This is a genomic window from Desulfovirgula thermocuniculi DSM 16036, assembly GCF_000429345.1.
Lineage (GTDB): Bacteria > Bacillota > Desulfotomaculia > Desulfotomaculales > Desulfovirgulaceae > Desulfovirgula > Desulfovirgula thermocuniculi.
In genome coordinates this window covers 1-45,763 of sequence record NZ_AUBR01000025.1, presented here as the reverse complement: position 1 = coordinate 45,763, position 45,763 = coordinate 1, and the positions used below count along the sequence as shown (strand labels likewise).

Sequence of the window (45,763 nt, the reverse complement as noted above, 5' to 3'; positions counted from 1 at the left end):
CCCGCAGGCGTCCACCTCCACGTACCTCGCGACCACGGCGGCCATCTCCTCCTTGAGCCTCTCCAGCCCGGCCCTGTCCAGTCCCGCGCGGTCGCACACCACCATCACCGTGAGGCGCTCCCTGGCCCGGGCGGCGCTGCCGCGCCGCCGCGCTCCCCAGCCGGAACCGAAGAGCCGCGCCAGTGCCACCGCCAGGTTTGAGAGCGGGCCGCCCGGGAAGGCGCCCTTCCTGTAGAAGCGCAGGTCCCTCACCACTCAGGCGCCACCTCCCCCTTGAGGAACCCTGCGAGCCTGCCAAGCAACCCCCCGCCCTTCCTGTTGGGCGTGCGCGGCACAGCGCAGGGTTCGCCCGCCAGCCGCAGGGCGGCCGCCCTCAGCGCCCTCCCCGCGGCGGAAGCGGGGTCGAGCGTCACCGGCAGGCCGCGGTTGCCGCACACCACGGCCCTCTCGTCCTCCGGCAGGACGGCGAACGGCCGCAGGCGCAGCGCCTCGGCCACGTCCTCCGGGGACAGCGAGTCGCCCGTCCTCTCCAGGCGCGGCCGCGCGCGGTTGACCACCAGGAGCGGTGCCGCCAGTCCCACCTCGGCCAGCAGGCCCGCCACGCGGTCGGCGTCGCGCACCGCCGCGATGTCGGGCGTGGTCACCAAGAGCGCCGCTTCGGCGGCCCGCGCCGCCGTGCGGAAGCCGTGCTCTATCCCCGCCGGGGAGTCTACCAGCACGAAGTCGAAGGACTCCGCAAGGCGGGCGCAGATCTCCCTCATGTCCTCAGGGGAAACTGCCGTCTTGTCCTCCCGCTGCGCCGCGGGCAGGAAGTACAGCGTGCCGAGGCGCTTGTCGCGCACCAGGGCCTCCCGCAGGGAGCACCTGCCGCGCACCACGTCCACCGAGTCGTAGACCACCCTGTTCTCCAACCCCAGGGCGACGTCCAGCTTCCGCAGGCCCGTGTCCGCGTCCACGAGGGCCACCCTGTGGCCCAGGGACGCCAGGGCCGCCCCCAGCCCGGCGGCCACCAGCGTCTTGCCCACGCCGCCCTTGCCGGAGGTGACGACGAAGACCCTCTTGTCCGGTACGTTCAAACGGAACACCCCCCAAAAGAAAAAAGCCATCGGCTATTCCGCCTCTCCTGCGGTGCCGACTGATTCCACGTAGGGATACATCCCCGACGCGAACCACTGGCCCTCCGGGCTGCCCTGCCGCGGCGGCTCCCAGTCGGTGTACCACACGTCGTCCTCCGTGCCGAACTCGCCGTCCGGCCCGGCGGACTGGAAGGCGTACGAAAGCGGGTAGTACGGCACGGGGGCCAGCGGCGCCGTGAAGTACCTGTAGGGACTGCCCCAGGGGTCGCGGGCGCCGCCCGGCCCGCCCCACGCCACGCCCCTCTCCCGGAGGACCGAGGCCACCGAGTGCGGGTCGGAGAGGTCGTTCGAGCAGCGCGGGTAGCGTCCGTTGCCCGGCCCCGCGGCGAACACCTCCGCCACCAGCCTGAAGGAGGCCATCTCCTCGCAGGCCCGGCTGACGCGGGCGTCCTTCTGGTAGGCCAGCAGTTTCGGCACCAGCGCCGAGGTCATGGCCGCCAGGATGAGCAGCACCACGAGCGCCTCGATGAGGGAGAAGCCCGCCTCGCGCCGCCGCCCTACTTCTGCACGGTCTGATACATCGACAGGATGGGCAGGAATATGGACAGCAGGATGAACAGAACCAGGCCGCCCACGCACACCAGCATGCCCCCCTCCGCGAGCATCGGTAGCTTCTGCACCGCCGCGTCGACCTCCATCTCCGCCAGCTGGGCGGCGCGCTCCAGCATCTCCGGCAGCCTGCCGGACTGCTCCCCCACGGCGGCCATCTTGCCCACCTGCGGGGGCAGCCACCTGCTCTTTTTGAGCGTCCCGGAGAGTGAGCCGCCGCCGCGCACCACCGCCCGTGCCACGCGCACCTCGTCCCGTAAGGCGAGCAGCGGGCAGACCCTCTCCGCCACCTCCAGCGCCTGCACCGCGGGCACGCCCACCTCCAGCAGGAGGGCCAGCGTGCGGCAGAGCCGCGAGACCGCCGCGCCCCTGACCAGGGCGCCCACCAGCGGGATCCTCCCCAGCGCGGCCTCGGCGCGCCTCCTCAGCGGCCCGGCGCGCAGGGCGCCCCGCGCCAGGCGCCAGAGCAGGAGCAACCCGAGGAGCGCGCCGGGGATTGCCACCCTGGCGTGGGCCGAGAAGGCGAGCATCGCCTTGGTGACCGCCGGGAGGGGGATGTCGGCCTCGGCCAGCACCTTCGCGAACTTGGGCACGACGAAGGTGAACATCCCCAGCGCGACGAGCAGAGCGAAGGCCGCCACCACCAGCGGGTAGGCCATGGCCTGGCGTAGTTTTTCTTTGAAGCGTGCCTCGCGCTCGAAGTGCGCCGCCAGCGCGGCGAGCCCGTCCTCGAACGCCCCTGCCTCCTCTGCGGCGTCCATCACCTGGCAGAACACCTCCGGGAAGACGTCCGGCGAGCCCCGGAAGGCGTGCTTGAACGGCAGGCCTTCCCGGATGTTCGCCGCCGCCAGCTCCAGGGCCTTCTTCAGCCTTCCCTTCGTTGCCTGCGCCGCCGCCGTCTCCACCGCCTCCAGGGTCGTCACGCCCGCCTGGTGCATGACCAGCAGGCTGCGGCAGAGCATCTCGAGGTCCCGCGGGCCGACCCCGCCGAAGGGCAGCGGGAGCGCCGCCCCGCGCCTCCCGGCGCGGTGCACTCCCAGCACCACGCCGCGCTCCCCCAGGCGCGCTCTGACCTTAGCGGCGGCCTCGTCGGGGCCGGACGCCTCCACGGCCAGCTCGCGGCGCGCGCCCCCCACCAGTACTCTCACGGTGTAGACTGCAGTTTGCGCCAAGACACTGCACCTCCGCTTCTTTTTGCAAAAAAGTTCAACGATTCCACCAAAGCCGGACACCTTCCTTTCCGGTTTCCCAGTTAGGCGTGCCGCGAAAGCCGAAGGGGGCAGGGGAGGGGCGGAGCGCCCCTCTCCCTGCCCCCCTCGCTCTCCTCCCGCGACCCGGTTAGCTGGCCGAGTCCACCGTGGTGGTGGGCGTCACGTCCGGCGTGCCGCTCTGCACGGGTGCCGTGGAGCTGGAGGCCCACACGTCGTCGGCCGTGCCGAACTGCTTGTCGGGACCGGCGGACTGGATCAGGTACGCCTGGTTGGCCACGCCGTTCACGTCAGCGGTGCCGTACCTGTACGGCGTGCCCCACGGATCCTTCACGCCGTCCGCGCCGCCGGTCCACTTGATGCCCCTGGCCTGGAGCACCTGGCCCACGCCGCCGGCCGCGCTGTTGTCCGGCGCCGGGTAGTAGCCCGCGCCCTCGTTGGCCGCCCACGCCTCCACCACGCTGCGCATGGAGGCGATGTCGCCCATGGCGCGGCTCACGCGGGCCTGGTTGGTATAACCCAGGAGCCTGGGCAGCATGACGGCGGCCAGGATGCCGATGATGGCCACGACCACCAGGAGCTCGACCAGCGTGAAGCCCTTGTGGTTGCGGGAAACCCTGCGGATCCTCTCCGCGAGCTTGAACATAGAGCGGGACCACCTCTCCTTTCGCGGTTTTTTTTCCTGTGCCGCTCCCGGTCCGGATCTCAACCGAACCCGGTTACCATCCCCCCTTTCTCCCGGCGGATTCCGGGAAGCGGCTACCACAAAAAAAAGCCGGGCCGCAGACAAACTAGTGTCTGCGGCCCCAAAAGCCCCTTTCCCTAACTGTTGCGGCCATTGCCCGGCGGCACACCGACGACCGAGGCCAGCGCCTCCACCACAGCCCGGTCGTAGCCCCCGTCCCGGAGCAGGGCCTCCACGGCTTCCCGCGGGGGCAGGGCGGCCCTGTGTAGCCGCGGAGAGGTCATGGCGTCGTAGGCGTCCGCCACCGCCAGCACCCTCGACTCCTCCGGGACCTCCGAGCCCACCAGGCCGTCCGGGTAGCCCGTGCCGTCCAGCCGCTCGTGGTGGAGCCTCACCCAGCGGGCCACGTCCGCAAGGCCCGGGCACGCGGCCAGAAGCGAGGCGCCCCGCTCGGCGTGGGACCTGACCTCGCGTAGTTCCTCCTCCGTCAGTTCCTCGGTCTTGGAGAGCACCTCCGGCGCTACCAGGGCGCGGCCCACGTCGTGCAGGAGGCCGGCCAGCCTGAGGCGCGCCGCCCTCTCCTCGCCCCACCCCAGGGCGCGGGCCACCGCCTCGGCCAGCGAGGCCACCCGCTCGGAGTGGCCGAGAGTGTACCGGTCGTAGGCGTCCGCCGCCATAAGCAGCAGGCGCACGGAAGCGTAGGCGTCTCCGTAGGCGTCCGACCGCAGGCTCGCCAACGCCCTCCTCACCTGGCCCGCCGCGCCGCCGCCCTTGCGGGCGTTCACCTTTTCGTCGGCGGCCTCGAGCAGGGCCTCGGGCGTGCGCCCGTCTGCAGGTGCCGCGGCCACCGCCGCCTCAAACGCGGGCGCCTCGCCCAGCAACTCCTGGCCGGGCAGGGGCTTCGCCCGCGTCAGGCTGAGCACCGCGTCCACCAGCGCTTCCGCCTCGCGGGTGCCGCACCTCGCCAGCAGGGCGTACTCGTCGCCCCCGAGCCGCGCGGCGACGTCGCCGCGGGACCTGTCCGCCACGGAGGCCAGGATCTCCGCGAAGGCCACCAGCCTGGCGTCGCCCGCCGCGTGACCCAGGTTGTCGTTGACCACCTTGAGCCCGTTGAGGTCGAAGAGCACCAGGGTGGCGGGCCTGCCGCCAGACTCCACGTCGGCTATCGCCGCGCGCACCTCGGCCACGAACCTCCTGCGGTTCGCCAGGCCCGTCAGCGGGTCGGTATTGGCCAGCCTCTCCAGGGCTTCCCCTTCCCTCTTCCGGGCCTCCTCGGCGGCGGCCACCGCCCTGTCGAAGGCGCCCGCCAGGTCGGCCAGCTCGCTCGGGCCGCCGACCCGCCCTATCGGCTCCATCGCGCCCTTCTCCTCCATCTCCTTCAACTTCCTGCTCACGAGGCCGACCGGCCTGAGCACGACCCCGGTCAGCAGCAGGCTCGCCGCCAGGACCACCAGGCCCACGGCGCCCCCGGCGAAGACACCCGCCCTGAGCGTGCTTGCCGTGAGCAGCGGCAGGCTGGTGCGCTTCTCGACCACCAGCTGTTCGGAACCGCTACCGCGGGCATCGGACAACTCCTTCGACGCCAGCACCGCGCCCGACCGCGTCAGCGCCGCCCTGGCCCCGTTGAGTTGCTGCCACTCGACCCCCTGCGGCACCGCACCGAGTGATCCCATCCCGCAGAAGCTCAGCTTGCAGCCGAGGATGTTCTCCGCCTCGGCCACCATGCTCGGCTCCAGCACCTGGGCCAGCGCCAGGGCGCCCCTCGCCGGGCCGCCGCTGCCCGTCGTGTGCACGGGGTGTGCCGCCACGAGGTACACCTTGCCCGCGTGGAAGAGCAGGCCCTTCACGGGAGTATCGTTTTCAAAGGCCGCCTTCGCCTCCGCCGTCAGGTCGGGCCCCTTCGCCCCCGCCGCGTACATCATTTCCCCGGAGGCGCCGTAGAGCGCCAGCCGCGCGACGGGCCTGCCGTTCACGGCGACCTCCCTGACCATCCAGGCCACTTCCTCTTCCAGGAACCCCCCGTCGGGTTCCCCTTCAGAGCACATCTCGTATATGGGGTCCCACTCGCTGTAGTCCCGCGCCACGTCCAGGAGCGACCGCGGCAGCCCTTCGCCCAGGTACCGCGCCGCCGCCTCGGCCTTGTCCGCCGCAGCGCCAAGCTCCTGCAGGCGCAGGTTGTGCAGCGACAGGTTGGCGAACAGCACGCAGCCCACCGCGAAGGCCACCAGGCTCACGGCGGCGGCCACATAGGCCATTGTAGCCCTGAAGCTGAGCCGGGCGAAAGGCTTTTTCATAACCCCGGCGATTTCCCTCCACCACGGGCCGAACCTGAGCTGAAAACCCACCATAACTCTTCAGGACCTCCCCTCTCCTTTTGTGTCTCCAAACGCTACCGCGGGCATCTGAGTCCCTTCCCCCTTCAGGGCACGTCTAACTGCACCGGGCAACGAGAAAGCGCGGGTGAGCGCACCGCCGTCGAGGTACCTCAAACCCCGGGGCAGGCGGCCAGGCGGAGGAACGGCCTCCGCCCGCCCCCCGGTGCAGAGAAAGAAACCCCACAGATCTTCGAAAGACGGGATGTATTCGGCGTAAGGTACCACCCTGTCAAAAACGTCCCGGAGTACCCTGTAAAGAGACGCGAAAGCCGAACCCCTTGCGCCGGGCAGGGCGGAAGTGCCCTGCACGGCCACGGCATAGTCTTCCGAGAGGACGCGCTTGAGCGAGCGGTAGAACCTCTCGGTGTACACCGTCCACGCCGGGCCGCCGGGGTCGTCCGTCACGTCCACCACGGCCACGTCGAACGGCCCGCCCCTGTAGGACGCCACGAACTCGGCGGCGTCCGTAAAAACCAGCTCGCACCGCGGGTCGGACGCGCCGCCGCGGTCGAACCCCAGGTGGGCCAGGCACAGTTCCACCGCCTCCCTGTCTATGTCCACGGCGACGACCCTCTCCACGGGGGGATGTTTGAGGATCTCCCTCACTGTGGCGCACTCGCCCGCCCCGCAGACGAGGATCCTCCGCGGCGCCGGGTGCGCGGCCACCGCGGGGTGCACCAGTAGCTCGTGGTAGACGTGCTCGTCGGCCTCCGCCGACTGTAGCCTGCCGTCGAGGAAGAGGCAACGACCCAACCCGCAGACTTCGAGCACCTCCGCCTTCTGGTAGGGCGTCCTGCGGCAGGCGATTACCCTCCTCACGCGGTAGAACCTCATCCCATAATCTTCTTCCTCGCGCAACCACCTGACGGTCGCGGTTTCTGCCGCACTCCCGACTGCCACGCGCTCTACCTCCCTTGTACTTGCCGGAGTTGTGTCCACAAAAAACAGGGCGAACGGCGCCGTACCGTCCGCCGGAGCTCAACCGAGTAACCCCGCGGCCCTCGGGCACAGCGGGTCCGGGACCGAAAGGCTCCCAAAATCCAAGTAGGCCCTCGCGAAGCACCCGCCCCGGCACTCCCCCCAAGCGGGGCACTTCCGGCAGACTTCCGCTGGTCGGACAGGAAAGTGTGCCTCCGCGAACTCCGGCATCCCCGCTATTTCCTGGCACACTTCGCCGAAATTCCCCCCGCGCAGGTCCGCGAAGGCGAAGTCCAGCACGTCGCACAGGAGTAGCTTCCCGTCGGGCGAAATGTCTGCCACGGGCGCCCCCCTGCAGGGCCACCACCTCACCCCCGCGCCCAAATCTCCTAAAATGCCCGCGAAGGGCGCGCACCACAGGTGTAGTTCCACCCCCGCGGCCCCCGCTCCCTTAGCAGCCGAGCGCACCACCGCGGCGAACTCCCCGGCCCCCAGGACGAGCTCCCGCCCCATCGCACCCTGCGGCATGGCTGGGAGCAGGCAGACAACCTCGGCCCCGAACTCCCCGGCCGCGGCGGGAATCCTGCCCGCGTCCGCAACGTTCAGCCGGGAGAGTGCCGTCACGGTGCACACGCGCGCCCCGGCCCGCGCCAGGAGCCGGGCGGCCCGCCGAACCACTTCCCACGACCCGGGGCCGCGCACCCTCTCGTGGGTTTCGGGACCGACCCCGTCGACGCTGAGGTACGTAGTGGCCCCCAGGACGGCCAAACTCTCCGCGAGTTCCTCGGTAATCGGGAAACCGCTGGTCACCACGGAGACCTCCAGCCCGAGCCGGACGGCGGCCCCTGCCAGGGCAAGCGCGTCCGGTCTCGCCAAGAATTCGCCGCCCGTGAAGCACACGCTCCGCACCCCGGCGGCCGCCATTTCCTCCAGCAGTGCCAGGGCCTCTCCCGTACCCAGTTCGGGGCCGCCGAACCTGCCCCTGATGTAGCAGTGGCGGCAACCTGCACTGCAGGCCTTCGTCAGCAACCAGTTAACGTGTACGGGATGAAATTCCGGTTTCTCCGGATCTTCCTCTTCCACTCTATCCCCTCCGGACAAGATACTTTTTCTTCCTGCCCACATATTTCTTCTCTTTCAGCACCTCGGCTACCGCCAGCGGCCAGAGAAGCGACGCCAGCACCAGTACCCCCCTGTACCGGCCCGTGAGCCGCCAGGCGAGTGCCGCCACCGCAACGGCGGCCGCGTAGCCGAGTACCAGGTAGCACGCCACCTTGGCCAGGAACACCCGGAAGACCTCCCCTCTCTTGGTGGATTCCGGGATGTGACCGCTACAAAAAAAGCCGGGCTGTCGGTACCATTCTACCGACAGCCCGGTAGAGTGCCGCCCGTACCAGAACCTGGCCGGGCTTGGGCGGCAGGGGACCATAGCACCCAATCGTGTTGTGTCCCTTTCTTGCAAAGGCTCTACAAAAAAAAGCCGGGCACCCCTGGAAAAGGATGCCTGGCTATCCGGGCTTGATTAACGTTGGCTACCGCATCACGCTCACGGCTTGTGTCACCGGATCCCAACCCACCTTGTATCCAAGCGCCTCGGCTACATAGCGCGCGGGGAGGTAGGTGCGGCCCCTGCGGACCAGCGGGGCCACGTCCATCTCCCTGGGTTGCCCGTTGACGTAGATGATCTTGTCCCCCACCACGAGCTTCACCATCACGTTGCTCTTGGCCAGGGTCACCGTCTGGGTCGCCCCATCCCACCCGACCTCCGCGCCCAGGGACTCGCCCAGGTAGCGCACGGGCATGTAAGTGCGGCCGTTCTCGGTGAACGCCTCGGCGTCCATGTCCTTCTTCTGGTCGCCAACCCAAAAGGCCCTCTGCCCGATCACGAATTTCACGACGGCTGGTGGTGAAGTTTTCTCGGACATTTGTCCCTGATTCTGCCCTTCACTACCACCAGCCCCCTGCTCCAGCGCTCCGCCAACCTGAACTTGGTGCTTCTGGTACTCCATCCTCAGCAGGCCTGCCGGGGTGGCGGCCAGTACCACGACGGAGTCTCCCGAAGGAAAGCACGCCAGTTCGTGAACCTCTTCGGTGACTCCCTGCGTGACTGGTTTCCAGGTAACTCCGTAATCCTCCGAAACCAAGACACAGTCATCCGGCGTGCCCGCGAAGATCAGCCCGCCAGGAGCCGCGGCCACGCTGATCGCCCTGCTGGCCGTATGCTTCGGCCGCCACTCGAACTGGGCTTGCTCAACCTGCTTCCACGTCTTCCCGCCGTCGCGGGAAATGTACACGCCAGCTGGAGCGCCCGGGCTACAGGCTACAGCTGTCAATGAGCCGTCAGCTTCGAACACAGCGGCCACCTCTCCCCCGAGCATGTCCGGAGGCCAACCCGGCGCGTAACCCGGGCCGAGTGGATGGGGTACCGCCGAGAGTCTAACTCCGGTATCGCGCCAGGTCGTGCCGCCGTCAGCCGTCGCCCAGAGTGCATACGCGTCCGAAACGACAAAGCAAGCGCGCCCGTCAGGTGTCGTAAAAGCGCGTTCGTTTGCTTCCAACCCCACCTTTAAATCTACAGGCCAGGTCCTTCCGCGGTCGTCAGAAACTTTCAAGACGGTCATGGAACCAAACCGATACTTGAAGAGGCCGAAAACCCGGTCCCCCGCCGCCCAGGCGACCAGCGGGGATCCCTCTCCGGAAGCCTGGCTTTCCCACCTCGTGCCGCCGTCCCTGCTGTAGAGGAGGAACGGCTCGGAAGTTCTGGCCCACGAACCGGTCAAAACCAGCGTGCCGTCGGAAAGCGCCGCCATACTGCGGAGTTCACCTATCTCTTCGTCTCCGCGGTAGATGTTGTCCACCAGCCACTCGACTTTTTCCCAGGTCTTGCCGGAGTCCCTGCTCCGGTAAAGCAAACACGCCCCGGACTTTCCGTACGTCCCCTCTTCTTTTACAAAGGCAAAAGCGAGGGGACCGCCAGGCACGTCCGGAAAGGCGAATACCTTCGCCACGGTACCGCCCAGCACCCTTTCGAAACCGATATCGGCGCTGGCCAAGCCAGGTGTTGCAACTACAGCGATCAGTATTACTGCAAGGAAAAAGGAAACCCCTGCGGCGAGTACGCGGGAACGCAAGAACACCACCCCCGGAGGAAATATTTCCTGAGCGATTAATGATATTTCTTCTTTTCTTCCAGCAAGTCCTCTCTTTCTTCCTTTTTCGACAGATTTTTGCAAATTTCGCGGCAAAGAGAAAACTCGGGACTCTCTCCGGCACGGGGATTCCCGATCATCGAACGCCAAAACCGTGCTGAAAGCTGAAAAAGGAATCCGGGCCGGCGGAGCCAGCCGCCGCCGGCCCGGCAGAACGCCCCACGCGCCCCTCAGTCCTCCGGGTAGGGGGGCGGGTACACGACCCCCCCGCTGTGGAACCGCCACAGCCTTTGAGCAAGCGTGCTTCCACTATTGAATAGTATTTCCGTGCTTTTTCTGCGAAGTAGTTCGGCAAAGTACTCGTCGCCTGCCCTGACCACGAGGCCGTCCGTCGGCGACCAGGCGGAGATGTAGGAGCAGAGCGTCATGTTCGCCCCGGGGAAGCCTATCACGTCATCCTCGGGGTCGTCCCAGACGTACCAATCCCATTTACTGTCCCACACATAGCGGTAATGGATCAGGTACTTCTGGGCGCCGCCAATAACGCCGCCCCTGCCAGGCTCGAAGGTCGGCACGATCGCGAACCTGCCGCCCCCCTCAAACACGGCCTCTTCCTGGGAGGAAAACACCGGCTGGACTATGCCGCTGACGATCTCGGACAGGACGCGCGATTCGAAGGACTCGAAGGACTCTCCCCTCTGGCGCTCCCTCGCCAGCTCCAAGCCGGCCGTCTTTTCGCAGGAAGCAATCAACTTGTTCTGCTCGTTCGCCCCCAGGTAGGGGTTTCCGGACAGCGGGATCAGCGGGTCGACGCTGACGTTGTTCCCCTTCTCCCGCAGTGCCTGCGCCCCAGGCCAGTAGAGGGCGGGCGGCGAGTTGCCCCACTGGGCCCTCCAGAGCACCGGGAAGTTGTTCGGGTTATTCCCGGTCACCCTGTGTGCGTACCTGACGGTGACCTTCCAACGCGAATCCCGCTGGTCGCTGATCGGCGTGGCGCTCTCGTGGGACTGCCCCAGGAACTGCCACCCCGACTGCGGCGTCCAGCGCCAGTAGCGGTGGAACTGCGCGATGCCGCTCGACCTGCCGCTCGAAACGTGGGCCCAGCACCACCAGTCGACGCTGACCTCGATGGGTTGGGTCGCGACGCTCAGCACGGGTCTCGTCTCCGTATCGACCCAGAGCAGGTAGCCGGGAGCAATCTCCTTCGTCAGATAGCCGAAGTCCCCCTGGGTCGGGACGAATCTGTACCACTCCACGAACATCGGCTGGGCCCTGACCACGGGCAGGTACCTCATCCAGCCGTCGGGGTCGTAGTAGCGCAGGTCCGTCGTCCTCTCATATATGCCCGTTCCTTCCGGCACCACGAAGTTGCTTGTGTCCCCGTCCCTTTCCCTGCAGGTGTAGGTAGTGTAGTTGAACTCCTCGACGCCCCGCGAATAAGGATAGCTGAAAAGCACCGGCGCGGTCAGCTCGGAACCGTACGCGTAGGCGCCCCCCGTAGTGTAGAGCCACCCGCCCCACCTCGTGTTGCTCCACCAGTACTGGCTACCGGGCGGGGGCGGCGCGTTCCGCGGCGGGACGGGCTCCAGGTAGTAGAAGGTGATGCGGAACGACGGCTCGCGGCCGCCAGGCCAGTTACCGTAGGTAATGTACTCACCGGTCTCCCCGTTGACCCTGAGGTAGGGGTCGTCCCACCAAGCGCACCAGAAGGGGACTTTCGGGTACCACTTCTCGAAGAGCGGCTTCAGGGCGGAGATCGCCTTGTTCACCGCCGTGTTGTAAACCTTCTGCCACTCTGCATCGGACATCCACCACGGTTTTTTGAAGTAGTAAAACGAGACGCTGACGGTCCACTGGCCCGTCGCGGGGTCGTGCTCGGCGTGGCCCCAGCACTCGGGGAACTCGCGCCCTCGGTAATAGGAATACCAGTAGGAACCGTAATCGTCATCCGACCAGCAGTGGAAATCGAACGCCAGCCTCATGGGTATGAGCGGGTAGACGGTCGGGTCGGTGCCGTCCCACCGGACGTAGGGCACGAAAAAGCCGTACGCGTCGCCGGACTTCAGGATCTCGGGGTACTCGGGGTCGTCCACCCTCTTCACCTGGACATCGTAGTAGGCCTCGGAGTAGCCCGGCTGCGGCCACTTGTACCACAACCTGTCCGCCAGGAATTCCCTTTTCTGCCCGCGGTTTATGAGGACATACTTCGTCTCGTTGGGTCCGAGCGAAACCCCCTGCAGATCTTTTGAAATCGCACCGTCCCTATTCCACCTAGTATGCCAACCCCAAATGGATGCTTGCATGTTCACCCTCACCGGGTAGGGGTTGGGGTTCTGCAGTACGCCGAGGATGAGCCAGTAGTCCGGGTCGGAACCGGGGATCATCCGGGCGAACGACCAACTCATCGGCCAGGCGAACTGGTTGAACGCCCTCTCCACCAGTTGCCCCGTCCGCTCGTAGTAGTCCCAATCGTAATTGACGTCCGTGGGGATGTTCGGCGCGATCAGGGACAGGCGGACGGGGTTGACCTGCTTCGGGTGGTCCCAGTCCAGGTCCAGCTTCCGCTCGTACCTGACCAGCTTCTGCACCTGCCTGTCCCCCACCTTGGCCCCGGGCACGTAGGCCTCCCCCGTCTCCCTCCCGGTGGCGGGGTCGCAGACGACGAACACCCGGCCGAACCCCTCGATATCCGCGTAGTAGCCGTACACGCGGGTCGTGACGAGGTTCCCGTTTGCGTCCACGCCCGTCACCAGATCGGCCCACTGCAACTGGGGCCCGGCCAGCGCCGGGAGCGTCTGGAGGGCCAGGCAGAGCAGGAGCGACGCGACGAGTACCGTGCTCAATGCCTTCCGGCTCACCTTATTACTTAACCTCCTTTCGCTAAATTTCTTTTTTCACAAAAAAAAGGAGGATCCGGGCCGCCTACTCAACCAGGCGCACCCGGACCTTCCCCTCGGGTTGCTCCTTGGTGAAGGGGACCTTCTTCCACCCGTACACGGGTTCGGTAACGGTCTCGTAGACCGGGGTTTCCCTCCACGCCAGCGGCGGGTACCAGGCGGGTTGGCTCCACTCCCGCGGCTGCGGCATGTGCGGCGGCTGCTCCGTCCCCGTCAGGTCGGCCTCTTTCTTGTTGTTGTCGTACGTCTTCTCATCGTATTTTCCGTCAAACTTCTCGGGCCGCCACCCGGTGGAGGGATCGTTCCCGGTGTTATAGTAGCATATCGAGGCTATGAACTTGTACTGGCCCTCCCCGATCACAAGGCCGCTCCACTCTTTCGTGTAACTCCCGTGCGGTTCGAGGTAAATGTTCGTGCTCCCGACCTCGTCGAGCCGCTTGAATTCAACCTGGTACTTGTACAGCCTAATCTTGGCCCAACCGCCCACATTGAAGCCGGAAGCGAAAGTCGCCCTGACTTTCAGAGGTTGGTTTGCCCGCGGTGAAGAAACCGGCTGGCCGGTTTCCGCGTCCAGCACCTGGATGCTCGTCACGGCGAGGTCATCCGTCCCGGGTTGCTCCCCTCCGGGCGGGGGAAGGGTAACGCCCGACATACTCGTATTCGCCCAGTTGTCATCGTAAGGGTTCGATCCCCTGAAGAGGAGGCTCGGCGCCTTCTCCATCTTCTGCCCCGTGAGCGGGGGCACAAGGGCGCCAAACCTGCCGTAGGCGGCCACGGTGTTGAGAGGCTCGAACAGCGGCAGGCCGTTCTCCGAATACTGCATGTTTATGGTCACCCTCAGCTCGTACTGGCCCGAGGGGGGCGACACCTCGAACTCCCACTCCACGCTGTTGGGCGTGGCGCCCGGCTTTACCCCGGGGCCGTAGGACGGCGTGCCCGCCGGCCTCATCGTCCCGCCCCGCCCGTCGCCCACGGGTACCGGCCCGATCTGCGTCTTCGTGCTCGCGGCCAGCGTGTACTTCCCGTTCTGGACGATGTAGGCCCTCAGCGTGGCGTCCTTCACCAAGTAGGGCGTGGAGTTGAAGAAACCCGCCCTGAACCTGTCCTTGCCGTTGGGACCCTGCGCCAGGCCGATGCAGTCAACGTTCGTCGCCGCGACACCGTAGATGTAGGAGTACAGGATCTTCGCCCTGGTGGTGCTCGTCTGCCCGCCGCGGCTCAGGGCGTCCCTGCCCATGGAGGCCGCGTAGTCCTTCGTCAGGCCCACGGGCGAGTTGGCCTCTTTCGAGTACCAGTGCCAGCCGGCACCGCTGGCGTCGTAGCCGCCCGCCTCGAAGCCCTGCCCCGCCGGGCCGTTGCCGAAGCACTTGGGGTTGGAAAGGGTATCATAACCAGGAGTTAAACCACTCTCGTCCATCACGGCCCGCACGGGCACGTCCTTTAGGCAGTCGCTGTACCCGGCCCTGGGCAGCATGGGGTTCACCCCGCCAGGAACGGTACCCTGAGTGGACCAGAACGCCGGGCTGACGATGTAGTACCCCCCGTCCTGCGGCACGCCCAGGGCGGCCAGGTACTGGTCCGCCTGGGAGAAGGCGGGGTCGTTCTGACCAACCGCCGTCCACCCCTGGCTGGCCTCGAACGGCACCGTGTCGAACACCGAGCACCAGCCCTCGAACACCTTGAAGGGCGAGGTCACGGTGTCCCCCGTCTCGTTCACCCAGAACTCCGTGAAGTGCTGGCGGGTATAAGTCGCGTGCCCCTGCGCGGCGTAAAGGGGTGGAGCGGGGTGTGTAGTAGGGTCTTCCCACTTTAAAATGTCTGCCCACGCGGGAAAGGCAAAGCTAAGGGTAAACGCCAATAGTACCAGAATGCTTCCAATTCTTGTCCTTCTCCGGAGCAGATGCAAGGTAAGCACCTCCTCGTAGGGTTTTAAAAAGAAAAACGAAAGGGAGGACCGGAAATTAACCCGGCACCTCCCCGCTAAAAAAAGATTTTCAATTTTTCCGGCTTGCAGAAATAGCGCTCACTATGCTTTCATGTGAAGAAGTTCTTCGACGGCACGTTTTAAGAGCGGCAATCTGTCCCGTATCACACCCCAGAGAAATTCCGGGTTTAAATCGTAATACTCGCGAAGTAGATGGTCCTGAACTTCCACCAACTTTTCCCGCCCCACCTCCTTGTACTTCTCCCACAAGGACTCGGGAATTCGTCTGATTGCCTCCCCAATCATATACAGGTTTGCAGCCACGGCATCCTGGATCATGGTTTCCCGCGAGAAGGCTTCAAAAGAGAGTCCTGCCGTATACGATTGGATCTTGTTAATAGCTTCCAAAATGATTTCCAGATAGAAACCAACATCCCGAGACATGCTTCACCTCGCGGTTAAGAAATAAAGTTTTCCGAAAACTCGCGCACGGGAACATTTACGGTCCTCGAAACAGGAATCCCCGACGTTGCCAGCCTCTCCATAGCCTTTACTACTTCAGCCGTGTAATACCGCTCCCCACATTGGCGACATACCCCGGCAGGCACATTTTCGATGATTACCAACCCGGCTTTCGTACGGTAATCCACGGTCACAGGCTGTTCCTCAACGGAACCGCCGCAAAAAGAGCAATTTGCGTACTCGTGCCTCATTTCCTTCCCCCTCTCTTTCGCGTTTTCCAATCCGGCTCCCATTTCCTCGGCTCCGGAACATAAACGGTAACAATCCGTATCCACCCGTTGGGTAGAAAGCCAACTACCAGGTGGACAGGGCGATCATCAGATGCCCACCCAAGCACCAAGCAACTCGCTCCGCGCGGGTCATCGGGATAATCCTCAATGATTTCGCCCGTTTGGATGGCATTTTCGATATCTACAATGCTTAGGTCATCATTTAGCCGCTCCCTCTCCGCGTGCTGGGACACCTCGTACTTGTTAGAGACCACTGCCTGGCGAATGAAATCAATATTCATCGCGTTCCCCCGGTTTCCTCAACTCTGATCTTACCACAAAATAGCGAGACCAAAAAGGTTACTTGCTCATCAACTTAATTCCCGCCTCCGCCTTGCCTGTTTCGTAATCCCAGCCTCCATGATAAATATCGTCAACACCCTTCACCAGTCCTGGCTGGTAGCCAGCTCCCACGGCGAACAGCAGCTGGCTCACATCGCTCACGCTGTTGATGCCCACCATCGGCACCCCGTCCTTTACGAAGAGCGGGAAGTCCGACTTAGTGAGCATCACCTCGGGCTTGCCGCCGACCGCCTTGCCCACGCTGTCTCTAGTCCCTGCCTTCATCAGCCGGTAGTTCCTCACGTCCCCGTAGTACCCGAACAGCGCCAGGTGCTCCCCGTCCCACACGATGTTCTCCCTGGGCACGCCGAACGCCTCGGCCACCGGAATGATGGGGACGTAGAAGGCACCGTAATCAGCCCCCGGTACCGGGAAAGAGTTGGCCTCGTTGTAGAGTTGCGGGTACTTGTTGCGCAAGAACTCGGTGCCAGTGGGGTTGCCCGCTATGACGCACTCCGTCCCCAGGTCCACCGTGCCTTTGCTCCCGTCCGCCCAGGTCACGTCCGCGTACCTGCTACCCACCTTGAACTCCATCCGCAGGGCCCTGGGCGGGAAGCCCCACAGATCGGGCGCAGGCACGGCCCCCGGCGGCGGTTGCAATGTGCCCCTCACGGCGTCGTCCCAGGAGATCTTATAGGCGGTGGGCTGCTGCGGCTGTTGCGGCTGGGGCTGCGGTTGGGGCTGCGGCTGGGCCTGCTGGGACTCGGGCAGGTAGACGACCACGGCCATGGCTTCGTTGACCCACTTCACCTCGTACCCGAACGCCTCGGCCACGAACCTGGCGGGCAGGAACACGCGGCCGTCCCGCAGGAGCGGGGTCACGTCCATCTCCCTGGGTTGGCCGTTGACGTAGAGCGTCCTGCTGCCCACCTGCAGCCTGACCGTGGTGCCCTCCATGGCCAGGGTCACGGTCTGGGAGGCTTCGTCCCACCGCACGTCTTTCTCCGCCACGCCCAGGGCGTAGGCCAGATAGCGCACGGGCACGTAGGTGCGGCCGTTCTCGATGAAGGCTTCTACGTCCATCGGCCTGCTTTCGCGCATCCGCTGACCGTCTTTTATGTAGATGCAGTTGTAGGACTTGCGTCCGAGGTAAAATTCCGCGCCGAGGTTCTTCGCCTCCGCGGGCGCCGCCGCAACCAGGACGACCGCCGCCAGGAGCAGCGCGGTAATGGCGGTAAAGGCGCGCTTCGCCTTGCGCGGTAACAGGGTTTTGAGCATCGTTGACCACGCTCCTTTCGCTTGATTAGTTTTGCAGTAGAAACTCGAGTCCCAAAGTAGGCTACACTAGCGGGCGCAGGCCCGGTACGAAAGAGAAAAGCCTGACAAAAAGCCGAACGGTTAATTTTGCCACAATCTGGTTATTATAGTTTTGGCCCGTATTGTATAATAACGCGTGGAGTTATTCTACTTTCCTAGAATAAAAAGCGGGGGTATTAGACACCAATGTTACCGGAAGACTTCATTCAACCAAACGGCCGCCTGGTACGCATCGGTGAGGGAGAATGGGCTTTCATACCGGAATCCCTCCCGCCGCGAATAGAGTGGACTTCCCGGCTTGTCGCCGAGCTTTCCCTTGCCGACCGCGCCGTCGGGGAACTTGCGGGTCTGGGACGAATGCTTCCCAATCCCCACCTGCTGATCAGGCCGTTTCTCCGCCGCGAAGCCGTACTGTCCTCCCGCATAGAAGGCACGCGAGCATCTCTTTCAGATCTTTACTTGTATGAGGTAGCCGGCCAGCTCAGGCTCTGGAACGATGAGGCACTCAAGGAAGATGTGCGGGAAGTTTTTAACTACGTGCGTGCCCTGGAATACGGCCTGTCGAGGCTCAGAGAGTTGCCCATAAGCCTGAGGCTGATAAAGGAACTGCACTCTATACTGCTCGAGGGTGTAAGGGGAGCCGGACGCTCGCCGGGAGAACTCCGCAAGGTACAAAACTGGATAGGACCTCCAGGTTGTACCTTGAGAGAGGCCACCTTCGTCCCTCCCCCCGCTTCCGAAGTCCTCGATTTGATGGGTTCCCTCGAAAAGTTCATTCACCGGGAGGATGACCTCCCGCCCCTGGTAAAGCTGGCCATGATACACTACCAGTTCGAGGCTATCCACCCCTTTCTAGATGGCAACGGTCGTCTCGGTCGCATGCTCATCATCCTTCTCCTGTGTGCGTGGAACATCCTTCCCCAACCTTTGCTTTACCTAAGTCCCTACTTTGAATTCCGGAGGCAACAATACTATGACCTCCTGCAAGGGGTCAGCACAAGGAGCGCGTGGGAAGACTGGATTGTCTTCTTCCTTCGCGGAGTGCACCACCAGGCTACGGATGCCATCGGAAGGGCCAGCCGCCTCCAGGAACTCCAGGCGAACTACAGAGAACGCTTCCAAAGGGCGCGCGCCCCGAGTGCCCTGCTCAGCCTGTGTGATCACCTCTTTTCCCTGCCCATCATAAGCGTGCCGGAAGCGGCAAAACGCCTCAACGTCACTTACTCTTCCGCCCAGAAATACATCGAAGCGTTAGTACGAGAAGGGGTACTTCAGGAAATCACTGGCCGCAGTCGAAACAAGCTCTACATCGCCAAGGAAGTAATGGAAATCCTAGATTAGCAAGGGGGATCCGTTTCATCCCGGCTACCCGCTTTCTCTCCAAGCAACTTCCTCACCCCCTCCAGGGCCTCCCCGTCTACCTCTATGTTAGCGGGCACCAGCACCAGCGCCTTCCCGAATCGGTAGACCGCCAGGTGGGTGCGCCCGTCCTTTCCCAACACATCCCGTAGGTACGAGTACGGCAGGGCGAAGTGATGCTGCGTGACCTTTGCGATCTTGAGCAGTTCCAGTTTCGGCTTCTCCATCCCCGGCCACCGCCCTTCCCGCGGTTTTTTGACCAAGGCTGACTTTTTGACTTTGATGTTCTTTGACTTTACCCTACCACCAGGTACCAAAATTGGCAAGTGCCGTTCCGGGCCGGATTTGACCATTTTTGACCAAAGTGGGCGCTTGGGACGGGGGTTTCTGGAAATTGCGCGGGAACACTCGGAAAAGCGGGCGCTTCCTCACGCTCGCCGCCCCCGCGAATCCGTGCAAGCACACCGAAGTTCTTCCCACGCCCCCAAAAGTGTGGTAAGATTGCATTGCGAAAGGGGCGGAGCGGAAATGGGCCTGAGCGAGCTCGAAAGAGAAGTCTTAAACCAGTTCATAGCGCACCTGAACCGCATCTACCCGCGGGAAGTCCGTGCGGTGATCCTTTATGGTTCCAAGGCGCGGGGAGATGCCAAAAACGATTCGGATATAGACATCCTCTTGCTGGTCAACGACCGCGGCAGGATCAACCGCGATAGAATTTACGATTTTATCTTGGAAGCCGAACTCGAACACAACGTAGACATCTCCCTGAACATTTACGATGCCGAGCACTTCAAACAGCTGGTCGAAGCGCGGTCGCCCTTCGCCTCCAGCGTACTCCGGGAAGGGGAAGTCCTGTGGCAGATGTAGATGTCCGCGAACTCGCGAAATACCGCATGCAGTCGGCCCGCGAGCGGTTTGCCGCAGCACAGGTACTCCTGGAAAATGGACTTTTCCGCGATGCCATTTCCCGCGCCTACTATGCAGTTTTCCAAGCTGCACGGGCCGCCTTGGCCACAAAATCCCTGGATGCCCGCAAGCACTCAGGCGTGGTCAGCCTGTTCATCCAGCACTTTGTGAAGCCCGGCATACTTCCCAAGGAGTACGGCAAAATTCTTAAAAGTACCAAAGATTTGCGCCATGCAAGCGACTATGATGACTTCTACCTGGTTACCAAGGAAGAAGCCCGAGAAGCGGTAGAAAAAGCCGGGCGGTTTCTCGATGGTATTGCAGAATTCCTCGAAAAAGCAAACTGGGGCCAAGTTTCGGACAATTGAAACCTCATCCTGCCAACTTCCTCACCGCCGCTTCCAGGAAACAATTCCGGCTACCTGCTTCCAAATCCCCGCAGCTCTTCCTCGATTTCATCTGCCAGGCCCGGCAAGATGGCGTCTAGCAGGATCCTGTCCTGCTTGGAAAGCCGCGCTTCCCGTTGCTGTTTCTTTTCTTCCGTTTCCTGTCCCAGCATATTCATGTTAAGGAAATCCAAACGGGTGATGTCGCCTACCGGAACCCAAGCCGCGAGGTCCGGCCGGTCGGCGTCCCGTATGAGAAGGGCCTCTCCCTTTCCGTAACCGTACCGGAGGACTTCCCCTTGGAGTTGCTGGCCGTTTTTCAAAGCGACCGCGACGAACGGCCTCTTTCCTGCTAGACGGTAAGCCAGCAGAACATCCCCCAAAACTTGGCCGGAGGCAAGCCGGAAACTCTTTCTCCTGCCACAGTCAGCGGGAACTATGCGGCCGCGTCCTGCCATTGTTGTCAGTACCCCGCACACAAGCGCCCGCACCGCCCTGCCGAGCCGAACCAACCGCATTCTGACCCAAAAGCGGAATCTCTGCCACAGCAGAACATCCCACACCACGGCCAGCACGAGTTCCGCGAGGCCAATTGCCATGGCGAGGAAGTATACCGTCGCAAACACTATGCCTGCCGGGGCGAGAGACCTTACCTCTTCTTCCGCCAAACCGCTCAGGAACAGGAGCACACGCAAAAATCCCTTGCAAACTTCGATACCGTATAGCAAATCACCTAAAAACAGAAGGCCCAGCGAAAGGCAGAAGACCAGGAGGCCCTGCGACAGCGCAGTGTCAAACCGCATTTCCTGGCGGGACCTTCCCGCTAAAGCTGCCCACACATACCCAGGTAACAGGATCAGAAAGAGAAAAAGGAAAGTGGAGAGGGAAAGGCCAGCAATCAACTGCACCACCTCTCAAAATCGATTTCTCTGTGCAGAACTTCTTTGACGCTCAAGCCATAGTTCCTGCGGATTCCCCGTCTTTCTTCAACCAGGTCCCGCCAGATGACGGAGAGAAAAGCCAAGATCAGCATTGCCCCGGCGCACGCCATCACCCACCCGTAGGTCCGGAGCACGGATGTCGCCCAGGAGAGGCGCCCGGCCGCCAGGCACGCGAGGAGAAGGATCGCCCCCACCGGGTAGGTGAGGACAACCGCGATCACTACGTACCATGAAATATTTACCAAAAACGGCGCTTCTTCTGCTGGCTCTTCCCGATACCTCTTCCACCAGCGCTTCAATAGTTGAAAGAACACCGCAATCCCCCCTGAAAAACTAAAAGGCTTTCACCAAAAAATTTCGCCGCTGAAGGCCCCTGTAGTTCCTCAAAATTTCGCCGCCAGCCAACCGATGCCCGACGCGGCGACGCCCATCGCGCATGCCTCTGCTAACCAGGACACAAACCACCCCACAAAAGACAGAAAGGCGGCCACCTTGGGTTTTTCCTTCCGGGCTTTTTTATCGAAGCACCAGTCGAGCCTGGAGCGGATCGCGGTGGGAAGCAGGAAAAGCAGGTAAACCGGAAAAATGACGTACCAAACCGCATCAAAAAGGAGGAAACCGCCTTGTCTGAAATCGTCCGCGTCCTCGGTTCGTGTGTTTTTGATCCGGTGCTTCTGGGTTTCCTGGAAAAGATCCGGCTCGCGTCCGGCATCGAGCAAATTCCCCCGACGCTCCTCTGGTTTGTCGCTTTTACCGAGCTCGCCTTTGCCTACTTCTGTCTCTGCTTTCACACCTTCTTTCACGAATTCGGCCACTACCTCGCGTGCAGGCTGGTCGGAACCAAGCCACGCGTCGTCAAGATCTGCGCCAAGGAGTACCGCTTCCGGCGCCTCGGAGAGACGAGATTCCTCTTCGGCCTCCTGCCCCTTCCCTCGGGGTTCGTCGGCGATCCGGAAAGACCCCGCCTTCTCCAACCCACCCCGGTCAAACAGGTAATTGTTTCCCTCGGCGGGATAGGCGCCACCGCCCTGCTTTCCGCGCTCTCCCTCGCGTTCGCCGCCCATTCGTGCGGCCTTGTCAGGTGGCACGCCGGACTCTTCGGTGCGCTCGGGGTATCTTGCGTCATCGCCAATTCTGCCGGGGACAACACTGACGGGGAAAGGTTTTTCTTCGCGATCCGCCGCTTCAGGAGCGGTTCCTGGCCAGAAGAACTGCCAGAAACCGCACGGCAAAAATACGCCTTTGCGGTATCGCAAGCTGGCGCAGTTCTGGCGTTCTTCCTGACCCTTTTCCTTTTCGTCATCTGACGCACACAACCCGCAGACGGCGGTGCGGGCGGCGTTCCTGGCGAAGACGAACATCGCTACCGGAAGGAGAAAGCGCCACACGCCTTCCAAAAACTCCGCCTCTCTCGGAGAAAACTTCCCTCCAGCGTGCCCGTAAAAAACCGCCCACAAGCTACCGTGGCAGAAGGGGGCAGAGCACAAGCACGCCAGCGCCCCCCACAAAAGAAGTGGAATGCCGTCGGGGACGTGCGCCAACAACAGAAGCGAAAACCGCGTGCGTGAGGATCCGGACACCCATTTCGCCAGCCGGGCGTAGAGGCCAGTTGTCGAACCCCCGACCGTTCTCTCCCAAGGGATGTAATGTCCTACGCTCGCCTGCCACGGTAACAAAAAGAGGTAAATAAAAGTGTAACCGATAACGATGCAAAAAAGGGCCTCGATGAGCACGAAAATCCCCCCAAAAAATTCGCGGGAAAAGATCAAAAGGCCTGCCGGAAGGGGCTACCGACCGCCGCGGCGCCTTTTGCAGGAAAAGTCGCCCGCGCCGTGGCCGCCGCGCCCCGCAGTGCCCGTCTCCCCAGGAATTCCCTCACGCTCACCACCACCGCGTGCCTGACCGTCTCGTAGCTCCCGGTCAGCAGGCACGTGCCCCGCGGGAACCTCGGCAGGCCGCGCAGCATGGCCGGGGTGGCGTCGGACTTCACCCCCTGCAGGGCTTCCAGTTGGTCGGGCTCGAGGGCGAAGACCGCCCGCGTGTTGCACTGCGCCAGCACCCGCCTGTCGACGTCCAGGGGGTTCTGCGAGACCAGCACGACCCCCACGCCCCAGTGCCGCCCCATGCGCACGTACTCCCGCACGACCTGCTTGCAGGGCGTCTCGCGGTCGGACGGCGCCAGCAGGTGGGCCTCGTCCAGGAAGACCGCGAGGGGCGGTATTCTCCCGGCAAGCCTCAGCCGCTGGAGTTCCCGCAACGTGGCCCCCGCGAGGAGCTGCACCTGCAGGGCATCCAGGGAGGAGCAGTCCACCGCCAGGGGTAGCCCGGAGTTCAGCGCCCCGACCCAGTCCGGGCCGCGCTCCGCCTCCCCGAGGAAGCGGTGGCGCTTCAGCGAGTGCTCGACCCTCGCCATGGCCACGCGCACGTCGTAGCCGTCCAGCCGCAGGGCGTGTATCCCGTCCCTCTCCATCCTCCTCAGCACGTCCCCGAGCCCGAACGACGACCTGTGGCCCTCCTCCACCTCCCTGCGGAGCGCGGTGAAGGAGAAGAGGAAGAGGTCGTACCCGTGCGTGCCCTCCAGCGCGGCCACCGCCTGGGCCGCCTCCTCCGGGGTGAGGGACGACAGCGGCACCTCGTAGTCCCTGCCGGGCCGGACGACCGCCCCGCCGAGGGACGCGACCAGCCCCAGGTGCTCCGCCAGGGGGTCCACGATCATGGCCGGGATCCCCAGCCTGGCCAGTTCCTCGACGAGCACGCCCGCGAAGTGGGACTTGCCCGACCCGGTGGTGCCGCACACGAAGACGTGCCGCCACAGCGACTCCGGCCGCAGGAGCACCTCGACCGCTCCTCCCAGGGCGGTACCCACGCGGAGGGAGCGCTTCGGGTCGGCGCCGAACCCGAACAGCGCGGCCGCAACCTCCCGCGGCGGCTCGTAGACCTCCGCGCCCGGCACGGCGGGCTCGCGCGGGGCGAAGAACTCGATCCCGCCGCCGGGTCCCGGCTCGCCCCGCCGGAGCACCTCGACCTCGTACACCGCCCTGTCCGGCGCGGAAGCGTCGACTCCGCCCACACGCCCGACCAGGAACGCCCCCCCGCCGAGGGGCGTGGCCACGACCGCGTCCGACGGCACCCTCTCGCTCGAGCGGAAGGTGAAGGAGTGGTAGTTGGCCGCCAGCACTTCGCCCAGCACGCGCACGGTCGGTTCCCTCCAAAAAATTAGGGGGGCAAGGTTCCCTCTCCCCTGCCCCCTTCCGGCCCAGCTATTGCTTCTGCCCCTGCTGTTGCTGCGCCTGCGGTGCGGGCGGCCCCGGCTGCGGTGCCTGCGGCGCCTGCTCGCCCGGCCTCAGCTCGCGGTGCAGGGCCAGCGCCTGGCCGTCCCTGTAGAGCATGTCCACCTTGTCGCCCGGCTTGAACCACTTCGTCAGGTCGGGCTTCTCGCCCGGCCTGCTCACGAACCCCATCCCCACCTGCACGGTGGTGTACTCGTTCACCCTGGCCGTGATGTTCTGCCCGATGTCCCCGCCGCCCTTCTCCACCTTGATGGTGATCTCCTCCGGCTTTACCTCGAGCGCTTCGCCGTGACGGACCATCTTGTTGAGTTCCTCTTCCTGCTTCCTGGCCATCTCCATGGCCTGCTTCTTCGGCACGTAGACGTACTTGCAGTAGCCGCCGCCGAAGCCAGCGGCTGCACCCACTAACAGCGAGGCGATGACGACGAGTGCCAGTATGCCCTTGCGCAAGCAGACCAACAGACACTCCCCCTTTCCGAAATTTCTACTGTCTGTACTCCTTCTTCGCCGAGGCCGCCACCCTGAACACGAAGTGGCCCTTCGAGCGCCACCACGGGCCGTCCGGGTCGGGCCGCGCCAGTTCCGGTAGCAGGCGCGGCAGACCGGGTAGCGGGCACGGCAGGTAGTAGGTGACCGCGCAGCCGACCCACTCGCCGGAGTCCCAGAACTCCGCGCTGGCGCCCCGCCTGCCCTGCGGCGGCGCCTGGCCGGGGGGCAAAAGACTGTCCTGGGGTGCCAGGAGGCCCTCCCTCACCAGCGTCAACCTCACCCTGCCGCGGGCCGCCGAGAGGGCGGTGGAGGGGTCGAGTTGGCCGAGTTGCACGCCGTACTCCCGCGCGCCCTCCCTGGCGGCCAAGGCCACCCCGGCCCTGACCGCGTCCAAGTGGAGGTAGACCGCGGCGAAGAAGAAGAGGAAGAAGAGCAGGGGCAACATCAGGAGCCAGGGCACCACCTCGCCCCGGTAGCCGCGCGCGAAACTGCGGACCCTCAAGGCGCACCACCCCTTTCCGAGAAAAAAAGCAGGAGCCTTGGCTTCAGTATCGCCGGAACACGGAGAGGGAAACTACAAGACCCCCTGTGTATCCGAAAATCAACAGGTCTGCAAACCACATCGCCGTCCACGCCAGGGCGGACAGGGCAAACGCCCGTCCGCCCGAATCCAGCCAGCAGTCAAACCTTGAACGAACGGCCGTCGACAGAAGGAAAAGCGCGTTAAATGGCAAAGTGAGCAGGTAAAAAGCGCACACCAAAAGAAGACAGAAATGATCAACAATATTAAGGATTTTCTCGACAAGATTGTTGTACTTTCCACTAGCCGTCCCTCTTTCGCCATTGTTGGTGCAATTGCAGAATTTTTCTTCCATGCTTGGCTTCACACTATCATCCACGAGGCGGGACACTTCTTGGTGCTCTGCATCCTTCGTGACCGCCCTCGGCTGGTGAGAATTTGCAACGCTGACTTTATTTGCAGACACTCCGGAAAAACGATCTTCCGCATCGCCCCCGTACCCGGCGGGTTCTGCGGGCACCCGGCAAGACCACGTGCTCTCCAACCGACGCCGCTCAGGCAAATCTTCGTTTCGCTGGGCGGCCTCGGCATCACCGCCCTCTTTTCGCTGGCCGCCCTCTTCACGGCCAAGGTAGCCGTCCCGGGAGTTAAAATCCACCTGGCTCTCTTTGCTGTTGCTGGTTTTACCATACTCTTCGAGAACATCTTTGGCGACAACCTCGACGGCACAAGGATCTTGTTTGCCGCTTCCTGCCTTCTCAAGAGAAAAGCGTGGCCAAGAGAGTTGCCCCGGGCGGCAGGGCGCAGGCCTGTTGCGGCTATCGTGAAAGCAGTCAGGATTGTCGTATTGACGCTTTTGGGACTTTACCTCGTCGCCCGTGCCTTTCTCTGGACTCTCTAAAAGACAGAAAGCACAGGCCACGGTGCGGGAAGCGAAACCCTCCCACAAAAAAAGAATTGTGGACAGCGTTGCCGCTGGGAGAAGAAGAATCGCAGGCAACGCCTCTGCAGGGATCGATGCCCACGTGCCCTGCAGAGCCAGGTTCTCGAACTTTTGTTGCCAGAAGCCCATGATAACATAGATGGACACTACCCACCACACAAACAGAATTCCTCCCCGGCTGATGCGGGCGGAACAGAGCAGGGAAAACCTCGTGGGCGAATTGCTGACGACGAATTTTCCCAACGTGGCGTAAAGAGGTGCCAGCGGAGAGGGAAGGTACCCGCACCACCGGGACGACGAACCGTAGTAACGGCAGATGGTCACCCCACTCAAATAGATCGTCAAAAACAAAGAACCACCGAAAAGAAGGGACACCAGCGACTCGTTAGAAGACAACTTGATCCCCCCCTTTTTCAAAAAAAATTAAGGAAGCCGGAAATGTCCGGCTTCCCTTTACTGGCCGGCCTCGCCCGACAGGAAGTATGCCTCGCCTACGACCTTCCTGGAGGGCGGTTCAGCGCTGCGCCATGCGGGCACGCCCGCGCTGGCGAGCCTGTTCCAGAAGTCCCTCAGCGGTACCGGGTAGTGGTAGGTCACCCGGCAGTAGGCGAAGTTGTCGGTTCTCGGCCTGCTCACAGGGTCGCCCGCGGGGGCCTGCGGATCGCCCCTCCTGGGGTCGTTGCAGAGGACGTCCTTCTCGGGGTCGAAGGTCACCAGCGCCGTCCAGTCGTCGGGCACGTACTCCTGGATCCACTTCACCCGGAAGAACCGCTCCCTCTGGCCCGTGTTCCGGCCCCAGAGTATGACGTTCGAACCGGCGAACCTGGAGAGGTCGGGCCCGGCGGACCTCACGATGGTGTTCCCCACCCAGTAGTCCTCGCCGTCGAAGGTCAGGGCACCCCTGAGCACCTCGCCCTGCGGCACCTCCACGTCGGCCCGCAGGACCGGGCAACCCTTCTGCTCGAACCAGGTCACGCCCTCGTGCACCATGTCGATCACCAGCGTGTACGTACCCGGCCGGGAAGGGGCGGTCACGGGCAGGGTGAAAGTGTAGGCCTGCCCGGGCGCCACGGCCCAGTCCACGTAGTCCCGCGCGCCGTCCCAGACGACGACCCTACCGGAGTTCTTGTCGTACCAGTGGTAGGCCAGGCCGAACCTGCCCTGCGGCGTCCACGTCAGGGAGCCGGTGTTCTTGGTCGTCACCCTGATGGCGTAGGTCTCCCCGGCCACCATGTACTTCGGCACCTGAGCGGGGTCGTAGGAGACGCCGTAGTCTATGCCTCCCACTTCGACCCACGCCTCGAGGGTGGGCCAGTTGACCCCCTGTAGCGGACCGAACCAAGCGCAGTACTCCTGCACGCCGTCGATGACCAGCCTGTACTTACCCGCTTGGGAAGGCGCCTTGATCTTCAGGTCGAGGGACACCGTCCCGCCGGGCGGCACGGCCTGCGGCAGGCCCGTCCTCAGGCCGTCCTGGACGACGAGGTTGCCTTTATCGTCGTACCAGTGGTATGAGAAGTTCGTCCGCCAGGAGTCGGGGCCGTTCCAGTCGCTGGGCCACCAGGAGGGCCTGGACGCGAACCACTCCTTCCGGGCGAGGTTGGTGGCGGTCACTCTCACCGTGAACTCCCCGTTGGGCACGACCCTCTGGGGGAGGGTGGCCGCCCCGTACGACACGCCATCGACGGGCGTGTACGTCCACGAAGAATTGGAGCGGAGGACGATCCCGCCATCGAGATCTACGACGACATCGCAACCTTGCGCGGCCCGAACTTCCACCTCGGGGACGTCGACGTAAGTGGGGTTCCAAAGCACCGAACTATCCGTGGTCAGCAAGGTGTATATGCTCGTGATATTAGGACTGGACACGTCCACCCATTCATCGTAGGTACCGCTTCTTTTTGCAAGCAAGATCCAAGAACCGCCGCCAGTACCGTAAACATAGCCGAAATCGTAGTTCCTTTCGCTGTTACCCTTCAAATGAATCCTGGTAATAATACTACCGCTAGACCATATAGGAGAAGCTACTTGAGCATTGTGGTAGTTCACTCCCAATCGAAGAGTACCATTGGTGGATTGAACGGAACTACTACCTGCCGAACTCACGCACACGAAGTACCTCGTGTTGGGGTAGGCGTAGAAGCGGATCGTACCGCTTCCGCTCGCCACCCAGGAAACCTGCCCTTCCACCTCTACCTCGGGCACGTCAACATAGGTCGGACTGTAGAGTACCGAGCCATCCGTGGTCAACCTGGTCTTGATCTGCGTTATGTTCCAGCCAGAAACATCGATCCACTCGTCGTACTCCTGGTTGTAGCCGGGGCTACACCTCCGCGCTAGTTCCACCCAGGAGGAGCCGTTCCAGCCGTAGATGTAGCCGTAGTCGTAGTTCCGCTCGCTCTTGCCCCGGATGTGGATACGCTTAATTTTGCCACCCCCGGGCGGCGACCACGAGTTGCTCCACACGTCGGCGTTGTGGTAGTTCACCTGCAAGCGGAGGGTGCCGTTGGTGGATGGAGTACCGCTACTTCCCCCCGCCCCGCTCGTCCCCACGTAAATGGGGACCGCCCGGCCGTACCGGTCCTTCGCCGTGACGGTCACCCACTGCGCGTAGGGAACCGTCCACTCGGGGTACTTCGCCGTTCCGTTCGGCCCGGGTTGCGGCGCATAGGAGGTAGGCCAGTGCCACCCCGTCTGCCTCACCGCGCACAGGAACCCGGCCGGACCGTAGTCGTTCCGGGCGGTCGCTACGAGCTGGACGGGCCGGGCCGGACCTGGCTCCCAGTCCCAGGTCTTCACGCCCCGGCCTGAACCCTGAAGGACATCAGTCGAATCCACGCGCACGCTGAACCAGTCATCCGCGGTGGCGTAGAGGCGGTACCTACCGTAGTCGGCGGTCCACCAGATCGGCGAGGTCAGCCGCACCTCCTGGCCGTTGGGCGCGCAGCCCATCGCCCCCGGCTGGCCCCATATCCACCAAGCGTTGGGGTCGGGCCAGGCGGTGCCCTCCACCTCGACCTCGGGCACGTCGACGTAGGTGGGGGAGTAGAGGACGCTGTAGTCCGTGGTGAGCCTGGTCCTTATCTGGGTCACGTTATAACCAGAAACGTCTATCCACTCGTCATATTCGGCGTTGTAAGAGGGACTGCACCTCCTAGCTAGTTCCACCCAGGACGACCCGTTCCAGCCGTAGACGTAGCCGTAATCGTAGTTCCGCTCGCTGTTGCCCCGGATGTGGATGCGCTTAATTTTGCCGCCACCGGGCGGAGACCACGGGTTGCCCCACACGTCGGCGTTGTGGTAACCCACCTGCAGGCGGAGGGCGCCATTGGTGGAAATAGTGCCGCCGTTCGCAGTCCACCACGTACCCCACCGTCCCTGGCCGTACTGCGCCAAGGCGGCCGCCAGGAACGGGCCGGGGTGGCGCGTCTGGTTGACCGTCTGGCTACCCTGCGTGCCGGGCTGGTTGCCGTAGTTCCCGCCCGTCTGCTGTACCGTCTGCGTCTCCGGCGGGTCGGTCGTGGCCGCCGTGACCTGGAACACCCCCGCCTCGGCCCACTCTCCCCCGGCGGCGACCACCTTCCCCACCAGGGCGTCCATCTGGGCCTTCACGTCGGGGGAGGCGGGCTTCACCTTGACCGGCCCCCTCGTGCGGTCGTGGATGACATAGCCGTTGCCGGACTTGGTTAGTTTGCCGACCAGTATGTTGTCGAGCGACACCCCGGGTATCGCCCCGCCGGGGATGTAGGATTTGCCCGCCTGCATCGCGCCCTGCACGACCTCCGCGGCCCTCGCCTTGGCCCCCTCGATGTCGCCGGGGTGGGAAGCCAGCCACCTGGCCCCGGCGCGAGCGGCCTCCTCCACCACGTTCTTGGCGTCGGCCATGTGGCCGAGCCAGGCGAAGCCCCAGGCGGCCGCCGCCAGCAGGGGAAGCAGCACCACCGCGGCGACCACGGGCGAGGAGCCGCGGGAGTCGGAGAGGGACTTGCGCAGGGAGCAAAGGACCCGCCTCAGCAACCGAAACACCCCCTTTCCACAGATTTCCAGCACACCAGCACTTCGTTGCACGGCGGCACCGGGGGGAAGCGCCGCGCCTCCACCGCCGGGAACGCCGCCCTGAAGGCCGCCGCTGCGGCGGCCTGCTTCCGGTCGAAGGGGTGGAGTCTGGTCGTGTTCACCACCGTGACGCCGTCCGGTAGCAGGGCGTCCCTCACGAGGGGTGCCAGTTCCCCCAACCACGCGGGCGTGTGGGTGCGGTCGAAGACATCCACGAGGGCGAACGCGAAGCGCCTCTTGGCGGGCACCGCCCGCCGCAGGAACTCGAGCGCGCCGCAGACCGCGACCTCCGCCTCCCGCGGCAGGCCGAAGTAGAGGCGGGCCGCTTCCACAACCGCGGGATCGGCCTCCACGGCCACGACCCTCGCACCGGGGCGCAGGCGGAGGGCGGCGTGGACGAACGCCCCGCCTCCGAGGCCGAGGACCAGCACGTCTCCGGGAACGGGGCAGGCTTCCAGGGCCCGCGTTGCCACTTTGAGCGGAAAAGCGCGTGGCCGCCCGGGGTCGCGGCGGTCGAGCACGGTCTGCACGGTGAGGAAGTCCGACCTGAGGTGGCGCCGTGGCGCCCACACGGCATCGGTCACCCAGAGGGTGCCGAACACCTCGCTAGGAACTTCGGCCACGAGCCTCTCACCCATCAGGGTTAGGAGCAGGCAGGACGGAAAGCGTGCCCCCAAACCTGGCACCCGCACGGCTTAAACCACCCTTGTTCTCAACAAAGCCAGCGCCGCGACAAACCCCGCGCACAGGAACGGCGCGAAGGGCAGGGGTTCGAAGGGGGTGCCCGCGGCACCTGGCCTCGCCCCCACGAGGAGCATCTTCAGGGCGGCCAGTTCCGCCCCCAGCCACCCCCGCAGGCCGAGCCTCCTCAGCCTCGCTGGCGCGGCCCACAGCAGGAGGAGCGGCAGCGACAGGGCCAACCCCAGGAAGGCCGCGTCCGCCCCGGCCAGCGCGCCCAGGGCCGCGAAGAGCTTCGCGTCCCCCTCCCCGAAGCAGCCCAGCAACCACAGGAGGAAACCCGCGAGGAGGCAAATCCCGAGGGTGCCCGCCGCCTGGGAGAACCTCCCGCTCGCCAGGCCCAGGAGGAGGCCCAGGAGCATCCCCGGGAAGGTCAGCCAGTTCGGGATCCTGCGGGAGCGCAGGTCCAGCGCGGCACCCAGCACCGCCGCACCGACCGCCAGCGCGTCCCCGGCGAACTCAAACATATACATAAGCGGCCACCTCGCTCGGACTTCAGAAGATCAGGAAGAAAATGTTCTGAACAGGACCGCGCTCAGGCCAAGTCCGAGAACGAATGCGGACAAACCCAGTAGTTCTTTCGTTCCCGCAACCTCAAAAAACCAGGAAGCGCAAAAGACGATCAAACCCAAAGAAACAATTCCCCAGAAAGTCTTGCTCTTCCTGATGTTCGGGCGAAAAAGATTGATCAACGATCCTGTCATGAATCCGGTAAAGAGCGATGTAAAGCCAAAAATTGTTTTTGGTTCCTCTTCCCATGATTTGTAAATGGACGCCAAAAAAAGTGAAGCACCAATCCCAAGCATCATGCCCTCGACAGTTGTGAGAAAACGAAGAAAGCTCTTGAGTTTCTCGGGAAATTTCTTCTTAACTCCCAAGCAACCCACCCTCCCGCCGCCTGAAAACGGTTAGCTCGCTCAACCCGAACGGTAAGCGGAGGCGCGCGTCGAAGACCAGAACCTCCTCCGCGACCCGATCCAGCAACCCGGGCAACCTGCCAGGGCCGCCGCGCCCGAACTTCCTCGCCAGCCAGGCTAGCGGCAGGAAAAGCGACACGAAGTAGCTCCTTTCCACCACCGCGAAGCCGAGGGAGGCGGCCAACCCCGCCGCCTCCCCCTTCCTGTACCTCCTGAAATGCCCGCAGGTGCTGTCGTGGGCGGACCACATCTCCGGGTGCAGGGGCACGGAGACGAAGAGCAGCCCGCCGGGTTTCAGCACCCTGCGTGCCTCCGCCAGCGCCGCCCGGTCGTCCTCCACGTGCTCCAGCACGTCGAAGAGGCACGCGGCGTCGAAGGCGCCGTCCGGGAAGGGCAGTTCCCCCGCACACCCCGGCAGGACGCGCACCCCCCTCGCGCGGGCCGCCTCCCGCAGAACCGGGTCGGGTTCGACGCCGCACCAGCGGTACTGCGGTAGCGCCGCCGCCAGCCTGCCGTCCCCGCAGCCTACGTCCAGGACCCAGGAGTCCGGCGGCAGGCACCGGGAGACCAGGCGGGCCAGGACGTGCGTCCTGGCCCGGAAGTACCAGCAGTCGCCGGAGAAGAGTTCCCAGCAGGCTCTTCCGGAATCCCTGCGGCGTCCAACCCTCCTCACCGCCCCGCACCCGCCCCCGCTACCTCTCTAGGCAGGTGAGCCAGCACCCGACCGAGTTCTTCCCTCACCTCGTCGTAAGAGTAAACGCGCTTTCCTTCCTGGAGGATACCGGATCCTTCTGCGGGCACGACGAGGTACCAGCCGGGCACCCGTGCCTCATTTCTGGGTTTCCGTGCGGCTCCGGACACGAGGAAGCGGTAATCCTCTTCGTTTTTCGCGTAGAACCACGTCCCGTACGCGGGAAGGCGGTATTCGTAAGGCACGCTCGCGAAGCTGTTCCACCTCGCCTTAACTTCCGCCTGCCGCTTGAAGTCAATCACGGTAAACACCACCCCGTAGATGCCCATCAGCACCGCTAGTATGAGCGCCGTCAGAGCCTTTTCCCGCTCCATAAAGAAACCGCGGCTTGGGAATCCGCTTCCTTTAAGGACGGATTCGGTGACACCTTTCCCGCCACTCCCGGCAGTCCTAAGGGTATCATTTTCCTGGCACACGGCAACCGCCTCTTCAGCTCCAATAACTCCCGGAACATCCTCCACCCGTCCCGCAAGAGCCTCACCTTCGAGCCCGGCCTGTCGTGCCACTCCACGCCCACCTCCTCCACTCTCAGGCCCATCTCCCGGGCCAGGAGCAGGACCTCCACTTCGAAGCAGTACCCGTCACACGCCGCGCGGGAAAAGAGCGCCCGCGCGGCCTCCCCCCGGAAGAGTTTGAACCCGCACTGGGTGTCCCGGTAGGGCAACCCCGTGAGGAGCCGCACCAGGAGGTTGAAGAGCCTCCCCGCGAGCTTCCGCCCCGGGGAGGCCCTCCTCACCCTCGCCCCCGGTGCCTCGCGGGAGCCGATGGCGATGTCTGCACCCCTTTCAAGTGCCGCCTCCAGCTTCGGCAGTTCCGTTACGGGCGCCGCCAGGTCGGCGTCCGTCACCAGGATCAGATCTCCCCTCGAAGCCAGGACTCCGGTCCTGACCGCCGTGCCCTTGCCCAGGTTGCGCGGGTGCCTGACCACCCGGCAGCCGAATTCCCCGGCGACCTCCGCCGTGCGGTCGGAGGAGCCGTCGTCCACCACGACGACCTCGTATTCCCGACCCGACAGGTGCGCCCGTATCGCCTCCAGGGTACCGGGCAGGCGGGTTTCCTCGTTATAGGCCGGGACGACGACGCTGTGCACGGCGAGCGGCACCCCCTACTACTGCCCCGCCAGGGCGTTGCCCATCTTCTGGGCGGCCTGCCTCACGCCGGGACCCAGGCCCTTCCAGACGGCCACCGCCAGTATGATCCCCACTAACGTCACTACCAGCCACGGGACGGCCTCCCCGCGGTCGCGGCGCAGGAAATCCACGATCGCTTTCGCCATTCCGAACACCCCCCAAAAAAAAAAGAAGAGGACCCTCTCTGAGAGGGTCCGAAATCGTCACTGTATCCTCACTTGCTGCAGGCCGCTCGCGGCGTTGTTGGCAACGGCGTTTATCTCAGTACCCACGTTGCCTGGCGAGTTCTTGAACTTGAGGAACGCGGCCACGGCGATGATGATCCCGATGATGGTCACGACGATCCACACCACCGCCTCGCCGCCCTCGCCGGAAAAGAACTTCTTGAGCAGGCCGAACATGCCGATTCACCTCCTTTTCTAAAAATTAAGAGCTCCCGCCCGGCGGGCTGACCCGCGGGCGGCGCGCGAACACCGCCGCCGTCTCGTCCCTGTAGGCCTCCTCCCAGTCCGGGTGCCGGGAGAGGTAGAGGGCCAGCCATGATTTGGCGGGCACCAGGACGACCCTCACTCCCCGCCTCTCGAACACGCCGTCGGGGTCGGGTCGCCTGAGGATGCCCGCGGCGGCGTCGTAGTCCTCCAGGACGCCCGAGCCGGACAGGAGGTACATATCGGCCCTCCCGTCGATAAACGGCCGCACGCCCTCCCAGACGAGGTAGCCGCCCCAGGTGTAGTGGTTGAACACCCCCTCGGTGAGGCCGCGCTCCTTCATGAACCGCACGGCGGCGACCGGGAAGGGTTCCCCCTCCTGCGGCTTCTCCAGCCAGTTCGGGGGAAGGGCCGCCAGGGCCACGGCGAGGGCCGCCGCAGCCGCAACGCAACTCCCTGCAACGAACGTCTTCCTCCCCGGCCCGCCGAACCTGGCCGCCAGCGCGGGCGCCGCGGCGGCGGGCCAGAGGAGCAGGAAGTACGGCAGGTGCCTGAGCGACAGCAACCCCGCCGCGAAGGCTCCCGCGGCGAGCAGGCGCAACGCGCGGTCGGAGCGCCCCCAGAGGAGGCACAGCGCGCCCACCAGTGCCAGGCAGGGCCAGAGGAACGGGGAGTGGAAGTTGGGGGACTGCCACTCGGAGATGAGGTTCACCAGTTCGGGGCGCGACGAGACGGCCACGGCGAAGGCCCACACCTCCGGGCCCCAGGGGTTGAGGTTGACCGAGGCGGCGAAGATCAACAGGGCGGTAGCTTGCGCGGGGGCGGGCCTCCTCCCCGCGAGGGCGTCCGCCGCCAGGAATGCCGCCCCCGCCAGCGCCCCGGCGGGGGCGGAGGCGTGGGCGTTGGCCCACAGCGCCCCCAGGGGGGCGGCCAACGCGGCGAAGCGCGGCCGCCCCCGGGCGGCGTCGAGCACCAGCACCCACAGGGCGAACAACCCCAGGGCGAGCGTGTGCGGCCTGGCGCTGAGGAAGGGTGCCAGCGCGCCCGCCGCCAGGGACGTGCACGCCGCCGCCCACGCGGGGCTGCCCGACCTGCGGAGGGCCAGGCCGTAGGAGCACCCCGCGGCCAGGAGGGCGCCCAGCGCCACAAGCGACCACACGCCCCACGGGCCCGCCGCGCGCCAGAGCAAGGCCGCCAGCACCTCCCACAGCCACTCGTGGGCGTGCCAGGGCGCGCCGGGGGCCGTCCACGAGAAGGGGTCGGCCCTCGGCACGGCGCGGTTGTCCAGGATCCACTCCCCGGCCTTCACGTGCCACAGGGTGTCGCCCTGCACCATGGCGTTCCCCGCCGCGGCGGCCACGGCCAGGGCAACCGAGAGGGCCACTACCAGCCCCAAGATAGCATCAAGTGCCCGCGCGAAATCGCCCTTGCCCAAGGCAGACCGCCCCTACTGTATCCTCACCTGCTGGAGGCCCGACGCCGCGTTGCTGGCCGCCCCGGGTATCTCATTGCCCACGGTGCCGCCCTGGTGCCTGAAGCTGAGGAAGGCGATGACCGCGAAAATGATGCCCACGATCGCCACCACCAGCCACACCACCGCCTCGCCGCGTTCCTCAGAGAAAAACCGCTTAGCCACGCGATGCCACCCCCTCAAAAAAAAGCCGCCGGGGGAAGTTCCCCGGCATGCCGGGTTCTAGAGCGTTATCCCCCTGGCGGGGGAGGCGGTAGCGCTTGGGCGGAGCCGCGGGCGCCCAGCCTGACGGCCCCGCTCCAGCCGGACGGCCTGGGGGCGGAGACCAGTTCCTTGAACGCGTCCTCGCCCCCCGCCACCCTCCTGAACAGCGGCACCAGGAGGTACGACCTCACGCCCGCCTCGGCGCGCGAGACCTTAAACTCGTCGTAGTACACCGAGCCGTCGGAGCCGTACTTGGGCTTGGACCAGTCCACCCCCAGCTGCAGCTCGTACCCGGGCGTCGGGTTGGGCACAAGGCCCGCCGCGGGCGGGCAGGCCACGTCGTAGACGGGAACCTTCTCGCCCAGCAGGTTCTGCCTGAACGCGGCGAGGGCCGCCTGCCGCGCCTGCGCCTCCCTCCTCTGCAGGTCGCAGTGGTACTTCACGATCTTGGCCTTGACCTTCACCGCCTTTTCCGGGTCGGTGGTCTCGTTGCCGCTCCCGTCCACCAAGACGTACTTGTACTCCGGCACGACCTCGGCCTGCATGGCCCCCGCGAGGGCGGCCGCGTCGGCTGCCGTCTGGAGCCTGGCCCGCACGGCGTGCGCCCGCGAGTAGTCGTACCCCAGGACGCCGAAAACGCACGAGAGCACGACGAGCATCATGATCAGCACCGCCGTGCCGCGCTCGCCGCACGAAAAGCGCCGCACCAGTTCCCCCACATTATCACCTCCCGCCGCCATTAGAAACTTTTCTCAACGCCGAGAACAACTCCGCCGAGGCCGCCCCGGCGGCGTTTGCCGCCCACGCCACCAGCGCCCACGCCAGGGCGGGGTGCTGGGCGGCCTTGACGGAGAACGCCGCCACCGCCAGGGACGTGGCGGAGAGGGCCACGAGGCTCGCCCCGGCGCGGCCCAGTAGCGGGGACAGCAGGCCCCGCAGGGCGGCGTGCGCCGCGGTCACCAAAAGAAAAAGGAAAGGCACGCCCTGCAGGGCGGTCAGCGCGCCGCCCGCGAAGCCCTTCGTTCCCCCGAACGACAGCAGGTCGCCCGCCAGCCGATCCAGGATCAGCGCGTCTTCCATGGTAGCCGCCCCCTATTTGAACGGGTTCTGCCTGGCGAGCGAGATGACCATGGGGGCGAGGGTGCATATTATCGTGGGGATGGCCATGACGAACACCGCCAGGTGGAGCTTCTGCTCCGCGCTCTTGGCCTGGCCTATTATCTCGGCCTTGCGCCGCTCCCTGGCGTCCCTCACCGCCTCGGCCAGCTTGCCCGCCACGGAGGCCCCGTAGCGCTGCGCCTGCACCACCGCCAGGGTGAGCCGCCGCGCGTCGAGCAGGCCCGTGCGGGCGGCGAACCCGTTCAGCACGTCCTCTATTGAAGCCCCGAACTTCGCCTCGCTCACCGCCCGGGCGAGCTCCTCGCGCAGGGCGGACCTCTTGTCCGAGGCGGCGCCGGACGCCGCCCACTCCAGGGCCGCGCCGAGTTCCAAGCCCGCCGACAGCGCCGTGGAGAGCCTCGACGCCACCATGATGAACTCCCGCTTCATTTTCCTGCGCCGCTCGGCGACGAGATAAGACAGCCACCAGTCGGGTAGCTTCAGCAGTAGCACGGGCAGGAAAGCCAGCACGTTCAGGGAGAAGAGGCCGAGGAGGCCGGACACCGCCGCCAGCCCGACCAGCAGGAACCTGAACGCGTCGAACGCCTCGGGGGTCACCCCGAGGGGATTGCCCGCCATGGCCAGCCTCTCCTCCACGTCGGGCGGGCCGGCCAGCCTCTGCAACCAGGGGTAGCGCACGAGGAGGCCGTTGAAGAACGCCGAAGCGGCCTCGCGTAGCGGCGGGGACTTGGCCGCCAGGTCAAAAGCGGTGACCGTGGCGCGCAGCCTCAGCGCGGCGATCAGGCAGAGCACCGAGACGCCCGCCGACACGGGCACGTAAAAAGGGACTTGCATTTCCCACCACTCCCGCAAGATCAGAATTCCTCTATCGAGCGCAGTATGTTCAGCACGAGCCCGAGGCCGGCGAAGAACACCAGGACGGCCACGAAGAGCGAGACGCGCCCCGCCTGCGTGGTGAGCAGCGGCCCGAAGAGGTCGGGCGCGAAAGCGAGCATGAAGGCCATGTACCCCACGGGAATGAGGGTGACCATGACGGCGGAGGTCTTCGCGCCCCTCGTGTGCTGGTGCACCTGGTAGCGCATGCTCACGCCGTCCCGCAGGTTGGTCAGGACCTGCCTGAGGAGTTCCAGCGCCCGCGGCCCGCCGACCTTAACGTAGAGTTCCACGGCCTCGCACAGTTCCTCGGCCTCGACGCAGGGAACCCTGGCGGCCATGTTCCGGAACGCCTCCGGCTCGGGCACGCCTTTGGAGATCTCCTCCGCCACGCGGAGGAACTCGGTCCTGATGGGTTCGGGAGAGTGGGCCGATGCCTCCCTCAGCGCCCTCTCCATCGGAAGCCCTATGTGCAGGGCGGTGAGCAACGTGTCCAACCCGAACTCGACGGTGTTGCGGAAGGCTTTTATCCTCTGCCTGTAGAGGAAGGCGTTCAGTGCGCGCGGCCCGAGCAGGAAACCCCCCACGGCCAGCGGCGCGGCGAACAGCGGGTCGAGCAGGGCGGCAACCAGGAAGAAGACCGCCGTGCCCGCGGCGGCGCCGGCCAGCACGGCCCCCTCCAGACCGAGGGAAGACTCCCCGCGCAGGTTCCACAGCCGCACGAAGAAGGACTCGCGCCTCCCGCCATCGGACGCAACCCGCCCGCGGGCGAAAGCTTCTAATAGCGGGTTGACCCTGCCCCTCGACGCCAGGGCCACAAAGAGGGAGAAGACCGCCAGGAACACGGGCACGCCTATTAGTGCTGGCTGCACGGGAACCACCCCCTGAGCTCCTCCAGTTCCTCCGGCGTCAGGTAGAGGGAGAGTTTGCGCTTGCGGAGGAAGTCCGGCGCCTCGCCGGTGGGCTTCAACCCGCCCAGCGGCGCGCCGTCCTCAGCGTACCCCTCTATGCGGAAGGTGTAGAGGGGCACGACTTCCGGCAGGGAGTCGAAGTCGCGCCTGCGCACCTCGGCGATGTCCAGCAGCCTGCGGTGGCCGTTGACCTGCGCCAGGAAGAAGATCACCTCGGCGGCGGCCACCTTGCCCGCGCGGGACGCCAGCGTGCTATACGCCCCGCCCCTGTAGGCCGCCAGCATGTCCGAGAGTCGGGCGGGGACCTCCTCCGGCCCGTCGGCGTGCACGGTGGACATCGAGCCGGGGTGGCCGATGTTCATGGCCTGCAGCGTCCAGTACGTGGTGACCTCGTTGCGGCACTCGGAGCATATCACGCGGGCGGGTTTCGTCCGCAGGACCTTCTCGAACAGGAGGTCCTGGGAGACCTCGCCGCTACCCTCGACGCCGGCCCGCCGGGGTTCCAGCACGACCGCCCACGGTACGGGCAACTTCGGGCGGTTCGGATCGGGGAGTCCCACGCGCGTCTCCGCCGGGTCCTCGATGAACACCAGCCTCTCGTCCGGCCCCACGCACAGGAGGAGGGCGTTGAGGAAGGTGTTCTTGCCGCTGCCCATGCCGCCCGCCGCGAATATGTTCAGCCGCGCCTTGACCATCAACTTAAAAAGCCGCACCATTTCGGCGGGGAAGACCTTCCTCTCGGCAAGCTCTTCGAGCGTGAAGAGGCGGGAGAAGCGGCGGATGACCACGCTGGTGCCGCGCACGGACGGCCCGTCGAGGAAGACCACCGCGCGGGAGCCGTCCGGCAGGCGGAAGTCCTCCACCGGCCGCGCCTCGTCGACCTTGCGCCCGACCGAGGCCGCCATGCGCACGACGAACCGCCGCAGGTGCTCCTCCGAGGTAAAGGTCCTGCGCCAGGTGTGGATGCGCCCGTCCTTCTCGTACCTGATGAAGTCGTACCTGTCGATCCATATGTCGGTCACCCCGGGGTCGGCCATCAGGTCGGTGATGGGGCCGAACCCGTATATGTCCCTCATCAACTCCTCGATGAGGTGGACGGGCATGCCCTCCCGCGCCACGATCTCCCGCAGGAGGGAGCGCACCCTCTCCCTGTCGCGCAAGACCTCGGGGTCGGACGCCCACGCTTCCCTCATCAGCTTCGCCCGCAGGACGTCGACCTCGGCGGCGGCGGGGGACGCCTCCCTTTCCGCCCCGGCGCGGGCGCCGTCGGCCCCGCCCGCCCCCACGACCAGTTCGGCGTACAGCGAGTTGTTCATAAAAGATCACCTGCCTATGAAGCCGCCTTTTTCTTCCTGCCGCCCCCGAACAGGGACAGCAACCTCTCCCGCAGCCCCTTCCTGGCCGCCCTGGCGAGGGCGACGTCCACGCCGAGCACGTTCCTGGCCACCTGGCACACGGCCCGCGAGAACTCCGAGTCCGCCCTGACGCACACGTAGGGAACCCCGGCAACCTGCGCCTCTTTAGATTCCAAACCTGGTTCTTCCGGTAATTCGCCCTTGAGCGGTACCGCCGTTCCCGCCTCCTTGGTGAAGGCCTCCACGAAGTCCCGCACGGTGAACCACGTCTGCCTGACGCGGTTCAGCACGAGGCCGGTTTTCGCCGGGTCGAGGAGCCGCCCGAACTCTTTCGAGTAACCCTCGGCGAGCAACCGCAGGTCGGTGAAGGTGTATCTGCACACCAGCAGCACGTCCGTGGCCCTGGTGACGGCCACGAGCACCGGGTCGCGGTCCTTTAGGGCCACGCCGGAGTCCACGATGACGAAGTGGAAGAACCTCTGGCACGCTTCCAGGATCAGTTTGGCCAGCTCGCGGTTGAAGCGCTCTTTCTCGTCTGGTGTCTGCGGCGGGGCCAGGTAGTACACGTTCGCCCCCTCGCTGTAGTTCATGACTCCCGATACGGCGGCCCACGGGAGCGCCTCGGCGGAACCGCTCGCGAAGTCCTCCCACAGGGCCGCCGTCTTGGGCTTCCGCGCGTCCCCCGGCGGGAACCAGGTGTAGAGACCCGTCGAGCCGTCCACGTTGAAGTCCAGCAGGGCCACCCGGCAGGCCATCCCCGTGGCGCGCTCCTGCTCCCTGGCCCAGAGGCCCAGTACCGCCGCCAGGTTCTCGGCGAGGGTGGTCTTGCCCGCCCCGCCCTTGTTGGAGTAGACGACCACCGTGCGGGCCGGCACGGCCACCGCCCGCTGGGAGACGGCCACCTCCGGGGGCCGCACCTCGAGGTCGTCCAGCCGCACCCGCTGCGGGCTGAGCCTGCCCAGGGCGGCGACGCACGCCCTCACCGCCTGCTCGGGGTCGGCGGGTACGGAGTACACCCGCGCCTCGCTCATGCGGCTCCACGTCGCCGCGCTCACCGGGCCGGACACGAAGACCAGGGCGTTCGGGCGGACGCGGGCGATGTCTATGGCGACGTTGACCCACTCGGGCTGGGAGGTGACGAGCACGCCGTCGGGCTTCACCCGGTCGACGAGGATGTAGATGTCGTAGGGCGAGGCGGCCTCGCCCACCACCTTCGCGCCGTGCTTCGCCGCCGCGGCCTTGCACTCCCGTATGAACTCGGGGTGGCCGCCCACGAAGAGCAACGACATACTGATCGCCCCCCTACCCCCTACCGCCCGGCCTGGCCCGCTGGCGCCTGCGGCTGCGGTGCCTGCGGTTGCTGGACTTGTGGTTGCTGCGGGGACTGCGGTTGCGGCTGCTGCTGCGTTTGCTGTTGCTGTGCCTGCTGTGGCTGTTGTGCCTGTGACTGCTGCCCGGCGCCCTGGCCGGACGCGAGCGGCTTCAGCACGAAGGTCAGCGAGGCCTCCTTGCCGCCCGTGACGTAGGGGAGTAGCTTCGGCAGGTCGGCCTCCGGCACGGCAAGGACCACGCCCTGGGTGGGTTGCTCGCCCTCGCGCGTGCGCACGGTGCCCGCCCTCAGCACGAGCACGTCGGAGGCCACCTTCACGGGAGGTTCCTTGTCGCTCGCCCTGGAGTAGATGTCGACGCGGTTGCCCGCCTCGAGCGTGCCCGCCACGGTGGTACCCAGCGTGTTCGGCACGGCCACCGCCACGTAGCCCGGGCCGAGGGAGGCCACGGCGCCCGCCACGCCCGCCTGCTGCGGGGGTACCAGCATGGAGCGCCGTAGCACGGTGCCCGCCGGCAGGAAACCCCTGACGGCCATGCCCGCGGCGTCGCGCGGCGACAGCACGGCATCCCCGTACAGGGTGCCCCTGGCCTGCTCTACCAGCGTCAGGTCGTTCTGCGTCAGGACCTCGCCGGCCTGCACGTCCCGCTTCACCGCCACAGCCTGCACCGCGCCCGCGAAGGAGCGCACGGCCTGCACGGAGCCGACCGCGGCCACCGCGGCGAAGACCACCGCCGCTAGCAACCAGTACCGGAAGTTCTTGAGGGCGTTCACGGTCATTTGTTCCCCCTTTCAGAAAACATATAGAGCTACGGGATATCAGGACAGGCCCAGGACTTCCAACACCGCTCTGGCGAGGTAACCAACCGCAGCGTCGAAGTCCGGGCTGCGGCCCAGGGGTAGCGCGCTGCCCTGCAGGGCCGCGTTGACCGCCGCCTCCTCCTCGAAGCCGCCGGGTATCCCGACCACCCGCTGGAGGCCGTACTCGCCCGCGTAGACCTCCGGCGGGTAACCCGCCCCGGGGAGGACGCGGTTCACCACCAGCACGTCGAGCCTCCAGCCGCCCCTGACCCAGCTACCCACGCGCTCGAACGACACCGGCGAGCCGTCCGTGACCAGAACCACGCACCCGGCGCGGCGGTAGGCGGCGTCGGCGGCAACCTCCTCGGAAGCCGCGATGTCGGCGACCAGCACGCCGCACGGCCGGAGCGGCCGAGTGGGTGTTCTGCCCGCGCTGGCGAGGGCGTAGCGTCCCGTACCGAGCGCGCTCACCAGGTCGGGTGCGAAGTACCTGTAACCGGCGGGCGAGGGCGTGACCTCGAGGTAGAGGGAGTCGTAGTCCTCCAGCACCCCGGCCAGGCAGGCCGCCACGGTGGACGCGCCGACGTTCCCCCTCGCCCCGAACACCGCCACCAGGTGCCGCGCGGCGTCGAAGTACTCCTCGGCGGGGTGCCTCTCCGGAGCTTTCTCTTCCGGTTCCGGCACGCTGGCCGAAACCACGTCTCCGGCACTACCAACTTCCGAACCCGCGAAGCCGACGCCCGCGGCACTCCCCTCCGCCGCGCTACCCGCCTCCCAGAGAGCGGGCTCGGAGCCAAACCCGTCTCCTCCTTCCCACAGGGCCGGTTCCGGCACCAAGCCCCTCTCCAGGGCCTCGCGGGCCGCCCGCACGGCGGCGGAGACGCCGATGCCCCTGCCCCGCAGGGCCTCGCCCAGCACCCTGCCGGCGGCGTCGACCACCCTGCCGCCCTCGACGAAGAGCACGCACTCCGGCGGCACGCCGCACAGCGCGGCCTCGCGGAGCAGTCCGAGTCCCTCCGCGTCCCTGGTCCCTGCCACGACCACCACCGGCACGCCGAGGGAGGCCGCTGCCGCGAGCTCATCCGCGAGGGCCGCCGCCGGGGCGGGATTCGGGGGGCGCACGACGAGTGCGACCGTGCCGTCCCCCGGGGCGGCCGCGCCGTCCAGCGGCAGGCACTCCACGCCAGCGAACCTCGACAGCCGCGCGAGGGCGCTTTCCTCCATGTTGACGTACAGTCTCCGCAACACCGTCATCTACGACCCCCCTTTAAAATGTTGGCAACTCCGGCAGACAGGGCGGACGGGCGGGCCAGCACGAACCCCTGCACGCCGACGTCCCAGCCCGTGCCCGCCAGCCACTCGAAGTCTTCCTCCCTCTCTACGCCCTCTAAGATCGGGTAGGAGCCGAGGCCCGCGATGGCCTCGACCAGCCCCGCCAGGAGCGTCTGCTTCTTCCTGTCGGCCGCCACGCCGTCGACCAGCACGCGGTCGACCTTCACGTAGTCGAGTTGGATGCCGAAGAGCAGGTCGATGTTAGCCCTCTGGGTGCCGAAGTCGTCGAGGGCCACGAAGAACCCCCGCTCGACCCACTCCCGCACGAGTAGCGGGAACTCCCTCAGGGCGTACAGGCCCTGCTCCGACACCTCCACGCACACCCTGGCCGTGGAGATCCCCCTGGACTCCACCAGGCGGGCCGCCCTGGCGGGGAAGGCCGCATCGGCGAAGGCCTCCGGCGTGAGGTTGAAGAACAAGATCTCCCCCGTCCTCAGCAGGACCTCCTCCGCGGCCCGCTCCAGGACGCGGAGCTCCCACATGGGGATCGCCCCCACGCGGCGCGCCTCCCGCAGGAGGTCGTGGGGCGACCACCCCGCGGGGTGGCGCAGGAGTGCCTCGTACCCCAGGACCTGCGCCGGATCTTTGATGTAGAAGATGGGTTGGTAGTGGAGGTAGAAGTTGCTCAACAAGGCATAGCCCCCTTTCCTGCCGCGCCGGACGGCACGACCCCGTCGAGGGCGGCCGCCAGCGCCCTGCCCAAGCGGCTCTTCCTCCCCAGGGCGGGCGGGTTATACGGCCTGCCGCGCGCCGCCTCGTCCTCCGCGGCCGCCACCGCCGGGTCCTCGGGCACCTCGTAGAACTCCCCGAAGCCGAGGAGTCCGGCGGCATCCCTGGGCGAGATGTTCATGCCGGGGTACCCCACGCGGTTGACGACGACCGCCACCCTCCCCGCGCCGACCTCGGCCAGCCACTGGCCGCGCAGCCTCGCCACGGCGGAGGCCGACATGCGGTGCGGGAGGGTCACGACGAAGACGCGGTCGCAGAGCCGGAAGATCGCCCTCACGGGGGGCGTGACTAGCCGCACCCCGAAGTCGAGCACCACCGCGTCGTACTCCCCCGCCAGGCGGGCCACCAGTTCCTCGGCCCGCCCGGGGTCAGGGAACCATTCCCTCTCCGGCAGGGGGGCGGCGACGAGCCACGTGCCCGCAGGCCCCGCGGCGGGCTCGCGCCCGGCGAAGAAGGACTCCAGGTCGCAACCTGGCGGGCGCTCCTCGGAGTACCCGCAGAGGCGCGTCAGCCCCGCCTTGCCGGTGTCCAGGTCGACCATGCACACCGACATCCCCCTGCCCGCCAGCAGCGCGGCGGCGTTGACCGCCAGGGAGGTCTTGCCCTGCTGGGCCTGGGTGCCGGAGTAGAAGGCGAGCACGAGGCCCTTCCTGCCCGTTGCGGCCGCGCGCGGCGTAGCGGCGGTCTGCGAAGGAACCGGGGCGCCGTGCCGAAGGGAATCCGGCGCGACGCCTGCAACGGACGATGTGCCCGGCATCGGGGTTGTGCCGCCGGGGAACCCAGCCGGAGCCTGCCGCACGCCGTGCGCCCGCGGGGGCGCTCCTGCGGCCCCTCCCAGCCCGCAGAGCCTGGCGGCGATCTCCAGGGCGGCGTCGCCGCTGAGCGCCACGGGCGTGTCGCCCGAGGCGAGCAGGAGGTCGCTGAGCTTCCCCGAACTCAGGCCGACCACGCGGCACCCCAGGTCGGCGACGGACGGCAGGAGTTCCACGTCGACGACGGCCACGTCGGGCCGCACGCCGGGCGGGAGCCTCCCGGCCACCGGGAGGAAGCCGCACTCCTCCGCCCGCCGCAGGAGAGACTCGGCGCGCCTGCCCACCAAGAGGATTTTCGATCCCATCACAGGTTCCCCGATTCCAACGGGCGCCGCGCCCGCGGCAGGAGGGGAGGCGGCAACCCCGGCTCCGGAACCTCCCCCGGGCCGCGCAGTCGGCTCCTCGGGCGCCCCCGCGAACGGGCCGCCAAAGGGGGACCCGGATTGCCCCTGCACCGTGCAGGCGTGAGAGAGGGGCCGCTCCGGCGCGGGGCCGCCGCGGGAGTCCCCATCCGCTCCCCGCTCCTTCTCCTTCCTCGGAAAGAACCTCTTCCAGAAGGTCACACCGAACCTGCCTCCCTTTTCCCTTTTTTTCAATCCCACCACAGGGTCCTCAGATCGAGGAGGAGCATTTTCCAAAAACATCGAGGCAAGTCCCGCGAGAGCTTTTGCTGTATCCGGTCCCGTAGTCCTCGGTCCCGCCAAGGTCCTTCCGGAAAACGCGCTCCTGGCAACCCTCCCGTCG

General features: G+C 65.7%; 48 protein-coding genes. 4 read left to right on the top strand and 44 right to left on the bottom strand.

The window, feature by feature from the left end; genetic code table 11:
- From G454_RS18215 to G454_RS20360, 16 genes are all read right to left on the bottom strand, one after another.
- On the bottom strand, nt 1-255 hold a 255-nt coding region (locus tag G454_RS18215), incomplete at its 3' end, for a cell division topological specificity factor MinE (protein WP_035107329.1).
- Nucleotides 249-1,076 carry a septum site-determining protein MinD gene (gene minD / locus G454_RS18210; RefSeq protein ID WP_035107360.1) on the bottom strand — a complete coding sequence of 276 codons (828 nt, stop codon included), beginning with the start codon at nt 1,074-1,076 and terminating at the stop codon, nt 249-251. The genes G454_RS18215 and minD, both read right to left, overlap by 7 nt.
- Before the next feature lie 33 nt (nt 1,077-1,109).
- A complete protein-coding gene (locus G454_RS18205; RefSeq protein ID WP_035107326.1) occupies nt 1,110-1,715 on the bottom strand; it encodes a type II secretion system protein in 606 nt (201 codons plus the stop codon).
- The gene (locus tag G454_RS0107400) at nt 1,634-2,857 is read right to left on the bottom strand and encodes a type II secretion system F family protein (RefSeq protein ID WP_027718110.1); all 1,224 of its coding nucleotides are present in this window, start codon (nt 2,855-2,857) and stop codon (nt 1,634-1,636) included. Before G454_RS0107400 ends, G454_RS18205 begins: the two co-directional genes overlap by 82 nt.
- Nucleotides 2,858-3,023: 166 nt before the next feature.
- A complete protein-coding gene (locus tag G454_RS20365) occupies nt 3,024-3,539 on the bottom strand; it encodes a prepilin-type N-terminal cleavage/methylation domain-containing protein (RefSeq protein WP_051276046.1) in 516 nt (171 codons plus the stop codon).
- Nucleotides 3,540-3,715: 176 nt separating this feature from the next.
- The gene (locus tag G454_RS0107390; RefSeq protein WP_027718109.1) at nt 3,716-5,926 is read right to left on the bottom strand and encodes an HD domain-containing phosphohydrolase; all 2,211 of its coding nucleotides are present in this window, start codon (nt 5,924-5,926) and stop codon (nt 3,716-3,718) included.
- Nucleotides 5,927-5,932: 6 nt separating this feature from the next.
- Complete coding sequence (locus G454_RS18195) at nt 5,933-6,853, bottom strand: spermine/spermidine synthase domain-containing protein (protein WP_051276044.1); 921 nt, start codon at nt 6,851-6,853, stop codon at nt 5,933-5,935.
- A gap of 78 nt (nt 6,854-6,931) precedes the next feature.
- On the bottom strand, nt 6,932-7,954 hold the full coding sequence (locus G454_RS18190; protein ID WP_035107322.1) for a radical SAM/SPASM domain-containing protein: 1,023 nt from the start codon (nt 7,952-7,954) through the stop codon (nt 6,932-6,934).
- 1 nt (nt 7,955) lies between these two features.
- Complete coding sequence (locus G454_RS0107375) at nt 7,956-8,159, bottom strand: hypothetical protein (RefSeq protein ID WP_027718108.1); 204 nt, start codon at nt 8,157-8,159, stop codon at nt 7,956-7,958.
- A gap of 244 nt (nt 8,160-8,403) precedes the next feature.
- Nucleotides 8,404-10,002, bottom strand: coding sequence for a stalk domain-containing protein (locus tag G454_RS0107370; RefSeq protein WP_027718107.1), 1,599 nt, complete (start codon nt 10,000-10,002; stop codon nt 8,404-8,406).
- A gap of 248 nt (nt 10,003-10,250) precedes the next feature.
- Complete coding sequence (locus G454_RS0107365) at nt 10,251-12,878, bottom strand: hypothetical protein (protein WP_027718106.1); 2,628 nt, start codon at nt 12,876-12,878, stop codon at nt 10,251-10,253.
- A 64-nt stretch (nt 12,879-12,942) separates the two neighbouring features.
- Nucleotides 12,943-14,775: a hypothetical protein gene (locus G454_RS0107360; protein WP_156896702.1), complete on the bottom strand. Its 1,833-nt coding sequence runs from the start codon at nt 14,773-14,775 to the stop codon at nt 12,943-12,945.
- Nucleotides 14,776-14,943: 168 nt separating this feature from the next.
- Nucleotides 14,944-15,285, bottom strand: a complete 342-nt coding sequence (locus G454_RS0107355; protein ID WP_027718104.1) for a HepT-like ribonuclease domain-containing protein — start codon at nt 15,283-15,285, stop codon at nt 14,944-14,946.
- Between the two features lie 14 nt (nt 15,286-15,299).
- On the bottom strand, nt 15,300-15,554 hold the full coding sequence (locus G454_RS22875) for a type II toxin-antitoxin system MqsA family antitoxin (protein ID WP_051276042.1): 255 nt from the start codon (nt 15,552-15,554) through the stop codon (nt 15,300-15,302).
- Nucleotides 15,551-15,874: a DUF4258 domain-containing protein gene (locus tag G454_RS22870; RefSeq protein ID WP_027718103.1), complete on the bottom strand. Its 324-nt coding sequence runs from the start codon at nt 15,872-15,874 to the stop codon at nt 15,551-15,553. Before G454_RS22870 ends, G454_RS22875 begins: the two co-directional genes overlap by 4 nt.
- A 58-nt stretch (nt 15,875-15,932) precedes the next feature.
- On the bottom strand, nt 15,933-17,192 hold the full coding sequence (locus G454_RS20360; RefSeq protein ID WP_051276040.1) for a copper amine oxidase N-terminal domain-containing protein: 1,260 nt from the start codon (nt 17,190-17,192) through the stop codon (nt 15,933-15,935).
- 225 nt (nt 17,193-17,417) lie between these two features.
- Between G454_RS20360 and G454_RS0107335 the strand changes: the two genes are divergently transcribed.
- Nucleotides 17,418-18,572 carry a Fic family protein gene (locus tag G454_RS0107335; protein ID WP_027718102.1) on the top strand — a complete coding sequence of 385 codons (1,155 nt, stop codon included), beginning with the start codon at nt 17,418-17,420 and terminating at the stop codon, nt 18,570-18,572.
- Here the strand turns inward: G454_RS0107335 and G454_RS0107330 are convergent.
- On the bottom strand, nt 18,569-18,817 hold the full coding sequence (locus G454_RS0107330; RefSeq protein ID WP_027718101.1) for a hypothetical protein: 249 nt from the start codon (nt 18,815-18,817) through the stop codon (nt 18,569-18,571). The genes G454_RS0107335 and G454_RS0107330 overlap by 4 nt on opposite strands.
- A 301-nt stretch (nt 18,818-19,118) precedes the next feature.
- Between G454_RS0107330 and G454_RS21775 the strand changes: the two genes are divergently transcribed.
- Nucleotides 19,119-19,457 carry a nucleotidyltransferase domain-containing protein gene (locus G454_RS21775; RefSeq protein ID WP_051276038.1) on the top strand — a complete coding sequence of 113 codons (339 nt, stop codon included), beginning with the start codon at nt 19,119-19,121 and terminating at the stop codon, nt 19,455-19,457.
- Complete coding sequence (locus G454_RS0107320) at nt 19,445-19,864, top strand: HEPN domain-containing protein (RefSeq protein WP_027718099.1); 420 nt, start codon at nt 19,445-19,447, stop codon at nt 19,862-19,864. Before G454_RS21775 ends, G454_RS0107320 begins: the two co-directional genes overlap by 13 nt.
- 50 nt (nt 19,865-19,914) lie before the next feature.
- On the opposite strand, the gene G454_RS0107315 is transcribed toward G454_RS0107320, so the two are convergent.
- Both G454_RS0107315 and G454_RS0107310 read right to left on the bottom strand, forming a co-directional pair.
- Nucleotides 19,915-20,784: a hypothetical protein gene (locus G454_RS0107315; protein WP_027718098.1), complete on the bottom strand. Its 870-nt coding sequence runs from the start codon at nt 20,782-20,784 to the stop codon at nt 19,915-19,917.
- Complete coding sequence (locus G454_RS0107310) at nt 20,781-21,137, bottom strand: hypothetical protein (protein WP_027718097.1); 357 nt, start codon at nt 21,135-21,137, stop codon at nt 20,781-20,783. The genes G454_RS0107315 and G454_RS0107310 overlap by 4 nt, the downstream gene beginning before the upstream one ends.
- Before the next feature lie 354 nt (nt 21,138-21,491).
- Between G454_RS0107310 and G454_RS22865 the strand changes: the two genes are divergently transcribed.
- Complete coding sequence (locus tag G454_RS22865) at nt 21,492-22,130, top strand: site-2 protease family protein (protein WP_425387440.1); 639 nt, start codon at nt 21,492-21,494, stop codon at nt 22,128-22,130.
- Between the two features lie 458 nt (nt 22,131-22,588).
- On the opposite strand, the gene G454_RS0107300 is transcribed toward G454_RS22865, so the two are convergent.
- The 25 genes from G454_RS0107300 to G454_RS0107180 form a co-directional block, all read right to left on the bottom strand.
- A complete protein-coding gene (locus G454_RS0107300) occupies nt 22,589-24,019 on the bottom strand; it encodes an ATP-binding protein (RefSeq protein ID WP_027718095.1) in 1,431 nt (476 codons plus the stop codon).
- A gap of 64 nt (nt 24,020-24,083) precedes the next feature.
- Complete coding sequence (locus G454_RS0107295; RefSeq protein ID WP_027718094.1) at nt 24,084-24,572, bottom strand: hypothetical protein; 489 nt, start codon at nt 24,570-24,572, stop codon at nt 24,084-24,086.
- A gap of 25 nt (nt 24,573-24,597) precedes the next feature.
- Nucleotides 24,598-25,104 carry a hypothetical protein gene (locus G454_RS0107290; protein WP_027718093.1) on the bottom strand — a complete coding sequence of 169 codons (507 nt, stop codon included), beginning with the start codon at nt 25,102-25,104 and terminating at the stop codon, nt 24,598-24,600.
- A 43-nt stretch (nt 25,105-25,147) separates the two neighbouring features.
- The gene (locus G454_RS0107285) at nt 25,148-26,461 is read right to left on the bottom strand and encodes a hypothetical protein (RefSeq protein WP_156896699.1); all 1,314 of its coding nucleotides are present in this window, start codon (nt 26,459-26,461) and stop codon (nt 25,148-25,150) included.
- Between the two features lie 57 nt (nt 26,462-26,518).
- Nucleotides 26,519-30,082: a hypothetical protein gene (locus tag G454_RS0107280; RefSeq protein ID WP_027718091.1), complete on the bottom strand. Its 3,564-nt coding sequence runs from the start codon at nt 30,080-30,082 to the stop codon at nt 26,519-26,521.
- Entirely contained in the window at nt 30,076-30,759 is a 684-nt protein-coding gene (locus tag G454_RS0107275) for a spermidine synthase (protein ID WP_169719323.1), read from the bottom strand. Before G454_RS0107275 ends, G454_RS0107280 begins: the two co-directional genes overlap by 7 nt.
- A 57-nt stretch (nt 30,760-30,816) precedes the next feature.
- On the bottom strand, nt 30,817-31,332 hold the full coding sequence (locus G454_RS20355) for a prepilin peptidase (protein WP_051276036.1): 516 nt from the start codon (nt 31,330-31,332) through the stop codon (nt 30,817-30,819).
- Nucleotides 31,333-31,362: 30 nt separating this feature from the next.
- On the bottom strand, nt 31,363-31,737 hold the full coding sequence (locus G454_RS0107265; RefSeq protein WP_027718089.1) for a hypothetical protein: 375 nt from the start codon (nt 31,735-31,737) through the stop codon (nt 31,363-31,365).
- On the bottom strand, nt 31,727-32,449 hold the full coding sequence (locus G454_RS18170) for a class I SAM-dependent methyltransferase (protein ID WP_051276033.1): 723 nt from the start codon (nt 32,447-32,449) through the stop codon (nt 31,727-31,729). Before G454_RS18170 ends, G454_RS0107265 begins: the two co-directional genes overlap by 11 nt.
- Nucleotides 32,446-32,841, bottom strand: a complete 396-nt coding sequence (locus G454_RS0107255) for a hypothetical protein (RefSeq protein ID WP_027718088.1) — start codon at nt 32,839-32,841, stop codon at nt 32,446-32,448. The genes G454_RS18170 and G454_RS0107255 overlap by 4 nt, the downstream gene beginning before the upstream one ends.
- Nucleotides 32,820-33,617, bottom strand: coding sequence for a dolichyl-phosphate beta-glucosyltransferase (locus tag G454_RS18165; protein ID WP_211230003.1), 798 nt, complete (start codon nt 33,615-33,617; stop codon nt 32,820-32,822). Before G454_RS18165 ends, G454_RS0107255 begins: the two co-directional genes overlap by 22 nt.
- 18 nt (nt 33,618-33,635) lie before the next feature.
- On the bottom strand, nt 33,636-33,803 hold the full coding sequence (locus G454_RS21395; protein ID WP_156896698.1) for a hypothetical protein: 168 nt from the start codon (nt 33,801-33,803) through the stop codon (nt 33,636-33,638).
- A 57-nt stretch (nt 33,804-33,860) separates the two neighbouring features.
- On the bottom strand, nt 33,861-34,058 hold the full coding sequence (locus G454_RS0107240; RefSeq protein ID WP_027718087.1) for a hypothetical protein: 198 nt from the start codon (nt 34,056-34,058) through the stop codon (nt 33,861-33,863).
- A 25-nt stretch (nt 34,059-34,083) separates the two neighbouring features.
- Nucleotides 34,084-35,520, bottom strand: a complete 1,437-nt coding sequence (locus G454_RS21390) for a hypothetical protein (protein WP_027718086.1) — start codon at nt 35,518-35,520, stop codon at nt 34,084-34,086.
- A gap of 12 nt (nt 35,521-35,532) precedes the next feature.
- Nucleotides 35,533-35,721, bottom strand: coding sequence for a hypothetical protein (locus G454_RS0107230; protein WP_027718085.1), 189 nt, complete (start codon nt 35,719-35,721; stop codon nt 35,533-35,535).
- A 65-nt stretch (nt 35,722-35,786) separates the two neighbouring features.
- On the bottom strand, nt 35,787-36,479 hold the full coding sequence (locus G454_RS0107225) for a pilus assembly protein TadG-related protein (protein WP_027718084.1): 693 nt from the start codon (nt 36,477-36,479) through the stop codon (nt 35,787-35,789).
- A 4-nt stretch (nt 36,480-36,483) separates the two neighbouring features.
- Nucleotides 36,484-36,840, bottom strand: a complete 357-nt coding sequence (locus G454_RS0107220) for a hypothetical protein (RefSeq protein ID WP_027718083.1) — start codon at nt 36,838-36,840, stop codon at nt 36,484-36,486.
- A gap of 12 nt (nt 36,841-36,852) precedes the next feature.
- On the bottom strand, nt 36,853-37,713 hold the full coding sequence (locus tag G454_RS0107215; RefSeq protein WP_084413353.1) for a type II secretion system F family protein: 861 nt from the start codon (nt 37,711-37,713) through the stop codon (nt 36,853-36,855).
- A gap of 20 nt (nt 37,714-37,733) precedes the next feature.
- A complete protein-coding gene (locus G454_RS0107210; protein WP_156896697.1) occupies nt 37,734-38,624 on the bottom strand; it encodes a type II secretion system F family protein in 891 nt (296 codons plus the stop codon).
- Entirely contained in the window at nt 38,609-39,979 is a 1,371-nt protein-coding gene (locus G454_RS20350) for a TadA family conjugal transfer-associated ATPase (protein ID WP_051276031.1), read from the bottom strand. Before G454_RS20350 ends, G454_RS0107210 begins: the two co-directional genes overlap by 16 nt.
- Before the next feature lie 14 nt (nt 39,980-39,993).
- Nucleotides 39,994-41,307 (bottom strand): CpaE/TadZ family protein, encoded by a 1,314-nt coding sequence (locus tag G454_RS0107200; RefSeq protein WP_027718080.1) that lies wholly within the window; start codon nt 41,305-41,307, stop codon nt 39,994-39,996.
- Nucleotides 41,308-41,327: 20 nt separating this feature from the next.
- Complete coding sequence (locus tag G454_RS20345; protein ID WP_027718079.1) at nt 41,328-42,125, bottom strand: RcpC/CpaB family pilus assembly protein; 798 nt, start codon at nt 42,123-42,125, stop codon at nt 41,328-41,330.
- A 39-nt stretch (nt 42,126-42,164) separates the two neighbouring features.
- The gene (locus G454_RS0107190; RefSeq protein ID WP_027718078.1) at nt 42,165-43,400 is read right to left on the bottom strand and encodes a hypothetical protein; all 1,236 of its coding nucleotides are present in this window, start codon (nt 43,398-43,400) and stop codon (nt 42,165-42,167) included.
- Nucleotides 43,397-44,107, bottom strand: a complete 711-nt coding sequence (locus G454_RS0107185) for an EAL domain-containing protein (protein ID WP_027718077.1) — start codon at nt 44,105-44,107, stop codon at nt 43,397-43,399. Before G454_RS0107185 ends, G454_RS0107190 begins: the two co-directional genes overlap by 4 nt.
- Nucleotides 44,104-45,582 carry a CpaE/TadZ family protein gene (locus G454_RS0107180; RefSeq protein ID WP_156896696.1) on the bottom strand — a complete coding sequence of 493 codons (1,479 nt, stop codon included), beginning with the start codon at nt 45,580-45,582 and terminating at the stop codon, nt 44,104-44,106. The genes G454_RS0107185 and G454_RS0107180 overlap by 4 nt, the downstream gene beginning before the upstream one ends.
- Between the last annotated feature and the right edge of the window lie 181 nt (nt 45,583-45,763).

What these genes read in the sequence shown, in the direction of transcription:
- G454_RS20365 (WP_051276046.1), bottom strand. Translation starts at nt 3,539, where the DNA reads ATGTTCAAGCTCGCGGAGAGGATCCGCAGGGTTTCCCGCAACCACAAG.
- G454_RS0107390 (WP_027718109.1), bottom strand. Translation starts at nt 5,926, where the DNA reads ATGGTGGGTTTTCAGCTCAGGTTCGGCCCGTGGTGGAGGGAAATCGCC.
- G454_RS0107355 (WP_027718104.1), bottom strand. Translation starts at nt 15,285, where the DNA reads ATGTCTCGGGATGTTGGTTTCTATCTGGAAATCATTTTGGAAGCTATT.
- G454_RS22875 (WP_051276042.1), bottom strand. Translation starts at nt 15,554, where the DNA reads ATGAGGCACGAGTACGCAAATTGCTCTTTTTGCGGCGGTTCCGTTGAG.
- G454_RS22870 (WP_027718103.1), bottom strand. Translation starts at nt 15,874, where the DNA reads ATGAATATTGATTTCATTCGCCAGGCAGTGGTCTCTAACAAGTACGAG.
- G454_RS20360 (WP_051276040.1), bottom strand. Translation starts at nt 17,192, where the DNA reads ATGCTCAAAACCCTGTTACCGCGCAAGGCGAAGCGCGCCTTTACCGCC.
- G454_RS0107335 (WP_027718102.1), top strand. Translation starts at nt 17,418, where the DNA reads ATGTTACCGGAAGACTTCATTCAACCAAACGGCCGCCTGGTACGCATC.
- G454_RS0107330 (WP_027718101.1), bottom strand. Translation starts at nt 18,817, where the DNA reads ATGGAGAAGCCGAAACTGGAACTGCTCAAGATCGCAAAGGTCACGCAG.
- G454_RS21775 (WP_051276038.1), top strand. Translation starts at nt 19,119, where the DNA reads ATGGGCCTGAGCGAGCTCGAAAGAGAAGTCTTAAACCAGTTCATAGCG.
- G454_RS0107275 (WP_169719323.1), bottom strand. Translation starts at nt 30,759, where the DNA reads ATGGGTGAGAGGCTCGTGGCCGAAGTTCCTAGCGAGGTGTTCGGCACC.
- G454_RS20355 (WP_051276036.1), bottom strand. Translation starts at nt 31,332, where the DNA reads ATGTATATGTTTGAGTTCGCCGGGGACGCGCTGGCGGTCGGTGCGGCG.
- G454_RS0107255 (WP_027718088.1), bottom strand. Translation starts at nt 32,841, where the DNA reads ATGGAGCGGGAAAAGGCTCTGACGGCGCTCATACTAGCGGTGCTGATG.
- G454_RS21395 (WP_156896698.1), bottom strand. Translation starts at nt 33,803, where the DNA reads ATGGCGAAAGCGATCGTGGATTTCCTGCGCCGCGACCGCGGGGAGGCC.
- G454_RS0107240 (WP_027718087.1), bottom strand. Translation starts at nt 34,058, where the DNA reads ATGTTCGGCCTGCTCAAGAAGTTCTTTTCCGGCGAGGGCGGCGAGGCG.
- G454_RS0107220 (WP_027718083.1), bottom strand. Translation starts at nt 36,840, where the DNA reads ATGGAAGACGCGCTGATCCTGGATCGGCTGGCGGGCGACCTGCTGTCG.
- G454_RS0107215 (WP_084413353.1), bottom strand. Translation starts at nt 37,713, where the DNA reads ATGCAAGTCCCTTTTTACGTGCCCGTGTCGGCGGGCGTCTCGGTGCTC.
- G454_RS20350 (WP_051276031.1), bottom strand. Translation starts at nt 39,979, where the DNA reads ATGAACAACTCGCTGTACGCCGAACTGGTCGTGGGGGCGGGCGGGGCC.
- G454_RS0107200 (WP_027718080.1), bottom strand. Translation starts at nt 41,307, where the DNA reads ATGTCGTTGCTCTTCGTGGGCGGCCACCCCGAGTTCATACGGGAGTGC.
- G454_RS20345 (WP_027718079.1), bottom strand. Translation starts at nt 42,125, where the DNA reads ATGACCGTGAACGCCCTCAAGAACTTCCGGTACTGGTTGCTAGCGGCG.
- G454_RS0107190 (WP_027718078.1), bottom strand. Translation starts at nt 43,400, where the DNA reads ATGACGGTGTTGCGGAGACTGTACGTCAACATGGAGGAAAGCGCCCTC.